The organism is Mesorhizobium sp. CU3 (assembly GCF_006442965.1).
Taxonomy (GTDB): domain Bacteria; phylum Pseudomonadota; class Alphaproteobacteria; order Rhizobiales; family Rhizobiaceae; genus Mesorhizobium.
Map to the genome: position 1 here is coordinate 1 of NZ_VFWX01000016.1, position 53,443 is coordinate 53,443.

Sequence of the window (53,443 nt, forward strand, 5' to 3'; positions counted from 1 at the left end):
GGCGCTCGGGGGGGGGGGCGGGGGGATGGCCGAGTTCATGCGGCGCGGCGACCTGCTTTCGGCCGCAGGTTCTGGTTCATGCGGAACAGGTTCTGCGGGTCGTAGCGCTGCTTGATCTCCAGCAGCCGGCGATAGTTGCCGCCATAGGCCGCCTCGACCCGGTCGACCTCGTCCTCCGGCATGAAGTTCACATAGGCCGTACCGGCGGCGTAGGGCCGTGCGTCCTCATAGATGCCGCGAGCCCAGTCGATGCAGGCCTTGTCCATTGCCGGCTCGCGCCAGCGGGCATGGACGTTCATGACGAAATGCGAGTTGCGCTGCGGAAACGCGGTGGCATCCGGCTTGACGCGGCCGGCCGCTCCGCCGACATGGCCGAAGAAGATCTCGCATTCGGGGCCAGGCAGCCGCGATATCGCCGCCGTGGTGACCGTGATCGCGTCGTCGGAAAGCTCGGTGAAGTCATGGCTCTTCCAATAGTTGCGGGCGCCGGGCGCAAGCAGCGGGTCGAAAGCCTGCTGCCAGCCGGTGAAGGGATTGGGACCGACGACGTCGGCGATCGGCGTGCCGATGGCGCGCAGCTTTTGCGTCGCCTTTTCGCCGGCTTCAATGTCGCCGCAGTAGCACATGGCCAGCACCAGCACTTCCTTGCCGTGCCATTCGGCCGGCAGGAAGGGCAGCGGCGGTGCCTGCCGCATGACCACCCAGCAGGTCAATTCGTCGGGCGCGGTTTCGAGCGCCGCGCGATATTCCCGCAGCACCTTGGCGGCATCGGCGAAGGGATGCACGACGAGCCCCGACAGAACTTGCGGCCCAAACTGGTGGAGCTGGAATTCGAACGCCGTGACGATGCCGAAATTGCCGCCGCCGCCACGCAGCGCCCAGAACAGGTCCGGGTTCTCGCTCTGACTGGCGCGCAGCAACTTGCCGTCGGCGGTGACCACGTCCGCTGAGACCAGATTGTCGATGGTCAGGCCGAATTTGCGCGTGATCCAGCCGAAGCCGCCGCCCAGCGTCAGACCCGCGATCCCGGTGGTCGAATTGATGCCGGTCGGCAGGGCCAGTCCGAAGGCCTGGGTTTCGCGGTCGACATCGGCAAGTGTAGCGCCCGGTCCGACCCATGCCCGCTTCGCTCCGATATCGACCCGCACCGATTTCATCAGCGAGAGGTCGATCATCAGCCCGCCTTCGCAGACGGCACTGCCGGCAATGTTGTGGCCGCAGCCGCGCACCGAGACGAGAAGATTGTTATCCCTGGCGAAATTTACCGCGGTGACCACGTCGGAAGCGCCGACGCAACACACGATCAGCCCCGGCCGGCGATCGATCATGCCATTCCAGATCCCGCGGACCCCGTTATAGGCGGCATCGCCTTCCCGCAGCACGGTGCCGCGTATCTGTGCCGAAAATGCTTCGAGGGCTGCGGAATCGACGGTCGTCCTGCCGCCTTCAAGGGCGGCAAAGCTCATGGCGTTCATGATTTCCTCCCGATCTTGTTGAGCCCCTCCCCGCAATATTAGTGTGCGCTCATGTTATCTTTCGCGCAAGGTTTCGTCGGCCGTGCAGCCGGCGCTGCCGAGCGATAAATCGAGCTAGACGAAGCGGGATAGTTCAAGCCTACGCACCTCTCGACCCAGCAGGAGAGGTGTGAAGGTTGCCGCTCTACTGGATTGCCCGATCTTACGCCGGCACGCGCTTCAGAGCCTGCGCCATGCAGTGGATGCCGCCGCCGGTCTTGGAGATCTCGCTCATGTCGATCGCCGCAACCTCGAAGCCGCGCGCCTTCAACTGGCCGATCAGGCTCTTGCTGGAGGTCGGCGCGATCACCCTGTCCTTGCCGAGCGACATGAAGTTGCAGCCGAGCGCCATCGTGTCCTGAAAAGGCACGTCGATGATCTCGTGGCCCTTGCCCTTCAGCCAGTCGACGATGCCGGGCTCGGTGCAGGCGAGGCAGACCGCGGTGAGCTTTTCGGCGATCGGCACGACCATCAGGTCGATATGGACATAGTACTCGTCGATGAAGGCGATACGGGTCTCCCAACCTTCCTTGTCGAACCAGGCCTGGACCTGGCGCGCGCCTTCTTCCTGGGTACGGGCGCCGCCGCAGCCGATCAGCACGACGCCGTCCTCGATGACGTTGAAGTCGCCGCCCTCGAAGGTGCCGGCAGTGACCATGTCGTAGATCGGGATCCCGAGCTTCTCATAGGTGCGGATGGCGGCGTAGTTCTCGCCGCGCCGCCACCAGTTGGCCATGGCCGTGATGAAGGCGCCGTAAGGCGTCATGACGCTGGAATCGCGCGAATAGACCTGCATCGGCAGTTCCGGCGTCGGCTCGTGCCAGTGGATGGTGACGCCGAAATGCTCGTAGGCGGCGACGAGGTCCTTGTGCTGCGCCTGGGCGATCTGAACGTTGCAGGGCGCCTCGCGCAGATGCTTCCTCGACAGCGAGCTGGTCGACAGATGCCTGAGGAAATTGGGCGAGCCGAGCAGGACGTCGGTCAGCACGTCGGTCTCGTTGGCGAAACCCCAGGCGGTCAGCGGCTTGGTGCCGCCATTGGGGTTGCGGCGCTGCAGCGAGAACGGCTCGGCGACGATGCGGTCATGGACGGTCATGGTGTTCTCCTCGATTTGATCTTTGTCATGCGGTGGAAGCGGCCGGGATCCACCAGTCGCGCCCGCGCCAGGTGTTGACATATTCCGGCCAGCGGAAATTGATCGGCGGTTCGTAGTCGCAGAGCGGCGCGATCCAGTTCGAGCCGCCGACACCGCCGCCGGTGCGCCTGATGAACTCGTCCATGGCGGCATCGCGCGCGGCTTTGTCCTCCAGCAAGCGCAACGCGGTCAGCGCCACTGTCTTGGCGGCGCAGGTGACCATCGGATCGATGGTGGCTGAAATGCCGCCCAGCGCGTTCATAGCCCAGGATGGATAGGCATGGCCGTTGATCGCGCGCAGCGCCGGACGGGCGACGTAGAAGCGCGACGTCGGCGCGTGCCAGCTCATGTCGGTGTAGTCGTCGGAGGTGGAGTTCACCTGCGATGGCGGCAAGTCGCGGCGCAGGATCGCCTCGGCTTCCTGCGGCGCGATCAGCCGCTCCAACTCGTCGATGAAGGGATTGTCGGTCGCCTCGCCGCCGGCATTGACCTGGATTTCGCGGGCGATGGCCTTTGCTTCCTCGCTCCACTGCGGCGCCCCGACGGTGGAGAGCGCGGCATAGGTGATCTCGGCCATGGCGTGGTTGGCCAGGCCCGGACGCGACTTCGACACCCAGTGACGCTCATAGCGGCAGCCGCTCATTTTGGCCGCCGCTTCGGCGTTGCGATCGAGCACGGCGGTGACCTGCTCGGCCATGGCGATGGTTGGCACGCGGATCATGTACTGGATTTCGGCCAACCCCGCCGGCAGATTGTCGGCGGTCGCCTGGCCGGCGGTGAGGATCGCCTCGCTGATCGACCAGCCGCCCTGATGGGTCAGCATGGAATCGCGCAGCGCCTTGGAGGCCATGTACATCATCATCAGCGCGTCATTGGCGCCTGGCGCGCGGACCGCCGAATGCGCCTGCGGAATCGGCGCGCCATCGCCTGCCGCGCGTCCCCAGCTTTCCGGCTCGTCGCAGACGAAGCGGTAGATCATCGCGTAGGCGGCGCCGCAATGCGTGTCCCAGCGCGCGGTGTTGCAGAGCGGCAGCATGTAGAAGGGATGGAAGGAGATCATGCCGGCGAGGCCGTCATAATAGCCCTTGGCCGCATGGATCGGCTTCGAGCCCCTCACCTTCTCAGCCGGCTCGCCGGTGAAGCGCAGCGTGCCCGTGATGCCGTGCTCCAGCATCGCCGCCTTGGTGGCGAGCAATCCGCCGAGGCTGCCGATGCCGAGGCCTGAATGCGGATCGGTGTGGCCGCCGGCCTCGACGCCGAGACCGTCGCGGGGGCGTTTCACGGTGGCCGCATCCTGGCAGTTGCCGGGCACGGCGTCATACTCGCCATACATGCCGATTGTCGGGCCGTCGCCATTGGTCCAGTGGGCGCAGAAGGCCGTCGGCATGCCGCCCGAGCCTTCCTCGACCGAAAAGCCCTCGCGCTTCAGCCGGTCGACATACCAGGCGGCCGATTGATACTCGCGCCAGGCGGTCTCGCCGAAATCGAAGATGGTGCGCGTCCAAGCCGACAGAAGCGGCTGGATGCCGTCGATGCAGGCCAGCGCGGTTTCCTGCGCCGATGTCGTCACCGGTTTGTCCATAAGCCCCAAGAAAGCAGTGAAGCGGCTCGGCAAAAAGTGATATGTTTTCCCGGCTCGTGCAAATTCGGTTCACCTGAGGTCCCTTGCGTATACCATCCACGCAGGCGCTGCGCGCCCTCGACAGCTTTGCCCGCCACGGCAGCGTGTGGCGCGCAGCCGACGAACTCCACCTCACCCGAAGCGCCGTCTCGCATCAGCTGAGGCTGCTCGAACGCGACCTCGGCTTCGATCTGTTGCAGCGCATCGGCAAGGGCGTTGCGCTGACGCCGCGCGGCCAGCGCTATGCGTCGGATGTGCGCAAGGCGTTGACCGTGCTCGGCGACGCGGGAACGCAGAACAACGGCGCCGGTGTCGGCGGCTCCTTCGCCATCTCCTGCCCGCCGGGCTTCGCCTCGATGTTTTTGTGCACCCATATCGGCGAGTTCCAGCAGATGTACCCCGACGTAGCGCTCTCGGTGCTGACGCCGCGCCGGCTCGACGACGTCTCCAATCCGGAAGCCGACGCCTTCATCGCCTTCGGCGTCGGCAACTGGCCGAACCGCGCCGTGGAGCTTTTGTGCGAGGTTCACTTCACGCCGCTCTGCAGCCCGACATTGCTCAACAAGGTGGGTGGCTTTTCCAAACCGGCCGACGTGCTGCGCGCCAACCTGCTTCATCTATCCGACACCGAGGACTGGGCGCGCTGGCTGGCGTTGTCCAAGGTGGAAAATCCCGACACCGAAGGCGGCATTTTCTTTTCCGACATGAACCTCGTCTTCTCGGCGGCGATCGCCGGCCAGGGCATCGCCATGGGCGATGAGTTGACCGGACGCCGGGCGCTGAGCGAGGGCCGGCTGGTCAAGCCGTTCGAAGCGTCGGTGCCGTCGCCGCGGTCGTATTTCCTGGTGTTCGAGCACGCGAAGGCGGCGCACCCGGTGCTAAACGCATTCAGCGACTGGCTCAGGGCGAAGCTGTCGGAGAACAGGCTTTAGACGTCTGTCACGTCGCCGCGCAGTTCCACCCGTGAATCAAATTTGCCGATCAGGCGAAAACTATTCGGTTGCGGTGAACGCGCGCCGTGCCTACGATTTCATCGGGAACTGAGGAAAGAGCCAGGATGCAGCAACCCGGCCGGGCCGCAGAAATCAAAGCGAATGGGATCGGCAAGAGCTTCGGCTCGTTCCGGGCGCTCGACAATCTGTCGCTCGATATCGGCCGCGGCGAGTTCCTGACGCTGCTCGGGCCTTCCGGCTCCGGCAAGACCACCTTTCTGATGATCCTCGCCGGCTTCGTGCAGCCGAGCGAAGGCAAGCTTTTCAGCGACGGCGTCGACATCACCAACCGCCCAGCCGAGCAGCGCGCCGCCGGCATGGTGTTCCAGGGTTATGCGCTGTTTCCGCATATGAGCGTCGAGCAGAACATCGCCTTCCCGCTCAAGGTGCGCAAGAAATCCGCTACCGAGATCAAGCAACGCGTCGGCGAGATGGTCGAGCGCGTCGGGCTGAAAGGCCACGAGAAAAAACTGCCGGCGCAGCTTTCGGGCGGCCAGCAGCAGCGCGTTGCGTTGGCCCGCGCGCTGGTGTTCGAGCCGGGCGTTTTGCTCCTCGACGAGCCGTTCTCGGCGCTGGACAAGAGCCTGCGCGGCCAGATGCAGGCCGAGATGAAGCGGCTGCACCAGGAGACCGGCACCACCTTCGTCTTCGTCACCCACGACCAGAGCGAGGCGCTAGCGCTATCGTCGCGCGTCGCCATCTTCAACCACGGCAAGCTGCTGCAGGTGGGCAGGCCCGACGAGGTCTACGACCGACCTGCCAACCGCTTCGTCGCCGAGTTCCTGGGCGAGATCAACATGCTGCCGGTGAAGGGCGTGAAGTCCGCCGACGGCGGCGCGACGGGCCTGTGCGAAGACCGAGCGGTCAACATGCGCTGCAAGGCCGAGGCGATCAAAGGCGACGCGATCCTCGCCATCCGTCCCGAGGACATGTCGATCGCCGCGGAAGCCTCAGTCAACCAGAACGGCATTGCCGCGACGGCCGTCGCCTCGACCTATCTGGGCGCCGCGACCAAGCTCGACCTGACCACGCGCCAGGGCGCGAAAGTCACGGTCTCGGTGCCGAACGAGGTCGCGGCCTCAGCGCTGAGCAAGGGCAATTCCGTCTGGCTGACCTGGCCGGCCGAAAAAGGTTTCCTCCTTCCGGACGGAGGACAATGAGCGCTGCTGCGGCCCGACTTCGCCGCACCGGCTTCCGGATCAGATCAACGACAACAAGGGGAACTGACATGACGAACGACACGAAGAAACAGGCGATGGAAAACCTTGCCGAGCGGGCGAAGCGCGGCGAGATCTCGCGCCGCCAGTTCGCGCAGCTTGCCGGCCTGGTGCTGGCCGGCACGCCTATGCTGCTGCGTTCGACCGGCGCCTATGCCGAGACCAAGGGGCTGGTGCTGGTCAACTGGGGCGGCGACGCCATCACGGCCTACGACGCGGCTTACGGCCAGGCCTTCACCAAGGACACCGGCATCCCGGTCAAGATGGACGGCTCGGGCCCGACCGAAGGCGCGATCGCCGCGCAGTTCAAGAGCGGCGCGCCGACCTGGGATCTCGTCGATGTCGATCCGTTTTCGGCAATCACGCTTGGTGGCCAGGGCATGCTCGAGCCGATCGACTACAAGGTCGTTGACAAGAGCAAGATGCGACCGGGCTTCGGCTGGGAATATGCCGCCTCGACCTATTTCTTCTCCTATGTCATCGCCTACGACTCGCAGAAGTTCGGCTCCAACGCGCCGACCGGCATGGCCGACTTCTTCGACGTCAAGAAATTCCCGGGCAAGCGCTCGCTCTACAAATGGGGCGTGTCGAGCTGGGAAGCAGCGCTTCTCGCCGACGGCGTGGCGCCGGCCTCGCTCTACCCGCTCGATCTGAAGCGCGCGCATGACAAGATCGCCGCCTTCAAGGAAAACGTCGTCTCCTACTGGGGTGGCGGCGCCGAGAGCCAGAGCGTGCTGCTCAACGGCGAAGCCTCGATGGCGATCGTGTGGTCGACGCGCGCCTCGCTGATCGAACAGGACTCCGGCGGCCAGATCAAGTTCATCTGGGACCAGGGTCTGATCTCGCCCGGCGCACTGGCGGTGCTGAAGAACAATCCCGGCGGCAAGGACGCGGCGATGAAGTTCATCGCCAGCACGCAGGATCCGCAAAAGGAACTGGTGATGTTCGACAAGCTCGGCCAGGGCCCGGCGAACCCGGCGGCCGACGCGCTGATCCCGGCCGACAAGAAGCGCATCAATCCGGTCGATCCGGAAAACATGAAGAAGCAGATCGCGCTCGACATGGAGTGGTACGCCAAGAATTACGGCGCAGCGCTCGACGAATACACCAAGATCATCTCGGCCTGATCGGCCGAGATTTTCGTCCCAATGAGAGGCACCCTCTCCGACAGGATGGGCGCGGCGCTGTTGATGGCGCCGCTGCTCCTGTTCCTTGTGCTTGCCTATGCCTGGCCCTTCCTCGGCGTGGTCAAATGGAGCTTCACGCTTCCAACGCCCGGGCTGGAGCAGTACCACGCCTTGCTTACCGACGACCTCGTCCAGTCGGTGTTCATCCGCACGCTGCGCATCGCGGCGATCGTCACCATCGTTTCGGTCACCGCCGCCTATGCCATCACCGTGGTCTGGGTGCGCGGCTCACCCGTGCAGCGCGTGCTTGCCGAATTCTGCATCCTGGTGCCGTTCTGGATCTCGGTGCTTACGCGCGCCTTCGGCTGGGTGGCGCTCTTGTCCAATCGCGGCCTGATCAACACCTGGCTGCAATCGATCGGCTTCATTTCCGAGCCGCTGACTTTGGTGCGTAACGAATTCGGCGTCATCGTCGGCATGTCGCATTTCCTCATCCCCTTCGCGGTGTTTCCGCTGGCGTCCGCCATGCGCAGCCTGGACGAGCGCGTGCTGCTCGCGGCGCGCGGATTGGGCTCCAGCCGCATGCGCACCTTCTGGACGGTGTTCGTGCCGATGACGCGTTCGGGCATCATCGGCTCGGCGATGATCACCTTCGTCTTCTCGCTCGGCTTCTTCGTCACGCCAGCGATCCTGGGCGGCGGCCGCAGCGTGATGATCGCTGAGCTGATCTATCTGCGCATCTTCCAGAGCCCGGACTGGGGGCTGGGCGCGGCGATCAGCGTCGTGCTGGTGGTATTCGTCGGTGCGCTGATGGCGCTCTTGTTCCGCTACGTCAAACCGAAGCAGTTGGTGTAGCGCGATGCCGACCTACCGTCCCGGTCCCGTATCGCTGATTCTCGCCGTGCTGGTGGCGCTGTTCCTGCTGATGCCGCTGCTTGCCGTCATCCCGGTGTCGCTGACGCCGAGCCGCATGCTGACCATGCCGACCGGGGAATTGTCGCTGCGCCACTACCGCTCGCTAATCGAGGACCCGCGCTGGCTGGACTCGATCCTTCTGTCGCTCAGGATCGGCGTGGTGAGCAGCGTGTTTTCGACCGTGCTGGCGCTTACTTTCAGCCTGGGCGTCTGGATGTTCCAGCCGCGCTTCACGGCGGCCCTTGTCGGCTTCGTGCTCTTGCCGATGGTGGTGCCGCCGGTGGTCTCGGCCGTGACGCTCTATTTCCTGTTGACCTCGATCTCCGGCGTCACCTCCTTCTTCGGCTACGACACGTGGCTGGGGGTGGCGATGGCGCATTCGGTGATGACGGTGCCCTTCGCCACTGTGCTGATCCTGGTCGCGCTCAGCCAGCTCGACCGGCGCATCGACCTTGCCGCTCGCGGGCTGGGCGCCACCGTGTGGGAGCGCGCGACGCGCGTCATCATCCCCAACATCAAGTTCGGCATCGTCACCGCGGCGCTGCTCTCCTTCGTGCTTTCCTGGGAAGAAATCGGCGTGACCCTGTTCATCACCTCGGTCAACGCCATCACCTTGCCCCGCCTGATGTGGATGGGTCTGCGCGACAACATCGACCCGGCGATCGCGGCGCTTTCGGTGATCCTGATCGTCATCACCGTTCTGGTGCTCGCGGTGCGCAGCCTGGTAACCAGGCAGCGCAGCGCTTCGTAGAGCGGCGGGCGGTTCCAGAAAGTAAAAGGCCCGCCGGGAGCGGCGGGCCTCACGATGCGTCGAAGTGGAAGTTCGGCGCATCAGATGATCCGGGGGTGTGGATCGCCTACGAATTTAGCTGCCGGCGACGGCGCAAGCGACTTACAAATCGGTAAGCTTCACCTTGAGCGAAACGGCAGCAGCAAGCGAAATCCCTGCATTTTCCGTCACTTGCGAACAGAGCTGGCGTTCGTGCCGGCTGTTCTTCAAGCAAACGTGATGCGGCTGCGAGCGTGCGCCGCGACGGCCGGTAGGGATATCGAAGACGGAAATTGGGAAGGTAAAGAACGAATATCGACGCTGCTGTGCGGCCCGTCGGGGGTGTTCGCAATTCAGCGCCGTGCAGTTGGCGGCCAACGGGGCACCGGAGCAGACGAAGGCCCCCCGGCCTCGCCTGTTTCCGTACTCGCTTAAAGCGCGTTTTGCTGAAACGGATTCAGGCGACGCGCTTCAAGTCTTCGTTTTGATGCATGTCATTGTCCCAGAACGCTGCGCACTTCCGGGCGACATGCATTAGGCGGCTTGCGGCCGCCGCAGCCTTTCCACAAACGCCTGCCGGGCGGGCCCGGCGAGCGGCTTGTCCATGGCAAGCAAGCCGTCGAGCAACGCGAGAAGTTCGCGCGCTGCCGAGGACTTGCAGGCGTAATACACCATCTGGCGATCGCGGCGGGTCTCGACCAGGCCAAACCTGCGCAGTTTGGCAAGATGTTGCGACAGCGCCGACTGGCTGAGCTCGACCTTTTCGGCAAGCACGCCGACGGAGAGTTCGCTTTCGGCTAGGTAGTTCATGATGAGCAGACGTTTCTCGTTGCCCATCACCGCAAGAAAGGCTGCCGCGCTTTCTGCGTTGGCGGTTAGTTTCTTCGTCACCATCAGTATCCCCATGTTCATGCTCTTCCGAAGGCCATGGGGGCAATGGCTTCAGAGTACCAGAGCGTTAATGGACCTGTCCCGGGACTGGGACCTGCCCTGCTTCTTGTTTCGACCAACACCCCCTTCGCAACCCGGTTGCCACCACGTAGGGATTGTTGGTCTAGGACAAATGCGCAGTGCTTTTACTTGGTGCAAGTAGGTGCAGACTCGTAAAAATTCCACGCCTCTAATACGTAACAGCGCGCTCGTCATTCAGCAAGGATATAACGAAGCTGCGACAGCAAACGGCGGAAGGCGCCGACGTCGGCTTGCCGCGGGGACTGACCATGCAGCTCAAGCCGTGCTAACATTAGCCGAGACATAAAAAGGGCTGACAAGGGAGTTTGAGGAGGAAGCCGTGTCCATCGCGTCCATGGCCCGAAACACGTTCACGCCCGACGAGATAGTCATGCTCGGCCGCGTCTTCGACCGCGGTAGCATCGAGGGCGAGACTGCCGAGCAGAAAGAAGCGCGTGCCTCGCGCATCATAGCCAACTATATGGCCGGCATTACCGACGAGGCGGAGCTGATCGAGCTGTCGCGAAGGCCGCTCGGGAGATGAGAAGCATGCGCCGCGGTGAGCCGGCTTCACGCTAAAGTGACGTCCTGCGCAACGGAACCCGGCCGGAAACATCCCGTTACGATATGTTTCCAAGTTGAGGTTTCGCGATGATCCAAGGGTGGTTTTCCAAGCCAGTCGAAATCGCCGTCGGCCTTTCGGGCTCGATCCGCCACATTTCAACGCCGAACAGGCCGTGGAGTTGCTGACCGGCCAGTGGCGCGATGCCGGCAGTGCGCCACATGGCGCGGCGCTACGCGCCTGCCGGCGCGCGATCAGCGGCGATGTCGCGGCGGACAGTGCCAGAGATGCTTTCGTCGACGCGGCGCGCGCAGCGCATATGCTGGTTGATTAGCGTCGACCGCGCGTTCGGCGACGTGATGGAGCGGCGCTTTCGAAAGCTTGCAAAAATATTCGGAACCTAACGTGCGACGGTTGGTTAACGCGCGGGTTCGCAATGGTTCGCGGACCCACATCTGGCGTCTCCAAGCCGCCGATTGCTTGCTCAAAAGACGATCACAACAATGGAGGAAATGATGAACGATGTCTGGTTTTCCGAACCGGTCGTGATCGATTTCCAGCCGAACGGCCATCGCAAAGTGTCGACATGCTTCGAGGCGATGGAATGCCTCGACGAGCGGTGGCCGGGACAGGCGCGCGACGGCGCCTGGCGCTCGGCAAGTCGCGTCTGCCGCGACGCGCTCGACGGCCTACGCAGCTCTGGAGAAGCCCGCAAGACGTTGCGCAAGGCGGCAAAGCTCGCCGGCCTGCTGGCTTGATCGTCAATGTTTCTGGTGCCCTGTGGTATCCCGCTTGGGAGGCCACCAGGCCCGGTTCCGGATTGCCGCCGCGGCTTATGGTCCGATCAGGTGAAGCGGCGGCCGGCGCATACTCAAGGACGCGCTCACGAACGCATCCCGTGGGCTACATGAAAACGCCGGCCGCTGGGCTTCGGGGTTGCCTGACGGGTTCAGGCCCCTTCATTTCGGCGAGTCGGGCCGGCGCCGGCAACGCAAGCGCCGCATCATGGTAAAGGAGCGGTTACTATCCACAGGCGCGCCGGGGCGGATGCGTCAGCCGAAGCCACCGAGCACTTCCGGGAACTGCACCGCCATCGCCCCCTCTTCCGCCTGCTTGGCGTAGATCTGGTGCATCTTCTTGCCATCATATCGGGCGCGGCGGCGGTGGATATCCTTGCCGAAGAGACCGGCGATCGCGTCAAATCGTCTGGCGAAGCGTTTCATGACGCCGCGTTCGAACGGTATGCGCTGCTCGAAGGACCGGCCCCACGGCGTATCCCTTGCCAGATCGCGCCAGACCGCGAGCGCTTCGAGCTCGACCCCGACCTGGTTGCCCCACGGTTTGCCACCGGCGAAATGGCGGGCCCAAGCCTGGGAGAAGCGAAACTCCCTTGTTCCGAGCGATTGCAGATTCCAGCTTGGATGCATGGTCTGCCATTTGCCCTCGAAGACGACATTGAGGGCATTCTGATCGTTCATCTTGCCAAGGATGGCCGTCTGGCGCGTGCGCTCCAACAGGGCAAGCTCGCGGACAGCAGCCATATCGAAGACGACGACACCGGAGTTGAAGTACGGCGCGCCGGGATGCAGCCCGAGCTTTTGGCGATAGGCCGGGCGAAAATACATATAGTCGTCATGCGCGGCGAGCAGCGGAGCATGCAGCTCTTGCCCGGCCAAGTCGTTGATATCCCTGTTGAAGAGGACGTCACAGTCTGTGTAGGCCATACGGTCATACTGCGCGAAGACCGGGAGCTGATCGGCGAACAGGCGGGTGTAGGCCGCGATGCTGTATGTCCCGAAGCGAAAACCGTAGTTCGTCATGAAATCGGCGACGTCGACCAGTTCGACTTTGCCTTGCAGCAGATGGCGCCCGGCTTCAAGATCAGCTTCGCTCGCGCCGGTATAGAGCAACCAGCCGTCAATCGGCGCGGAGACGTCGATAATGCGACGCGCCGCCAGGCAGGCGTATGGGAAGTATTCTGCATCCGCCGCCAGAAAGAAACACGACTTCACCATCGCCTGCAGCAGCCCCTTATTTTGCCGCGGTGCCTGCCACAAAATGCTTCTCGACGAAAGCCTCGATCGGGCCCATCAGCGAGGCCGCCTCGCGCTTGACCTTGTCGTCGTCCCAAAGCCACCACTGGATAGCCAGAAGTTTCGAGATGATCTCCTCGGAGAACCGGTATCTGATCAGCCGCGCCGGAGACCCGCCGACGATCGCGTAGGGCGGCACGTTCTTGGTGACGACCGCTCCGGCGCCGACGACCGCCCCATCGCCGATCTCGACGCCCGGCAGGATCATCGCGCCATTGCCGATCCAGACGTCGTTGCCGACGGTGATGCCAGCCGGCTTGCTGCCTTTTGCGATCGGTTCCGGCTGCTTCAGCAACCGGCCGTAGATCGGAAACGTGGTTGCGCTGGTGGTCGGGTGCTGGCCGGAGCAGATGAAAAGCACCCGGCCGGCAACCGAGCAGAAGGCCCCGACCCGCAGCGGAGCATCCTGCAAGGGGAAAAGGATCTTTCGCCAGGTTACGCCGTAAGTGTGGCGGCCAACCGTCACATGCTCCGGCAATTTGGAGCGCGCGTCCTTGAACCACCTGGAAATCGACGACATCGGCAACCTCAACCACAGCCCCGCGGCGACATAGCCGCAGATCGGCCGAGCCCACAAGCCAGGGCCGCTTTCATCGGCCACAGGACCTCTTGGAATGCAAGCCACAGTCGGCTAGTGACGGCGAATGTCAAAGCTGGAGAACGCGCACCAACCCATGAAATGTCTGGTCATCAACCTTGACCGGTCAACGGACAGGTTGAACCACGCAACATCAGAGTTCGCCAAGATCGGCGTTGCTTCTGAACGTATTGCGGCGGTCGATGCATCAAAAGAAGCTTTGAATTTCCCTTCCGCGCGCCACCTTACCAAACCGGAGATCGCTTGCTTTCTCAGCCACCGCAAATGCTGGCAGATCATTGCCGACGGTACGGATCAATACTGCGCCATCTTTGAGGACGACGTTGTTTTCAGGCACGATGCCGGAGCTTTTTTGTCCGATGACAGCTGGGTGCCGCGCGATGCAGATGTCGTCAAGCTCGAGACGTTTTTCGGCCAGGTCAGGCTGGGGCGCCTTGCTTCGATTGGAAACGGACATTCGATCGGCCGGCTGGTGGGCGAGCACCTCGGCACGGCCGGCTATGTCATCTCGAAGGCTGCATCTCAAAAGCTGCTTCTGCGCACAACGTATCTCAAAGAGCCGATCGATCTCGCATTGTTCAGCCCGAATTCAATGATATGCGCCCGCAACAATACCTATCAGGTGACACCGGCGCTTTGCGCCCAACACCATTTCCTTTCCGAACGCGACAAGACCCCGACGCTCATCCAGACGGCGCCGCATCACCCCAAAAGCGTGGCCACGAAAATTCGCGGGGAGTTGTCGCGGGTTTTCGCCCATTGCCGAAACGGAACCTTCCGGCGAACCCAAAAAGTTGACCTCGCACTGGGCTGGCCTGACGCGCCTCCGCCTCGCCGATCTTTGTGAGGTCCAGGCGCAAGACCACCGCCGCGGATTGATGCAATTGCTGGCTGCTTGATTTTCTGGCGGCTTCGAGTGAAGGGGATGCAAGGGTCGCCGATTGCCTCGGCAGCCTATGAGACGCAGCATGGCATTCAAACCTATAGCCGATGCGATAAGCAAAAACCGCTTTGCCATCCAGGCAAAGACGCTCCGCAACCATGTCTTCTACAAGATCTTCGAAAGCCGGGGACGCGCATCCGGACGTTTGCTCGCCAAACAGCTGCGCGATGCAAAAGCATCGCGCGTTTGCATCACGATCGCTTTCAACACGCCCTGGGTGATCGACGCCCTGACGAAGGCGTGGGAAATGCGGCCGCCGGGAATGACGCTGGTCGTCGTCGACAATTCGGACAGGATCGATGCCCGAAAGACCATTGCCCGTATCTGCGAGACACGCGGCGTCCCCTATCTTGCGCTGCCGATGCGGGTCGAGAAGCATCTGTCGAGATCGCACGGAACAGCGATCACCTGGGCATTCCACAACATCGTGCGCCATTTGAAGCCGGAGCTCTTCGGCTTCATCGATCACGACTGCTTCCCGGTCGAGCCGTTCGACATCCCATCGCGACTGGAAGGCAAGGCCGTGTATGGGCGCAGGGCATACGGCACCGAAAACCACGTCTACAAGGCCCAGCCGGGCGACCGGCACTGGAACCTGTGGGCAGGCTATTGCTTCTACCGGTTCGCCGCGGTGGCAGACCGCAAGCTGAATTTCGACCCGCGTTTGAATCTCGGCCTCGATACCGGCGGCGCGAACTGGGCAATCCTCTATTCGAAGCTCGATGAAGCGGATGTTTGCGTCGCCACGCTGGAACAGCGGCCGATGGCGATAGCGGGCGCGATCGGGCACCACGAAGTCATCGACGGCGCCTTCTTCCACCTTGCCGGCGTCTCATACCCCGACAGGCCAGGCTATCATCACCGGACGGCGGAACATCGGGAGATGCTTCGCGACTATGTCTGGAACACATATCTGGGCGGGCCGGCCGGGCAGACGGTGAGCGACTTCTGACCTCCGAGGACGCCCCAACCATGCTTAGCGCCTGCCTGGCCGGCGCCGGCATCGCCCAGGTGCTGGAATTCGCCACCCGCGACGAATTAAGCGACGGAAGGCTGATTGAGCTGTTCCCCGACTGGCCCGATGAGTTCTTCCCTCCACGCGATCTACCCTTCGCGGCAGTATCGTACCGCCAAGGTGCGGGCGTTCGTGGAATTTGTCGGGGAGCCGCTGGCGGAGGTTAGATCAGACCCAGAATCAACCTGATCTCTTAAGCAATTGAAAACACTACACTCTACAAACGAGCGCCCCATTCCCGTTTGCATGGGCAAATCCGGATCGCCATGTGACAGCTTACCAGTGCTGTCGCGCAGGTAGCACTTTCGGCATACTTGACTCGCGGCAAACACGGCATGATTTTGCTCACACAGGTTCGTCACGACGGGGTGCAGTGATGACTACCTTTGTGAGATCGGTATTGCTGGCTTTCCTCTTGGTAACAAGCGCGGAACGAGCCGAGGCCGCCATCAAAATCTGCAACAATTTTTCCCAGACCGTCTACTTTGCGATGGCCTATAGCCAGCCAGGTTACGACGAATCCTACATTTCGCGAGGTTGGCTTGTATTGAACCCGAATGGAGGCTGCGATCAATTCGATAGCGCGCTCCACTTGTCCGTGTTTTGGTACTATGCGGAAACCAACCAATATAAAGTCAGCAAACACGTCAAGAACATCAACATGTGGGGCAATGTCCGCCCGGATAAACAGTTCTGGATTGCAACCAACTCTTTTAATTTCATCAACAATCTGAATGAAAAGCCATCGCATCCGGGCGACCCCGGAGCACGCCTGGTCGGCTTTACACGCTCCGTTGAATCGAAGGATTCGGAGCTTGACGAAACGCTGACCATCGAGGCGGACGGGATCAACGTCTCCCAGAGTTTCAGCAGCAATGGCCAGTGACGTGCAAGGTCGGCGACGCTGAACCTCCGGCCATCGGCTTAGAGGGCCGGCGCTGAACCAGTTGCGGGAGAGCTTGTTTGCAGGCAGCGATCTAGCGGTAAAGTCCAGGGTATTTGGCCTTTTCGGTCTGGCAATTTCCGGCCCTCTGGACAGCCATGGCAAACGCTCTTTCATAAGTATGAGCGGCCCTCTTGAATTTAGAGGGATCAGGCGTCAGGCGTTTATCCAGCCCGTCGTACAAAAGGACGGGGACAGTCATGATGGCTTTTCCATCTGCGGTTGGCCTCAGCCGACATCTTTGCATGACACCAATCATATCGCCTGCCATTGTTGCTGCCTTATGCAACTTGTCATCGGCCATCCGAGCCAAGTAATCGATGTTTTTCTGCTCTCCTTGCCCTGCCGAGGCAGCTGATACTGTGCAAAAAAATCCGGCTGCGGCCGTTGTTAGAATACGGTTCAAAAATTGACTCCCCTTTTTTGCAATGAACTCGGCCTCCCGAGCAGGAAGCATACCACTGGCACGAAGTATAGCTTCAAGGGGAGGAATTCAGGGAGCGGGACCGAACTCACTCCCGTATCCGGTCTGCAAAATGGCGATCCCGGCAGGATTCGAACCTGCGACCATCGGCTTAGAAGGCCGGTGCTCTATCCAGCTGAGCTACGGGACCGTAGGCCGGCCGAAGCCGGCTGGTGCGTGTTACGCCTGATGGCGCTCGACTCGTCGGTCAGTGCGTCCAGGGCGTCCTGCGGTCATAGCGGAAATTGTCGGAATAGGAAATCTGCCGGCGCTTGGCTTCCTTCGGCTCTTCGACGCGATAGGCGATCTTTTCCTTCTCGGCATAGGCCACCGCTTCTTCCTTCGTGTCGAAGGTGAGCTTCACCTGGCTCAGCATGTCGCCGGAAGTGGTGTAGCCCATCAACGGGTCGATCTTCTTGCGCTGGGCGGGATCGAATTCCAGCACCCAATGTCCGGTCTTGGCCTTGCCGGACTGCATCGCGGTTTTGGCTGGACTGAAAATGCGCGCGGACATGACCACCTCGTTGCCGCCCGAAACCGGGCACCCATTTTTAGAAGCGCCCGGGCAAGCCGGCTGCCGGCCTGAATGCGCGCGCCAATCCGTCAATACTGTGCAAGCGCGCCGTCGGCAAGGCCGCAAGCTGCCCAACGCTGCAAGCGAGACGCGGAGCCTTGCCCAGGCCTGTTAGCCGGCGTTTGCAAACGCCGCGACACAATGCCTGGCTTGTTGGCAACGCCCGCCTATTCCATTTGCGATGCGAGCGGCATATGTCGGATACGTGGCCGTGCCAATTGAGGCCATGACGATTAAGACCAGAATGGGCATGAAAGCGGAAATCGCGCCGGACTGGAGCGACACACCGACGATCCTCGACGGCGCGATCGTGATCGGCGCGGGCGCGGCCGGGCTTGCCGCAGCACAAGCGCTGATCAGGGCCGGCGTCACAGTTCAAATCCTGGAGCGCGAAGCGCGGCTGGCCGAGCCGTGGCATCGCCGGCACGACAATCTGCATCTCAACACGCATCGCGATCTGTCTTCACTGCCGGGCTTATCCTATCCGGCGGGAACGCCGGCCTTTCCGCACCGCAGCACCGTCATCGGCCATCTCAACGATTTCGCCGAGACACACCGGCTGCCGATCGCCTTCGGCGTGGCCGTCGAGGGCGTGGAGTTCCATGGTGACCACTGGCTGGTGCGCAGCAGCGCCGGGCCGCGCGCGGCACGGCATGTGGTGGTCGCGACCGGGCGCGACCGGCAGCCCTTCATCCCGGCCTGGAAAGGCATGCGGGATTTTTCCGGCCGGATCCTGCATTCCGCCGATTTCGGCCGGGCGAGCGACTATGCGGGCAAAAAGGTGCTGGTGGTCGGAGCCGGCAATTCCGGCTTCGACGTGCTCAACCATCTTGCTGCCGGAACAGAAACTGGGCAGATCTGGCTCGCGGCGCGCAACGGGCCGGCCCTGCTGCCCAAGCGGATCGGCAAGATCGCCGTGCATCGCCTTTCACCATTCATGGCCAGCCTGCCCACCTGGATGGCGGACGCGGCGATGGCGGCAACGCAGCGCCTGGTGTTCGGCGATCTCAGGAAATACGGCCTTCCGCCTGCCCCGTCCGGCGGCGCCAGCCGGCTGGGCTCGGACTATACGGCGATCGCCGCCGACGACGGCGCGGTCGATGCGATCAAGGCCGGACGCATCGCTGTCGTGCCGCAAATAAGCGCGTTCAGGCGCGACGGCGTCATCCTCGCCAACGGCCGGGCGATCGCGCCCGATGTCGTGATTGCCGCCACTGGCTACCGGACCGGGCTGGAGCCAATGCTGGGCGGTCTCGGTGTGCTCGACGCCAAGGGCGTGCCATTGTTCAACGGCGCCGACAGCGACCCGAATCTGCCTGGATTGTGGTTCACGGGGATGCGGCCGAGCATCCGTGGCTGCTTCGCCAATGCCGGCATCCTCGGCGCGGCGATCGCCGGGAAGATCGCCGGTCGCAAGCGCTGAGCGGAAGTTATCCGCTTCGAGGTGGAACGGACGGGTTTGCCGGTCGTTGCCTTTCGGAAGAAAGAAAGGAAACGACATGCCGACACCTCCCGAACTCGAAGCAAAATTCTGGAAGGCCCTTAAGTCCGACATGACGATGATGATCGGCCTGGATGGCTCGAACATTATCCCGCGCCCCATGACGGCGCAGTTGGAAGGCGACGAGAACGGCCCGATCTGGTTCTTCACCGCCAAGGATACGGAATTGGTGCGTGGACTCTCGGGCAGCGATCGGACAACGGCGACCTTCGTCTCCAAGGGCCACGACCTCTTCGCCACCGTGCAAGGCCGGCTTCAGGTCGACAATGACCGGGCGGTGATAGATCGTCTATGGAACCGCTTCGTCGCGGCATGGTTCGAAGGCGGCAAAGACGACCCGAAGCTGACACTTCTGCGCTTTGATCCGGAACAGGCCGAGATCTGGCTCGACGCTTCCAGCGTCGTCTCAGGCATCAAGATGCTGCTCGGCTACGATCCGAAAGAGGAATACAAGGACAACGTCGCCAAGGTTGCCCTGTAGCGCCCCTTGGTTAGCCGAACGGAAGTTTGGAAGCCGCTATTTCTGCATGAAGGCCGCGAAGTTTTCCGTCGAAGTGGCGAAGGCTTCCAAGTTCGATTGCAGCCAGGCTTTGGTTATTCCGCCCGCCAGAGTGGTGCGATAGTTGGCGTAGTATTTTCCGTCCTTGTACTTAACGACGGTAAGCCAACCAGCATTGTCCCAGTCGAATGCATCGAGTGAATCCACCGTCAGAGGCGTCTTGGGAGTCCACCCTCCCGTCTCGGCCAGCAGAGTCTTGCACACCTTCTGGTCATCGCATCCGCCAAGGCTGATGAAGAAATTCTGACCGCCTGAGCCACTCGATACATATTCGCCGGTGCTATCGGACTTGACCAGGGCGCGATAGCCGGCGTCCTGCAGCGCGGTCTTGATGTCGTCCAGCGTGACCTTGGTGAGGACTTCCGGCTTGTCACCAGCCTTGCTGGCGTCTTCCGCGAGCGCGGGCAGACCGGCTAGAACCAATGGAAATGCGAAAGCAACAACGCGTGCGAAGCGTGCCATGCCCAAACCCCCAATTGACCCAGGGGAAAGTCAACAGCAGCCGCTTTTGCTTGTCAACGCATCTAAAGGGACTAGGGGGCATTCCTGCCCGTTCAAAACCGCGGCATCTCACAGACTGTGGATGAGGCTGGTACGGATCGAGACGAAGCTTCCGTTTTTGGGTTGCCTTCCGTTCCCTGGAACCCTATACGCCGCGGGGCGTCGGAGTGTAGCGCAGCCTGGTAGCGCACCTGATTTGGGATCAGGGGGTCGCAGGTTCGAATCCTGCCACTCCGACCATTGCTTCTCCCCATCGAGAACGGGACCTATCTTGCGGGGTGCGTATCGTGGCAGCCGTGGTTGTAGCGATCCTCGACAGGGACAATTGGGACGCCAACACCGACATCATCGTCTTTGTCGATATCTCCCGGCGGCGGCTGACATGGGTGCCGCGCGATCTGTGGTCGGCACTTGTAAGCGACCGCGTCAACGGGGCCTTCGCCAAAGGCGGCGGCAAACTGCTGCTCGACGCGCTGGCGGAACTGGGCTTTGTAGCCCAGAGCTCGGTCTGTCTGCGCCGCGGTGCGACCGAAGCAGCACTTGCCGGCGTCATCGTCCAGGTGCAGGTCCGCCAACCGCTCGATTTCTGGTATCCGCTGACGCCGACTAGCCGCCTCGAGGACGGACGCCAAAAAGTGTCCTTTCGCCCGCCCGCCGAAACGCTTGATGGCGTGCGCCTTCACCAATGGATCGGTGCGCGCACCATGGTCGACGGCAAGGGCACCGACTTCCTGCGGATGGACCGGCAGATCGTGTTCCTGCGCGCGCTCATCAATGACGGGTTCGACTTTCGAGCCGTGCTGCGAGACCCGGACCTGGTCCGCTTCACCGGCCCCGATCCATTGCCGTCGCTGGCGCGCGTCAAGGCCGGATGGCGCATGCAGGTCCACGACTGGGTCGACGACGCCGTCCTCGACGGCAAGATGGTGCTGGTGCCGCGTCCGCCGAAGCCGTGGTGGCGGCGGCAATGGCGCAAGCTGCGGCAGCGCATGTACCGGAAGGAACGGTAAACCCGCCGGGCGAGAACCCCATACCTCGAGCCCGGCGAGCCTACAACCCGATCTGGAACGCGACCGGGACCGGGATCAACCGGCACAGTACGCGTTGCAAGATTGGTGCCCAAGGGGGTTCACCGTTTTTACGGAAACGTCGAACCGCCCTATCTCTTTGTTTTTACACAAGTTCGGACGGAAGACCGCTCACATTTTTCCTGGAGTTGCTCCATGGGGCCGGTCCCATAATGGGACAGGCTACGGCACATGCTCCCATGGATCGACAACCGGCACGCCGGCGGCATGGAACGCGCCGGTGTCGCGCGAGGCGACCTGAAAGCCTTTCGCTGCGGCAATGGCGGCGATGTAGCTGTCGGCAACGGGAAATCCCTTGCCCGCTGCTCTGGCCCTTGCCGCAAGGCTGGCATAGCGCCGCGCGGCTTCCGCGTCGAAGGCCAGAATGCGCTGATCGAACGCCGCGCAGATACCGGCGAAAGTTTCCGCCAGACTATTTTTGCGCCTCCCCGCCGGCATCACCTCGATGCCGAAGAGCACCTCGGCAAGTGTCACACTGGAAACATACAACGTCTCGGCGACCTGCTCATCCAGCCAAGCCAGGACCGGAGGATGAGGTTGCGGTCTCATCACCTCCGAAACGACATTCGTATCCAGGAGGATCATTTGAATTTCAGTGGTTTGGCCGGGCTTTTGTCACGAGATTGTCCCAGGGCCTCGACGTCCTCGTCCGTCACGCCTGCACGGCGCGCAATGCCGGACAAAAGCGTGCCCAATCTGACACGGCCTTCCGGCCGAACCGCATCCTCAAGGATGGCGCGAATTTCCGCCTCCGTGCTGCGGCCGTTGATGGCCGCGCGCACGCGCAGGGCGCGGTGCGTTTCCTCGGGAAGATTTCTGATCGTTACGGCTGTCATTGATATCAATCCGACTACATTGATATCACCAATCGATGTCACGCGTTGGCCGGTCAGCTGAGCCATTCAAGCACGGCTCGAGTTATCTCTCGCTTCCCACTCCGTGGCCGGTCTAGACTTCCCGACAAAAGAGGGATTTTCCATGCCTGGTCTGGAGGCTTTGCTGTCGCTGGTCGGCCCGGCCTTCCTGGCCTATTACGGCTTTACGGTTCCGATCATAGTGGTGTGGGCAATCCTGTGCGCCGCCCTGTGGATCTGGAACAACCGGCCGAGCAAGAGGCAGGCCGCCGCCCGGTCCTGGCCGGCCAGCCTGACGTTCTTCGTTGTCGTCGCCGCCTGCTATGTGGCGGCGCATACCGGGGTCTATCTGCTGGCCCGGCATCTGGCCAAACTGTGGGCGGTGTAGGGCAGCAGCCTAGATATCGAACTCGCCCTGCCCTTCGTCCATGGCGCTGACGGTTTCGGCGGCCAGAGCGCGAGTGATCGGCGTCTTGCGCTCGAGTGCCGCTCGGTCGAGGCGTTCCACCACGCGCATGGCGGTGCCGAGCGAACGCTCGATGCGGCGCACCAAATACTGCACCACATGCGGCTCGACCTCGACCTGACGGTCGGCAAAGAGTTTTGTGATGACACCGGCAAGCAAGAGGTCGTCCGGCTCGTGGATCTCCACCGTCGCCGCCGCCTTGAGGCGCGAGATGAGGTCGGGCAGCATCACGCGCCAGGCGGACGGGAACCGCTTGGCGGTCAAAAGCAGCGTCGAGCCGGCGCCGCGCACTGCGTTGATCAGGTGGAACAGGCCCGGCTCGTCGATCGGTCCCTTGTCGATGTCGTCGATCAGCGCCGGCCCGGAACCCAGCCCGGCAATGTGCTCGTCGATCCGCGCCGGATTAATGGCAAGGGCATGCGCCCGTTCCTGCCAGATCCGGGCCAGATGCGTCTTGCCGGAACCCGGCGGGCCGGCAAGCACGATCACCGGCGAAGGCCAGTCCGGCCAGCGGTCGATCAGCGAGGCCGCCTGCGCATTGGCGCCGGAGACGACGAGCTCGTCGCGCGAATAGCCGGTGCCGTGGCCGAGATCGAGCGGCAGCTGGCGCGGTGTGTCTGCTGTCTGGGCAGCCATTTCAGCCCCGCGTCGAGCGGTGGCCGCCGCCGCGATCGGCGGGCAGCGGCGGCACGGGTTCGGTCACGTGGCCCTTGTAGAGCGGCGATTGCAGATAACGGCTGATGGCGAAGCGCACCAGCACCGCGATCGCCGCCGAGGCCGGCACGGCGATCAACAGGCCGACGAAGCCGAACAGCGCGCCGAAGGCAAACAGCGCGAACATCAGCCAGACCGGATGCAGGCCGACGCTCTTTCCGACCAGCCGGGGCTGCAGGATGTTGCCCTCGATGAACTGGCCGACGAAGAACACGCAAGCCACCGCCACGATCATCTCCCAGCTCGGCCAGAACTGGACGAAGGCCACGCCGACGGCGAGCACCAGCCCGGTCAGCGAGCCGACATAGGGGATGAAGGAGATCAGCCCGGCGAAGAAGCCGATGAGGATGGCGAAGTTCAGGCCGGTGAGCGTCAGGCCCGTGGCATACATGGCGCCGAGAACCAGGCAGAGCGTGCCCTGGCCGCGCACGAAGCCGGCGGTGGCGGTGTTGATGTCGCGCGCCAGCCTCCGCACGGTCTCGACATGGTCGCGCGGCACCCAGCCGTCGACCTCGGCCACCATCCGGTCCCAGTCGAGCAGCATGTAGAAGGCGACGACCGGGGTGACGACGAACAGGCTGACCACCGAGACCAGCGCGACGCCCGAGCTCCAGATCGAGGTGAAGACGGTGGTGAGCAGGCTGAAGCCGGAGGAGAGCAGCGAATTCAACCCGTCGCGCAGGCTGCCGGCGTTGACGCCGAAGCGCTGCTCCAGCCATTTCGGGTCGATGCTGGTGATCAAAGACTGCAGGCGGGTCAGGTATTCCGGCAGCTTGCGGCCGAAATCGGCCATCTGCGTCGTCAGCACCGGCACCAGGATGACGAAGGCCAGCACCACCACGACGATGAAGGCAAAGAGGATCACTACCGTCGCCATCAGCCGCGACAGGCCGAGCCGCTGCAGCCAGTCGGCGACCGGATCGAGGAAATAGGCGAGCACCATGCCGGCCACGAAAGGCAGGAGGATGTTCGAGAAGAGGTAGAGGAAGAGCGCCAGGAATACGGCCGTGCCCAGCCAGAAGAAGACCTGGCGGCGAAGCCCGGCCGAGCCATCGTCAGCCGCCATCACCGCACCTTCATCGTCAGGCGCCCGTGCCGGAGCCGCCCGACCTGCCGTTGCCCGACCTGGTGTCGCCGGTTTGGGAGTTGCTCGTCCGGGAGCCTTCGCCATAGCCACTCATATGCCTTAGCCAAGCCACGAGATAGGCTGCGGCCGAAGCCACGGTCAAGACCCCGGTCAGGAATATGAGCGCGGTCCGCAGCGGGCCAAGATGCACGGAGAAGGCAAGTTCCCCCAGCACGAGCGCGGCGAGCACGATCTGCGCGGCGGTGTTGGCCTTCGACACATAGAGCGGCTTGACCTCGACCGGATGGCTCATGACGCTCGACAAAAGCACCGCGCAGACGATCAGGCCGTCGCGCGAGACCATGGTCACCACCAGCCACAGCGGCAGCTCGCCGGCAAAGCCCATGACGACGAAGACGGTGACCAGCAGAAGCTTGTCGGCGACCGGATCGAGATAAGCGCCGAGCCTGGAGAACTGGTTGAAGCGACGCGCGATGAAGCCATCGACGCCATCGGAGATGCCGGCGACGAGGAAGCCGGCGAAGGCCCAGCCCCAAAGCGACTGCAGCATCGCCAGCACTACCGCGGGCACGAGCAGCAGACGCATGATCGTAATCATGTTGGGGATGGTCAACCGCATGTCCCGTCGTGTTCTTGTTGGGAAAAAGATGATGGAGATGGGAAGTGGGCGCAAGTGGCGCAGGCACCTCGCCCACTTTCCACGGTTTTGTCGGTTGGGATGGCCGTCATCCTTGCCCGGCGAAACCATTCATGCGAAGAGCCCGCAAGGACAAACAGGGACGAGCCGACAATGAGCAAGGGCGACCAGGCCGCGCGCAAGAACGGGCTCACCTATGCGGAGGCGGGCGTCGACATCGATGCCGGCAACCTGATGGTCGAGAAGATCAAGCCCTTGGTGCGCGCCACGCGCCGACCCGGCGCCGACGGCGAGATCGGCGGCTTCGGCGGGTTGTTCGACCTGAAGGCCGCCGGCTTCACCGATCCGGTGCTGGTCGCCGCCAATGACGGCGTCGGCACCAAGCTCAAGATCGCCATCGACGCGGGAAAACACGACACGATCGGCATCGACCTCGTCGCCATGTGCGTCAACGACATCGTCGTGCAGGGCGCCGAGCCTTTGTTCTTCCTCGACTATTTCGCCACCGGCAAGCTCGACCCGGACCAGGGCGCGGCGATCGTCGGCGGCATCGCCGAAGGCTGCCGGCAGGCCGGTTGCGCGCTGATCGGCGGCGAGACGGCGGAAATGCCCGGCATGTATCACGACAAGGACTACGACCTGGCCGGCTTTGCCGTGGGCGCCGCCGAGCGCGGCCAGCTCTTGCCGACCGACGACATCGTCGAGGGCGACGTGCTGCTTGGGCTGGCCTCCTCCGGGCTGCACTCCAACGGCTTTTCGCTGGTGCGCCGCATCGTGGCGACGAGCGGCCTTGCCTGGAGCGATCCGGCGCCGTTCAGCGACGAAGCGACGCTGGCCGAAGCGTTGCTCGAACCGACGCGCATCTATGTGAAGTCGATCCTGAAGGCGATCCGCAACACGCATGGCATCAAGGCGCTGGCCCACATCACCGGCGGCGGTTTTCCCGAAAACATCCCGCGCGTGCTGCCCAAGGATTTTTCGGCTGAGCTCGACCTCGAAGCGATCGAGGTGCCGCCGGTGTTCTCCTGGCTGGCGAAGACCGGCGGCGTGGCGCCCGAAGAAATGATGCGCACCTTCAATTGCGGCATCGGCATGATCCTCGCCGTAGCATCCGGCCAGGCGGCGCAGGTGGCGGCGGTGCTGCAGGAAGCCGGCGAGACGGTGACGCCGATCGGCCGCATCGTGCCGCGCCGCGACGCCGGCGTCATCTACAGGGGCTCGATCGGCCTATGAGCAGGAAACGCACTGTCGTCCTGATCTCGGGGCGCGGCTCCAACATGACAGCACTCATCGCGGCGGCCAGCGACCCGGACTATCCGGCCGAGATCGTCGGCGTCATTTCCGACCGGGCGAATGCCGCCGGCCTCGGCATCGCGCAGTCGCGCGGCGTCGCCACGAAGGTGATCCAGCGCGCCGACCATCCGAGCAAGGACGCGCATGACGCCGCGATCGACGCGGCGCTCACCGGCTTCGGCGCCGAGATCGTCGCTCTGGCCGGTTATATGCGCATCCTCGGCCGTGGCCTGGTCGAGAAATGGCAAGGCCGTATGGTCAACATCCACCCTGCCCTTTTGCCGGCCTTCAAGGGCCTGGACACGCATGCGCGGGCCTTGCGCGCGGGCGTGCGCATCCATGGCTGCTCGGTGCATTTCGTGACGCCCGAGATGGACGAAGGCCCGATCATCGCGCAGGCCGCCGTGCCGGTGATGGTCGGCGACAATGAGGACACGCTGGCCGCCCGCGTGCTGAAGGCGGAACACCGGCTCTATCCGCTGGCGCTCGGCCTCGTCGCCGAAGGCAAGGCGCGGATGGAAAAGGGCCACGCCGTGCTAGCGCATTTCGCCGACGACGCCGACAACGCCACCTCGGTGGTGATGGCGCCCGACCCGCTGCGCGAAGAGCGAGACCTAGAGCATTTGGCGCGGATCACGCCTTAAGGGGCTGCTTTCAAAATCGGAGGCGATATGCGCGGCAAATCCGCCGTATTAGGCTTGCTCCTGGTATCTACAATCGTCGCCACAACGCCGGGTGCAGCGGTGGCGGAGCAGTCAGGTTCGTGGACGGTCACCGGCAAGTGCAAAAGGCTGATTGTCAGAAACGAGAAACTAACCGAAGCCTGCACAGGCGAAGTGACGCAGATAAGGAATGCCGACGGCACGGTCACCTTCCGGTTTTCGGACGGTCGGAATTGGCTCCTGTTTCGCGGCAAGCAGGCAAGCATCAGACTGCTACGTGGCTACAAGACCGTTATCGACTTGGATGGCGTTGCTTTTGGAAAGATCGGCGCCGAACCCTTGTTTCAAGAGTTGGCCAGTGCCGCTTGCAATTACGCCGCTCCCTACCGGGGTGAGGCCTACATAAGCTGCAGCGCGATCTTAAATTTTCAGATGTGGGCCGCCACCATTGAAACAGACGGCCGACTTCCAATACCCGACAACGAATACATCCCGCCAACCCTGTCGGCGCCCTGAGCCTATGTGAATGAAACAGCTGCTCATCCTGCGCCACGCCAAGTCGAGTTGGGACGATTCTTCCCTGGCCGATTTCGACCGGCCGCTCGGGCTACGCGGGCAAAAGACCGCGCCGTTGATGGGGTGCGAGTTGGCGCGGCGCGGCTGGCTGCCGGATCTGGCGCTGGTGTCGCCGGCGTTGCGCACCCGCGATACTTGGCGGCTGGTTTCGACGGAGTTGCCCAAGCATGTGCCGGCGCAGTTCGCCGAGGAGCTTTACGAGGCGGCGGTCGGGATGATCCTGGCACGCATACGGCAGGCCAAAGCGGAGAGCCTGCTGGTGATCGGCCACAATCCCGGCCTGCAGCATTTTGCGCTACGGCTGGCCGGCGCGGGGTCGGACGAAAGCGTGTTCAAGACCATCGAGGCGAAATTCCCGACGGCAGCGCTTGCGCGGTTCACGGTCGTGGGCGATTGGGCGGAGCTCGATTTCGGCGGAGCGCGGCTGACGCATTGCATCAGGCCGAAGGATCTGGGATAGGCGCCGACGCGCCCAAACGCGAAGCGGCGGGTCTGACCCGCCGCCTGAGCATTCCAAGTGCGAAAAATCAATTGCCCCAATTGCCCTGACCTGGGGTCGGCCAGGCCTTGGAACCGGCGGCGCCGGTCGTCATATCGGTGTCGACATTGGCTGGCTTGGCCATTTCATGCTTGCCGACCGAAGCCGTGTAGGCCCGGTCGACATTGACAGTCGGCTGGCTGTTGGCATCGGGATCATAATGGTCGCTGCCGGCGAAGGCGGTACCCATGGCGAGAAGCATTGCGGTAGCGGTGAGAGCGATCCTTGTCACGTTCGTTGTCCTTGTTGCTAGTCGTTTCATTGCGGCGGCCCTTGGGAGGATGGCTCCGCTGCCGACAAGACCCGCGGCGTCCGGGATTTATTCCCGGGCAGGTCCGCTTTTCGAGCGGCCGCGGCAGCGTCAGCTCACATCTCGCCCATAAAAAGACAAACGATTACAAATGCTTGTGATACAAATACTCGTGAAACCGATTTGATGTCGCCCGGTTCCACAAAAGCAGAGCGGCGGGACAAGCCCGCCGCTTTGAGGTCTGTTTGAACAGAACCGTTTAGTGGTTGCCGAACAGGTCGTGGTTGGCGCCCGCGACGACCGGCTTCTGAGCGTCCGCATCCGACTTCTTGATCGAAGCGGTGAACGAGGTATCGACCGAGGCGGCTGGTTGGTTGTTGTTGGACGGGTCGTAGTGGTCCGAGCCGGCGAAAGCGGCGCCGGTGGCAACGAGCAGAGCGGCGGCGGTAAGAGCGATCTTGGTCATTTCAGTTACTCCAGATTTGAGGTTGATGGTCAGTTCTGGTCAGGACAGGAACCGAGTCAGTGGTTGCCCCAGATGCCCTGGCCGGATTCCGGCTGGTTCTGGGCAGGCGTGATCTTGAGGTCGCGCTGCTCGAACTTGCGGATCGAGCCAGTGACGGTGCGGTCGACATTGTCCGAGGACTGCGTGACGGCCTGCTGGTTGTTGTTGGCCGGGTCATAGTGATCCGAGCCGGCGAAAGCAGCGCCCGTGGCAACGAGCAGGGCAGCGGCGGTAAGAGCGATCTTGGTCATTTCAGTTACTCCGGATTCGAGTTTGTTGGTCTGTGGGTCAGGATGGGGCCGGCTTAGCGACCCCAGATGCCCTGGCCGGATTCAGGCTGGTTCTGAGCAGGCGCGATGTGGAGGTCGCGCTGTTCGAACTTGCGGATCGAGCCGGTGATCGAATGGTCGACATTGCCAGCAGGGGCGGAAACGGCCGGCTGGTTGGCATTGGGGTCAAAATGGTCGGAACCGGCGAAAGCAGCGCCCGTGGCAACCAGAAGGGCAGCGGCAGCGGTAAGAGCGATTTTGGTCATTTTAAGTACTCCAGATTCTAAAAGTCTTGTCCGTCTAGTGGCGTGCCTTGATGGAAATTCGCGTCGCTCGGACCACCCCGAAATGGGTCTGCCCTGCTGCTGGTTCCAATCACGAAAATGTGTGAACCGAACCGTTCGGTTCGATCTTGAAATTACGTGAACGACGCGGCGGCCACATTCTTCTTGTTTGATATCAAATACTTAAAATGAGACTGCGCGATATCACGGCTGATTTCAGTGCACCGTCGTTCACCGGAGTTACACGAACCGTCAACATAAATTGAACCGAACGGTTCGGTTTTATCGCTTGTCCGACCGATGAGGCTGCTCGACAGCCGCCCTGCCCTCTTTGGGGCCAGTGTTTGCCATGCGGGCGGATCGATACTATCGGTTGCTTCGAGGGGCCAATCAGGGTGCTGCCCGCCGCATGCGGCGAAGCCGACGCCATCGAGGGAGGACAGCGACGGACGATGCGGCTGTTGCTTGTCGAGGACAATCGCGAACTGGCCGATTGGCTGGGCAAGACGCTGCGCCAGGCGAGCTATGTCGTCGACGTCGTGCATGACGGCGAGGATGTCGAGCATGCGCTTGCCGCCGGCGACCACGCTTTGATCATCCTTGACCTGGCCCTGCCCCGCATGGGCGGCATGGAGGTGCTGAAGCGGCTGCGCGCCCGCGGCAATGCCGTGCCGGTGATCGTGCTTACCGCCAATGCCAGCCTCGACGGCCGGGTCAAGGGACTCAACGAGGGCGCCGACGACTATCTGGCCAAACCCTTCCAGATCGAGGAACTGGAGGCGCGCATCCGCGTCCAGCTGCGCCGCGCCAACGACCGCACCGCGCCGGTCATCGCCTGCGGCGATCTCGTCTTCGACACCAACACGCGGCTGTTCTCGCTTTCAGGCGAAGCGCTGTCGCTGACGCCGCGCGAACATGCGGTGCTGGAGCAGTTGGTCGTCAAGGCCGGGCGCACGGTGAGCAAGGCGCAGTTGTCGGCGGCGATCTACGACTTCGAGACCGACGCGGACCTGAGCGCCATCGAGATCTATGTGCATCGCCTGCGCAAGAAGCTTGAGGGATCGCGGGTTCAGATCGCCACCTTGCGCGGCCTCGGCTATCTGTTGCGCCATGAAGATTAGCAGCCTTCGCCTGCAATTGCTGGCTTGGGTGGTGCTGCCGCTGGCAGCATTGGCCGCTGTCAATTTGTGGACCAGCCAGCGCAATGCGCTGGCGACGGCCGATCTCGTCACCGACCGCATGCTGGTCGGCTCGGCGCGCGCCATCTCCGAGCAGGTTGCAATGGTCGACGGCACGCTCGACGCCACGGTGCCGCCGGCGGCGATCGAAATGTTCGACACCGGCGACCGCGACAGCGTCTATTACCGCGTCGAGACGGCGAACGGCCGGCTGCTGACGGGCTATCCCGATCTGCCTCAAGCGCCGGCGCGCGGCAGTCTCGAGGCGCCGTACCGCGATCACCCGCTGCGCCTCGCGACGCTCAGCCATGCGGTGATCGGCGCCGGCGCGGATTCGCCGATCAGGGTCACCGTCGGCGTGACGCTTGCCGGGCATGACGCCATGGTCAAGCGCCTTTGGCTCAGCGCCTTTGCCCAGCAATTGGCCCTGGTCGTGATTGCCGGCGTGTTCGTGCTGCTTGGGTTGCGCCGCGGGCTGGCGCCGCTGATCCGGCTACGCGACGCGGTGCGCTCGCGCAGCCGCAGCGATCTCGAGCCGGTCGAGATCGCGGGCGCGCAAAGCGAGATCCGCCCGCTGATCGAGGCGCTCAACGCCTATATGGAACGCGTGCGCGGGCAGATGGCGGCGCAGCGCCGCTTCATCGCCAATGCGGCGCATCAGTTGCGCACGCCGCTGGCGCTGCTTTCCACGCAGGCGAGCTATGCCTTGCGGGAAAACGCCGCCGACCAGCGCCAGCAAGCGCTGGTGGCGCTGCAGGCAAGCTCCGGCAAGCTGGCGCGGCTGGCCGAACAATTGCTCACGCTGTCGCGCGCCGAGCCCGGCAGCCGGCGGCCGCGCGCCGACTTAGTCGACCTCACCGAAGCCGCCCGCCATGTGCTGGAAGCCCAGGCGCCCACCGCGATCAAAAGCGGCATCGACCTCGGCCTGGAGGAAACCGGACCGGTGCCGGTGACAGGCGACGGCACGATGCTGCGCGAGATGATCGTCAACCTGGTGGACAACGCGCTGCGCTACACGCCGGCCGGAGGCAGCGTCACCGTCAAGCTGGCGGCGATCGATGGCGAAGCCCTGCTCACGGTCACCGACAGCGGTCCGGGCATTCCGGCAGAAGAGTGCGAGCATGTCTTCGAGCGCTTCTACCGCCTCGCCGGCTCAGCTGAGGACGGCAGTGGCCTCGGTCTCGCCATCGTGCGCGAGGTGGTCGAAAATGCCGGTGGCAGCGTCACGCTGGGCGACGCTGCCACGGGCGGACTGAAGGTTGAGGTGCGGCTGCCGCTGGCTTGAGGAACTTCATGCGCCGGAGCGTGACTTGGCGGCGATCGCGTTGATGTGCTTAGAAAGATTTCGACGCACCTGCTCGGCCGTCAGAAGTTTCTCCGGATGGGCGCGCGCGTCCTGCATCGTTGGCAAGACTTCCTCGCGCAGCCAAGTCTCGCATGATTGTGTCGTCATTGCCCGTCATAGCAAACCGCAGGACTTTGTCATAACCTCTACCAAAGCAACGGATCTCGCACACCGATTTGCATGATCTGCAGAATGATCACGCCCCCTGCTCGTTGAACGGCGCCGGGCGCCACTTCACCACATAGTTCTCGAAGCGGGTGATCAGGAACTCCACCACCAGCGCCATCACCGCAAGGATGATCATGGCGGCGAAGACGCCGTTGGCGTTGAAAGCGCCCTGCGCGGTCGAGATCAGAAGGCCCATGCCTTGCTTGGCGCCGAGGAATTCGCCGACCACTGCGCCGACCAGCGCGAAGCCGAACGAGACATGCAGCGAGGCGAGGATCCAGCTCATTGCCGACGGGATGATGACCGAGGTGGTGATCTGGAACGGCGAGGCACCGAGGATCTGGGCATTGGCGATCATCGCCCTGTCGGCCTCGCGCACCCCCTGGAAGGCGTTGGCGAAGACGACGAAGAACACCATGACCACGGCCAGCGCCACTTTCGAGGCCATGCCCAGCCCAAGCGCAATGATGAACACCGAGCCCAGCACCACCCGAGGCACCGAATTGGCGATCTTGATGTAGATCGAAAAGACGTCGGCCAAGAGCTTGTTGCGGCCAAGCACGATGCCGGCGGCAATGCCGCCCAGGGCACCGATCACGAAGCCGAGGAAGGTTTCCTCCAGTGTCACATAGATCTGCAGCCAGAGCGGCCCCTGCGAGGTGCCCTCCGTCACCCAGGACCAGATCTGCTCCCAGATGCCCGACGGGCTGGCGAAGAAGAACGGGTCGATGATGTTGTAATCGGCGCCGAGTTCCCAAAGGCCGAGGAGGGCCACGAGGATGGCGAGCCGCAGGCCGATGACGAGCGTGTGGCGCTTGCGCAGCCGCGCCCTCGCCTGCGCCTCGGCGACGACGATCGAGGTGGCGCGGGCGGCTGCCTGTTCGGTTGGAGAGATGGCGGTCATGCTGTTTCCTCCCTCAATGGCTCGCCTGCAGGCCCTGACTCTGACCGAGCTGCACTTCCTCGCGCAGGTCGTTCCAGATCACCTTGGCGATCTCGATGAATTTCGGGTCGTAGCGGATGTCGGCCATGACGCGCGGGCGCGGCAGGTCGATGCGGTAGACGCTCTTGACCGTGCCGGGGCCGGCGGTGAGCACATAGACCTTGTCGGCCAGCGCCACGGCTTCCTCGAGATCATGGGTGACGAAGACGACCGAGGCTTTCTGATCCGACCAGAGGCCAAGCAGTTCATCCTGCATGGCGGTGCGGGTCTGCATGTCGAGCGCGCTGAACGGCTCGTCCATCAACAGGATCTTCGGCTGGTTTATGAAGGTCTGCGCCAACGCGACGCGCTTGCGCATGCCGCCCGAAAGCTGGTGCGGATAGTGCTTTTCGAAGCGGGCAAGGCCGACGCGGGCGATCCAGTCGCGCGCCTTGTCATAGGCTTGCGCCTTCGGCGTGCCGCGAAACAGCGGCCCGGCGGCGACATTGTCGATGACGCTGCGCCAGGGAAACAGCGCGTCGGCCTGGAAGACGAAGCCGATGTCGCGGCTGATGTCGGTGACCGGATTGCCCATGACGCGGACATTGCCGGTGGTGGGCCTGAGCAACCCGGTGACGAGGTTGAGCGTCGTCGACTTGCCGCAGCCGGTCGGCCCGACGACGCAGGCGAACTCGCCTCGCGCCACCGTCATGGTGAAATCGCGGATCGCCGTCATCATGTGGCCGTCGGGCGTAACGAAGCGCAGCGTCACATCATCGATGGCGATGGCGGCATCGGCCGGCGGCGCGGCGTGAGACAATTTCTCGGCCGCCATGGTCTGCAACTGCATGGCATACTCCTGTCGCGGTGTGCGGGATGTGCGCGGCTTAAGCTGTTGGGCTCGTAGGGCCCGGCATCCGGAAACGCGCCGCTGCCAGATTGATTCAGGCAAGCGGCGCAAGCTGTTGTTTTTCAACAGGCGACGGAAGACCCGCGCCCGTCACGCAAGGCTACTTGTTGGCGGCGTCGACGAAGGCCGTCGTGTAGGTCTTGGACAGGTCGATCTGCTTGCCCTGCAGGCTTTTCGAGAAGGTGGACAGAACCTTGAGCACCGTCTCCGGGCCATCGGCCGGCATGCGGCCGTCGGGGGTGAACTGCGCCTTGCCCCCGGCGAGGCCCTGAACGTAGAGGTCCTTGTTGCCGGCGTAATAGTCCTTCGGCATCTTGTCGGCGATCTCTTCGGCCGAATGGGTGGCGATGAACTTCATCGTCTTGACGAAGGCGTTGGCGAGCTTCTGCGCCTCTTCCTTGTGGTCCTCGATCCAGGCGGACTGGACATAGAAGGACGCCGCCGGATAGTCGCCGCCGAGTGCGGCCTTGGTCTTTTCCGGCGTGCGCATGTCGACCAGCACGCTCGCCTCGCCGGTCTTGAGCAGTTGCCCGATGGTCGGCTCGGTGGTCATGCCGGCCTGGATCTGATCCTGCTTGACGGCGGCGATGAAGGTGTTGCCGGCGCCGACCGGCAAGAGCGTGTAGTCGCCCTGCTTCAGGCCGTTGCGGATGGCCAGATATTGCGTCAGGAAATCGGTCGAGGAACCGAGGCCGGTGACGCCGAGCGTCGCGCCCTTGAAATCGGCCGGCGACTTGATCTCCGGGTGCTTTGCCGAAACCAGCTCGACCTCGCCGGGCGCCTGGCTGAACTGGACGATCGACTGGATGTACTTGCCCTTCGACTGCAGGTCGACGGTGTGGTCGTAGAAGCCGACGACGCCCTGCACGGCGCCCGCCAGCAATTCGTTCTCGGCCTCGACGCCGGCGCGGGAGTTCACCAACTCCACGTCGAGCCCTTCGTCCTTGAAGTAGCCGAGCTGCTGAGTGAGCACGGCCGGCAGATAGATCTGCTTTTCCATGCCGCCGACGATGATGGTGATCTTGTCGGCGTGAGCCGCCGATGCGCCCGCTGCGACCATGGCCAGCGTCAGCGCCACAGAGCTCAGGGCGCGCTTAGAGATGAAACCGGTCACGAAACTTCCTCCACCTGGGCGACGCGTCGCGCCGCATTTCCTCCTGCCGGCCACTCCCAGCCGGTTCGTGGCGATCGCCACAAGGCCGTCATGACATAGCCAAGCTTTCAGCTGGCTTTCAGCCATTTTGGCGGCTGCGGAAAACGGAAAACGGCGAATTCGCCTGTTACGGCGCGGCAAGACCCAGCACATCGCGCATGTCATACTCGCCGGGTCGCCGTCCGGCGACCCACAGCGCCGCGGCAATCGCGCCGCGGGCGAACATCGAGCGGTCGCCCGCCGCATGCGAGAGCGTGAGCACCTCGCCGTCGCCGAGGAAGCTGACGCTGTGCTCGCCGACGACGCTGCCGCCGCGCAGCACGGCAAAGCCGATCTCGCCGGCCAGGCGCGGGCCGATAAGCCCGTCGCGGCCGCGCTTCGCCACATTGTCCAGCCTGACGCCTCGGCCGCGCGCGACCGCCTCGCCCAGCATCAGCGCGGTGCCCGACGGCGCATCGACCTTGAAACGATGATGCGCCTCCAGGATCTCGATGTCGCAATCGTCGGCGACGAGCGCCCGCGCCGCCTGTTCGACCAGGCCGGTCAGCATGTTGAGCCCGAGCGAATAGCTGCCGGAGCGCACGATGGCGATCTTCTTCGCGGCGTCGGCAATGGCTTCCAGCTCGGCGGCGTCGAAACCGGTCGAGCCGACGACCAGCGCCGGGCCGCCGCGCGCCGCGCAGGCCTCAGCCACCTCAGCCGAAGCGGCCGGCGTGGTGAAGTCGACGACCACATCGGCAAGCGCCAGCGCCTCGTCGCGCCCGACCAGCCCCTCGCCCGTGCTGCCTGGGCGGTGGAAGCGGGCAACGAGCTCCAGCCGCGGATCGGCAGCGATAGCCTCCGCCATTTGCAGGCCCATGCGGCCGAGCGCGCCGGCGATGGCAATCTTGAGCGGCTTGGGCATGGCGTATCCTGCTGAAAGCGAGTCGAAACAACCGTCTAGCATACCGGCTTGGCAAATTGATTCAGGCGCGGCGAAAGGCGTTTGGGCCAGATCGAATGACGCCTTAGTCTTTGTCTTGATGCATGTCGTTGTCCCAGAACCGCTGCACACTTCTGGGCGACATGCATTAGGCGAATGTGAAGCACCGCACTCATCAGCGCCTGCACGATGTGCTAGTCAGATCGTCGTGTCCGGCCGCGACGCGCCGCCTGGACCTGTGTCCGAGGGGGGCACCCATGCTGCGGCCAATTCATGTCCTGGTTCTTTCCTGTCTTCCGTTGATGCCGTTTTCCGGCGCGGCGTTCGCTGCGCAGCAACCCGCCGACAAATCCGACGATGCGGCCAAGAAGGCGGCGCTCGACGCGGCGAAGAAGGCCGCGCTCGCCGAAGCGATCAGCATCTGCGACAAGGGGGCGGCGGTGCCGCTCGACCCTGAGGCCAAGGCGCCGCCGGTTCAGTATGGCGAGCTCTTTCCGCAGGATTTCGACCTCAGCAAGCTCAAGGTCTTGGCCGACAAATGCCAGGCGGCGATGCTCGGCGCGCCGCAGGAAAAGCGGCTGACGCTTGAATGGCTGCGGGTCCAAGTCGCGCTTAACGACAAAGGGCTGCCCTGGCTCCTCCCGCAGATCAAGCTCCTGGCCGACGGGGGCAGTCCCGAGGCGAATTACCTGCTCTACGAATATTTCTCGGTGCATCGCAACGACGGCGCGGATGCCGGTCCGCCGCTGGTCTCGCGCGAGGCGGCGCTCGACGCCTTGCGGAAATCCGCCGATGCCGGCCATCTCACCGCCCTGTGGACGTTGCTCAACCAGTATGGCAGCGGGCCGTTGCTGCGCCGTGACGCGCGCAAGGCGGTCGAGACCGCGCGGCGCATCGTCGACGCGCCGGCACAGGGCCAGTCGCCCGGCGAATGGGATGCCCGGATCCGCGCCGCCATGCCGATGCTGATTGCGCAAGCGACGCTGGAGAAGGACGGTTTCACCAGCGACGAACAGAAAAAGGCCTTTGACGCCGTGGAGGCCGATGCCAAGGCCGGCACCAACAGCTCCGGACGATCCGTTATCGCCTATATCACGGCGCTGCGGCTCGGCCGCGGAACAGAGCAGGACGCGGCGAAGGCCAGGCAGTTGCTGGAGGCGCGGATCGGCAGCGACCAATATGCCATTCCGGTGCTGGCCGACATGCTGGCCAAGGGCGAAGGCGGCCCGGCCGACGGCAAGCGCGCCATCGCCGTGCTGCGCGCCGCCACCAAGAACGTCGCCGACGCCGGGCCGATGCTCGCCGGCCTGCTCATGGACGGCAAGATCGTCGGCCGCCAGCCGCGGGAGGCGATCCAACTGCTCAATGCCTCGTGGGATCTCGACGCCGGCATCAGGCTTGCGGGCATCCTCCCCGACTATGACGGCATTCAGGTCGACAATCCCGAACAGCTGATCGCGCGCCTGAGCGATGCCGCGGTTGCCGGCGAGCCAGGCGCCGGGCTGGCGCTGGCGCGGCTGCAGCTCTCGGACGACCAGCAGTTCAAGAGCGAGGACGTAGCGCGCGCCATGCTGAAGCCGCTGGCCGACGCAGGCGACCGCGATGCGCTCTGGCTCTACGCTTCGACGCAATACGCCAATCTCGATTCGACCAGCTACCGGCCGTCGCGCCGCGACGACGGCTTGAGCGACGACGAGCTGAAAGCGCTGATCGTGGAAGGCGAAGGCAAGAAGGAAGCGCAGGCCTATCTGCTGCAGGCAAAGCTCTTGCGCAAAGGCGTGGTCTACGAGCAGGATGACGCCAAGGCGACCGCGATGCTGATCAACGCCGCCAATCTCGGTAGCGTCGAAGCCATGGTGCTGCTTGGCGACGCCTATGACGACGGGCTCGGCATCGATAAGAACCCGCGCGAGCGGCTACATGCCTGGCGCGAGGCGGCGCGGCTCGGCTCGCTCAAGGCCAAGGACAAGCTTGCCAGCGCCTTCACCTTCGACAGTTTCGATCATCTGATGACGCTGCGCGAAGGCATCACCGACCGCATCGCGCTCTACAATGACGGCATCGGCAGGATGGGTCTCGGCGTGTTCGGCAACGATGCTGCCAGCATGGAACTGGCCGGCCTGTTTTCCGGACCGGCGTCCAGCGCCGGCACGGCAGCGCTCGCGGCCGCGGTGATGGACGCGTTTCGCGAGGCGCCGGCCGGGCTCGAGGACCAGAACCTGGTCGGCATCGGCAAGGCGCTGCCGGACGATATCCGCGTTGCGATCGAGACCACGTTGAAGAGCGAAGGGTTTTATGCCGGCGAGCCGAAGGGCTATTGGGGTCCGGACGCGCGCAAGGCGCTTGCCGCATGGGTCGATGCCAAGGGCCCGCTTGGCGACGCCCCCAGTCTGCAGGCCGCGGCTGCGCCAGCCGCGCCGGCTCCAGGCGGGCTCGACGCCGCAACCGTCGAGCGCGTCGGCAAGAAGGTGTTCGCCCAGGCTGAAGCCGCCAAGACCGACAAGCAGAAGATCGCCGCCATCAAGCAGTTCGACCTGCTCGCCCGCTATGGCGACCTCCCCTCGCGCTGGGCGCTGGTACGCAACTACCATCAGGCCAGGGTCGTGCGCGCAGTCGTCACGCCTGAGGAAGTTACCCGCTACGCGCTGGACATCCTCGTCTCGAAGCCGCAGGGCGTCGACAAGCCGGAGTTCGAGTTCATCTTCGACCTGACGCAGATCGCGCAGGACCGGAAAGCGAAAGCGGTCGGCAGCGCCACGCTGCAGGCCATCCGCGACGATCCGCGCCTGCAGGACCCGCTGACGCTCGGCACCATCATGGGCCAGTTCGCCTTCGCGCCGGACGCCTGCGACTCCGTGCTGGCCGCGGCCCGCAAGGCCGGCATCGACGGGATCGGCTCGGATGGCTGCGACGAGCAAACACGCACGGCATTGATCGCCTACGCCAAGGACAAGGGCGCATCCGGCACCGATGCCGCGGCGCGCAAGGCAGCCGCGGACGAGATCAAGGCACTGGACGCCCAGGCGGCGAAGTAATCAGAGGGCGCGCAGCCAGACCTTGTTGTCGTGGAAGGCGGCACCGCCATAGGGGGCCGGCGCGTCGGCGCCGGTCAGCACGTTGATCCCCTCGCCGCGCTCATGCGCGCTGTTCGGCCAGATGCCTTCGGCCACGACCACGCCGCGCTTCACGCCGGCGAAGAATTTCGCGTGCAGCACGAGATCGCCGCGCCGGTTGCCCACCTCGACACGGCCGCCATCCTCGATGCCGAGCGCCGCCGCATCGTCCGGATGCAGAAGCAGTTCCGGCCGGCCTTCCTTGGCTTTGGACACCGGCGTCTCGGCAAAGGTCGAGTTCAAAAAGTTGCGCGCCGGCGAGGTGGTCAGCCGGAACGGGTGCTCCTCGTCCGCCACCTCGATCAGCTCGACATGATCGGGAAACTCCGGCAGCCGCTCGAGCGGACCGAACAGGCCCATGCTCTTCGGCGGCCGATTGGGTGCGGCTTGCCCTGTCCAATCGGGCCGGAAGTGGAATTTCTTGTCGGCATGGCCGAAGCCGTTGATGAAATGCGCGTCGTCGAAATCGGGCTGCATATCGACCCACTTCTCAGCCTTCAGACTGTCGAAGCTGCCTATCCCGCGCTTGCCCAGGATGACGTCGATATGCTCTTTCTCGGTCAGGCCGAAGCCCGGACGGTCGCCGACGCCAAGCCGCTTGCCGAGTTCCTCATTGACATAATGGTTGGTGCGCGGGCCTTGCGGCGGCTCGATCAGCTTGGGGCCGAGCGTGATGTGCTGGTTGCCGCCGCCCTTGTAGATGTCGTCGTGCTCCAGAAACATCGTCGCCGGCAGCACGACATCGGCGAGCATGGCCGTGTCGGTCATGAATTGCTCGTGCACGCAGGTGAACAGGTCCTCGCGCAAAAAGCCCTGCTTCACCAGCCGCTGCTCGGGCGCGACATTCACCGGATTGGTGTTCTGGATCAGCATCGCCGTCACCGGCGGACCGCCATAGAGCGCATCCGCCGCGCCCGTCAGCACCGGGCCGATGCGCGAGTGGTCGAGATAGCGGATGTCCGGATCGCGCATCGCGGTACCTTCGAGCACATCCTGGTCCAGCTTGAAGATGCCCGAATTGGAATGGAAGGCGCCGCCGCCTTCATACTGCCAGGCGCCGGTGACGGCGGCGATCGAAGCTGCGGCATGCATGTTGATCGAACCGTTGCGCTGGCGGGCGAAGCCGTAGCCGAGGCGGAAATAGGTTTTCTTCGTCGTGCCGACGATATGGGCGAAAGCTTCGATCTCGGCGACATCGAGACCGGTGATGGCAGCCGCCCACTCCGGTGTCTTGCTCAGAAGATGCTCTTCCAGTCCGCGCGGATCGTCGGTGTATTTTTCGAGATAGGCGCGGTCGGCGAGCCCATCGCGAAATAGCACATGCATGACTGCGCAGGCGAGCGCGCCGTCGGTGCCCGGCTTCAGCACCAGGCCGAGATCGGCCTGTTTCATCGTGGCATTGTCGTAGATGTCGATGACGACGATCTTGGCGCCGCGTTCCTTGCGCGCCCGCATCGCATGGGTCATGACATTGACCTGCGTGACCACGGCATTGGTGCCCCAGATCACCACGCAATCGGCCTTCGCCATCTCGCGCGGATCGGGACCGCGCAAGGCGCCCGCCCCCATCATCCAGCCGGTCCAGGCGAGATTGGTGCAGATCGAGCCGAAGAAGCCGGAATATTTCTTGGCATGGCGCAGGCGCTCGATGCCGTCGCGCTGCACCAGCCCCATGGTGCCGGCATAGTAGTAGGGCCAGACCGTCTCGGAGCCGTACTTTTCCTCGGCCGCGATGAACTTTTCCGCGACGAGATCGAGGGCTGCCTCCCAGCTCGCTTCCTTCCAGGCGCCCTCGCCTTTGCCACCGGCGCGTATCAGCGGCTTCAGCAGCCGGTCGGGGTGGTGGACGCGGTCGGCATAACGCGCGACCTTGGCGCAGACGACGCCCGACGTGTAGCTGTTCGCCTTGGCTCCGTAGACGCGGCCGATACGGTTGCCATCGAGCAGCTCGACTTCGAGCGCGCAGGTGGAAGGACAGTCATGCGGACAGGCCGAATGGCCGATCCGGAGCTTGGCGTGCTGGTTCATGGCGGCGTGTGTAGCGGGTTTCTCCGGCGGCGTGTAGGGCCAGTCAACGCGGATCGTCGCCGTGCTATTCGCCCGAAAGGCCAATCATCTCGATGAGTGTGTCGAAGTCAGGTGCGATTGGCAAAACGCTTTCGTCGAAATTGCTGTTTGTCATGTCGAACGCGACCACCGGGCAAGATCCATCAGAGCGAAGATCGAATGCTATTGCTTGGCCGGCGCCGTTGCCGCCGATAACGAAGAGGCCGGGAAAGAACTCTTTGAATCTTCCTGCCTGCACCGTCTCGATGACCTCTTCTGCGGGATCCAGGACAAACCACCACGGCTGCACTGGCAGTGGACCTTCGCCACCGTTGCTGAGTACGAGAAAGCTGAAATAGGACTGAGGCAGCACCATGGGTGATACACCCCAGAGCTTTCCGATTGCGGCTTCGGATGCTCCATCGTTCTTTCGCCACTCCCTACACTCAAGCAATGCACCCACATTGCGTGCAGTTAGTGTCTCGCCCAGTGTCCGGACAGAGTTGAACCGATCGGTGATCTCAGAGAAAATCAAGTCGTTGTATTTATTGAATTCCTGGTCGTCGCGATTGAAGTAGGCGTAAATGCCGAGTTGCACCTCCGCTTCGTACAGAATGCTGATGAGGCGGTAATTCGCGCCATGATCAGCTCCGAATTCAACCCGCCGTAAAATCTGCAAAGCGCGTTCAGCTGCGACTGGATCGAATTGGCGTTGATGAAGGCCGAGGTAGAACCCATCCTCGCGCGCAAACTCGTTCATGAACTCGTCAATGACTGACATGGGATAACCCGGTTGCAATGGGGTGAGATTAACCAGGCAAGGCGGCGCCGTGTAGGGCCAAAGGATTAATCCCCCTCGTAGAGGAGACCTCCGGCAGGACAGAGTGATGTGAAAGGACGCGGCCTTGGAAATGGCTTGCTTTAGCCAAACCGGCAGTCGATCGAGTAACGAACTGGCATGTTGGCGGGACAGCGCCCCCTGCCCTGCCGGGCATCTCCCCCACAAGGAGGGCGATCAGCCAATCACTCCGCAATCCCCTCTTCATACTCCGCCGACATCGCCAGCCATTTATCCTCGTTCTGCGCCAGCGTGGCGGCCAATTGCGAGCGCTCCTTGGCCAGACGCGTCGCGGTCGAGGGATCCTTTTCGTAGATCGCCGGGTTGGCGAGCTCGTCCTCGATCAGGTCGATGCGCTTGCGGATGCGGTCCATCAGCGCCTCGGTGGCGCGGATTTCTTTCGCCAGCGGCTCGAACGCGGCGCGGCGCTGGGCGGCCTCGCGGCGGCGGTCGGCTTTCGAGGCCTTGTCGGCTTCCTTCTGCTCGCGGCGGTTGGGCGAGACGCCGGTGACCAGCGTCTTATAATCCTCGAGGTCGCCGTCATAGGGGTGGACGGCGCCGTCCTTGACCAGCCAGAGCCGGTCGGCGGTCGCCTCGAGCAGATGGCGGTCGTGCGAGATCAAGATCACGGCGCCGGGAAAATCGTTGAGCGCATGGATCAGCGATTCACGGCTGTCGATGTCGAGATGGTTGGTCGGCTCGTCGAGAATGAAGAGGTTCGGCCCCTCGAAGGCGGACAGGCCCATCAAAAGCCGCGCCTTCTCACCTCCGGACAGATCCTTCGCGGCGGTGTTCATCTTCTCGGTCGCCAGGCCGAATTCGGCGACGCGAGCGCGCACCTTGGCTTCCGGCGCATCCGGCATCAGCCGGCGCACATGCTCATAGGCGTTTTCCTCGGGACGCAGATCGTCGAGCTGATGCTGTGCGAAGATTGCCACCTTCAGGCCCGGCGCTACAGTCACCGTACCGGTTTCGGCCTTGAGGCGGCCGGCGAGCAATTTGGCGAAGGTCGACTTGCCGTTGCCGTTGGCGCCGAGCAGCGCGATGCGGTCGTCGGCATCGATGCGCAGCGTCATCTTCTTCAGGATCGGCTTGCCCTCGGTGTAGCCGACATTGACGCTGTTCAACGCCACGATCGGCGAGGCGACCGTCTTCACCGGCTCGGGGAAGGAGAACGGCCGCACCGTGTCGTTCACCAGCGCCGCGATCGGCTTCATCTTCTCCAGCGCCTTCAGGCGCGACTGCGCCTGCCTGGCCTTCGAGGCTTTCGCGCGAAAACGCTCGACGAAGGACTCCATATGCTTGCGCGCCGCTTCCTGCTTGACGCGGCTCTTTTCCTGCAACTCTCGTTGCTCGGTGAGCTGACGCTCGAACTGGTCGTAGCCGCCGCGCCAGAAGGTCAGCTTCTGCTGGTCGAGATGGACGATGGAATTGACGGCGCGGTTGAGCAGGTCGCGATCGTGCGAGATCAGAAGCACGGTGTGCGGATATTTCGAAACGTAGTTCTCCAGCCACAGCGTGCCTTCGAGGTCGAGATAGTTGGTCGGCTCGTCGAGCAGCAAAAGGTCGGGCTCGGAGAAGAGCACCGCGGCCAGCGCGACGCGCATGCGCCAGCCGCCGGAGAATGACGAGGCCGGGCGCTTCTGCGCGGCATCGTCGAAGCCGAGGCCGGCCAGGATGGTGGCGGCGCGGGATTCGGCCGAATGGGCGTCGATATCTGCGAGCCTTGTATGAATCTCGGCGATACGGTGCGGATCGCTGGCGGTCTTTTCTTCTTCAAGCAGCGCCTGGCGCTCGACATCGGCCTTGAGCACGATCTCGATCAGCGGCTCTTCGGTGCCCGGCGCTTCCTGCGCAACCTGGCCGATACGCGTGTTCTTGGGCAGGCTTATCGAGCCGGTCTCGGACGGGAAGTCGCCGGTGATCGCCTTGAACAGCGTCGTCTTGCCGGTGCCGTTGCGGCCAACGAGGCCGGCCTTGGTGCCGGCCGGCAGGGTTAGCGAGGCATGATCGAGAAGCAGGCGCCCCGCCATGCGCAGCGAGAGGTCGTTGATGATAAGCATGGCCGGGCTTTTGCACGGGACATAAGCGCTTCGCAAGAGAAATGCCGGGGAACCAGATCGAGCCTCGAGCGTTTGAGGCCGGTGATCCGCTATTTCGCTCTCGCCTTCATCTTCTTTCAGGTCGCCACGACGGCAGCGTTGGCGACGCAGGTGATGCTGTTCGAGGACCAGAGCGACGCCGCAACGCCCTACGACTTGCCCGACTGACGGGTGTCGGCGAGGCAACGCTGCCCGGCCGGTAAACCTTCTGGCGACGGGCGGCCGCTCCCCACAACTTCACCGTCAGCGACGATCGCCATGGCCTTGCTTAAGAATCGCCATGGCCTTGCTTAAGATCAGACCGGCGAAGGAAGACGACCGCAAGTTCCACCTATTCCTATATTAGTGTGGCAAAACCGATACCACCAAAAAAAGTGGCCGAAATCTTTTGGTCCAATCCGGATGCTTACCGAAAATTGATTTTGTTTTTATCGCGTTCCTGCGAACCTGCGAATGCGCCGTGAGTCGTGCGTAGGCGCCAAAGATTGCTTTGCCCAATGAACTTGGCCAATTGAACTGGCTATGTCAGGAGCTCACGATGGACGGGGCGGCCAACGATCTACGCACGCTGAGATATGTCGCCGAGATCACGCGCAAACTGGCGAAGATGCTGTCGCGCACTCGCTATCAGATGCTTGTCTATCTTCTTGAAATGACGGCGGTCGAGGCTGAGAGCCTTGCCGACGAGCGGGATCCCAAGCGCGGGCGGCCGACCAGGCGACCTCAATAAAACGACAGGAGCGTTTCGTAGAGCGTTTTCGCAGCGTTCACGGAAGGGGCGAACCTCTCCAGCTACGCGCGTTTCATGGAACTGCTATGCCTGCCCGAGCGCTACCGAGTGTTCGCAATGAGGCGATCCAGAATGGCCAGGCATTTCAGCCGCCTGGCTTCGATATCCTGTCGACCGGCGCATTCGACGATGGCGCGCTCGAAATGATCGAGCGCGCCAAGTGCGGCCAGCATATCGCCGATCGGCTTGCCCGGCGAGAACAGGACGCGGCGCGCCTTGACGCCTTGGCCCGCGTCGACCGAAGACTGCACCGCCACCCTGCGGCGCAATGCGCCAAGGGCGACCAGATGGTCGCGCCAAGACGATGACACGACATCATCCGCCACAGGCAGCATGCTTCAGGCCTTGGCCTTGCGCTTGGCCTTGCCTGCGTCGCCGGCGGCCGGCTTGCGGCCGAGGCCGGACGATTTGGCCAGCGCCGAGCGCGTGGCCGAATAGCTCGGCGCAACCATCGGATAGTCGGCGGCCAAGCCCCATTTGGCCCTGTATTCGTCCGGCGTCAGGTTGTGATCGGTCGCGAGGTGGCGCTTCAGCGACTTGAACTTCTTGCCATCCTCCAAGCAGATGATGTGATCGGGGAAGACGGAGCGCTTCGGGTTGACGGCGGGCGTCAGCGCCACGGCCTCCTTAGGGGCTGCGCCGCCGGCCAGCTTGCGCACCGATGCGCTGACACTTGCGATCAGATCAGGCAGGCCGGAGGCCGGGAGCGGATTGTTGCCGACATAGGCCGAAACAATGTCGGCCGTCAGTTCGATTGCTGTTTTATCGTCGATGTTGGACAATTTTTTCACCTTGTGCCGGCCTTCAATTCGCCAGCTATTTTGAAGACTTTTCTGTGGTGTATCGAATTGGACAAGCCCCCCAACGGACCGCCCAGAGTCAGTAAAGCTACGCGACTCAATACAGGGGGATGTTTCTACGCGGACCGCAAACGCGCAAGTTAGGAATTCTAATAGCTATAGCATGCACGCTATAGCGCCGGCGGTCCGGCCGGATGCGTAAAAGGCGCAACAGCACTTCGATATGCAGTAAAAGTTGCTGAAAGAACGAAGTCCAGGTCAAGTGCCGGCGTCTACCAGGTTGCGCCGGCTGGACGACCGACCATGCCCGATTCGGCAGCCAAGTGACCAGCCGCTCATTTTGCGGCGGCGTGGCCCCTGAATTCCGCGGATGACTTGTCGGCCAGGATCTCCAGCACGCGCTTCCAGCGCGCGCAGCGGCTGAAATCCTTCTGCTCGATGGCCTTTTCGGCTTTCATGGCGGCATAGAGCGGCGCCTCGGCGCCGAATTCCTTTTTCAGCCAGCGCGCTTCCTGCCTGGCGCGGCGTTCGTCCTCGTCAACCATTGTCGCGGGCATGGTGCTGAGCCTCCGTACCTTCGATGCCGACCGCAAGGCAACTGCCGATGACGAGGACGGCGCCGGCAACAGCCATCCTCGACAGGCTTTCGCCCGACAGCGCCAGGAGAAGCGTTGATGCGATCGGCGTGAGATAGGCGACGATCGCGATCCTGCCGCCCTGGTCGAGCTTGGCCGCGCGCGACCAGCAATAGTAGCCGAGCCCCATCGGGCCGGCGCCGAGGTAAAGCCCGAGCACAAGATCCGCGCCTGCCGGAAGGGCGAATCCGTCATGCAGGCACCAAGCGAGAGTGAGCGCTACACCGACCAGCGCCGAGGGCAGCAGGAGCCGCTCAGGTGCGACGCCGAGGCGGCCGACCGCGAGCGAATAGAAAGCCATGCAGAGCGCCGAGCCGAAGGCCGCGCAATAACCGGCGAGGCTGCCTCCGCCGGTCCAAGCCTCCCCGGACCAAAAATGGGAACGCCCGCCTGACATCACCAGCGCCACGCCGACGAAACCGGCCAGCGCCGCCAGCCCAAGCAGCCAGGGGCGCCGCGGCCGGCCAAGCACGATCACTGCGGCGGCCATCATCAGCGGCCAGGTATAGGCGACGAGATTGGCCTCGATGACCGGCATGGAGGCAAAGGCGATATATTGCAGCATCATGGTGCCGACCAGGCCAATGAATCCGACGGCATAGGCAGCGAGCGCCACGCCGCCCTTCATTCCTTGCGGGCGAACGGGAGAAAAGAACCCGATCAGCGCGAAGACCAGCGCGGCGCCGCAGAACTGCAGGAACTGCACATGCGATACCGGATGAGCGGCAAGCAGCGTCTTGCCGACAAGCGCGTTGGTGGCCCACAGGCCTACCGCGCCGAAGGCGAAGGCCGGCGCCGCGCCGGACCAATTGCGTTGCCTTTCAACCATGACCGGACCTGGGCTCCGCGACCTCGAAGGCGACTGGCGGCCAAAGCGGGACGCAACCTGCTTCGGCCCTCCACCCCGGCCGCATTTCCGCGACGCCAAGAGATTCCATCTGGCCGCGAAATGCTCAAGCGACGTCATCGCCTACCTACCATGACTCCCGCGCGCCGCCGGAAACCGGTTCGGCGGCCGGCTGCGGCACGGGATGCTCCTCGGCATGACGCCGATAGGCGGGCAGCTGATTGGTCCAGACATCGTCGGCAAGCTCGTTGACCCAGGCGCGGTCGTGGTCGTTGTCGGCGGCAAGGTAGAACATGCGGTTGTCGTCGACATAAGGCTTGGTCGCCGAGCGCTGGTTGAGCACCAGGGTGACGCGGTTCCCGAGCTGGATCGGGGCGGTGCGGTGCAGTACGCCGAGGAACTGGCCGAGCGTGGCGTAATTCATCTTGTGGTCGATGCGCATGATCTTGTTGCGCGGCAGCTCGCGGCCCGTCTCCAGGATCGCGCGGCCGGTCTCGGAATCGTCACAATAGATCTCAAGATGGCCGCCGATGAGAGGGTCGCTGATCGACAACGGGATGAGTTCCGTCACCGGAACGCCGTCGCAATGCCATTCCACGGCGCCGTCCTTGGGATTCATGAAGGTGACGGTCGAGCCGACGATCGACAGCGGGTACGGTTCGAGCTTGGTGCCCATCATGTCGGATAACCGCTCCAGGCGCAGTTTGTCGTGCAAAAGTTCCTTGATCTCCGGGATGTAGCGGTCGGCGCCGGTGATGAAGGTGAGGTCGAGATGCTTGTGCACGGCATGGCTGGACTTGAGCTTGAGCGCCGCCTCCTCGATCGCGGCAAGCAAATCAGGATCGTAGCCGTGGCGATACTGAGCGACACCGAAGGTCGATACTTTCCAGGCGGTGTCGTGACCAATGATGGCCTCGCGGCTCATCGCGCAGCGCAATTCGGGGATTGTGTGAGCGTTCATTCTACTTCTCCAAGGTGGGGGCAACACTTGGTTAACAGTCAATTAATCATACCCCCCTGTAAATTTAGGAATGCTGGTGGTAGCGTAAGCCCAGCTTAAGGTCGAAACCCGGTGCGTCTGCTCAGTCAGGTCAACCTAAACTCACTGAAAATCGTGGAGAGTGCCGCGAGGCACCGGAATTTCACGCGTGCCGGCGAGGAGCAGTTCATCACCGCCTCGGCCGTCAGCCAGCGGGTGAAGAGCCTGGAAGACCAGTTGCGCTTCAAGATATTCGAGCGCGGCGGCAACGCGGTGTCGCTGACGCCGGAAGGCGAGACCTATGTTGCGCGCGTGCGCGAGGCACTCGAGCGGATCGTGGCGGCCAGCATGGAGGCGACGGGCCAGTCGCAGGCGCATGTGTTGAGGATATGCGTCTTGCCGACCTTCGCAGCGCGCTGGCTGTTTCCCAGGCTGCTCTCCTTCCAGCGGCAATTTCCCGACATCGAGATGCGGGTGTCGACTTCCTATGCCACGCATGAATTCTCGACGTCGGAATACGACCTCGAGATCCGCTACGGCGACGGCAATTTCCCGGGCCTGGCCTCGGAGCTCCTGTTCAAGGAGGATCTGACGCCGGTCTGCAGCCGGAGGCTGTTCCACGAAGTGCTGGGCGACAAGCCGCTATCCATGGTGACGCCGGAGGATCTGCGCTACTTCACGCTGCTCCACTCCGACACCTGCACGCAGAACTGGCAATCGTGGCTGGGCTTTGCCGGCGCGAGCTTCGTGCTGGGCGAGACCAGAAGCGTCTATTTCGACAGTTGCATGATGTCCTACGAGGCGGCCAATGCCGGCATGGGGTTTGCGGTGGCCAATCGCGCCTATATGGCAAGCGACATCCGCGCCGAGCGGCTGGTGGCGCCCTTCGCCGTCCACCACCCCAACACCGCCGGCTGGTATTTCGTCAGCCCGATCAATGCGCTCGGCGCCCGCAAGGTGGAATTGTTCAAGCGGTGGGTCGTGGCCGAGGCGGCGCTGACGCAGCGCCAGCTCGACCAGGAGATCGACGGCGTACCGGTGAGGCGCCGCCAGGCGATGGCGTGAGCCTGCTGGTTACCGGCTACCACCGCTCCCGCGTGTTTGTCTCGATGCCTCTGGTCTCCAATATCCGGCCATCGGCACCGATTGCGGCCTCACGGAGATGGTATTTGGGCTTTGGTGCTCTTGCGATGAGATAGCTCATCTGCACGACCGATACGCCGTCCTCGTAGAGCCGGGCCGGGAAGCGTAGCCATTCGTGGCTGGAATGCCTGACAATGCAGCAGCCGGGATTGGCCGCCATCAATTCGCCAGCGGAAGCGTAGGTGATCGACCCATGGTTCCATTTCGCAGCGTCGGTTGCCGCAATCGAAATCAACTGACGGTCGCTGAGGCGTTTCTGATAATTGTAGGCGACCGCCCATGCGACCAGCGCCGCGATAACGAGCGACGCGACAACGAGCAAAATGGCAAGAACCTTCCGCATCTTTTTCCGGGAGTGTGCAGATCCGCCGGACAATAGGCCGTCACGGGTGAAGCAACAGGGCAACACTTTGCAGATTTTCGCCATTTATCCGGGCGATTTCCTGCAGTTGTCCACCAATCCCTCAAGCCGTTCCATGACGTAGCGGCAAGACTCAGCTATCGTCTGTTTTGCGGCGGGCCTGATTTCCCGCTTGGCCGGCGCTATCCAGCTTCCTCCCAAGCAGCGCCGGCCTTCTTCGTTGAGCCCTGAGCATAAGCCAGACTAAACCTTGGCCGTCGCTATTGCCTTGGCGCCTTGCCCGGCTGGTCGCCGCCCGTGGTGATTTGCTGCGTCGGATTCTGCGGGGTCTGGTTGATCGCATCGCCCGGCGCCTTGGTCGGCGGCGTGCTTCCGTCGCAGGAGGTGAGCGCGATCCCTGCCGCAAGCAGCATGGCAAGTTTCTTCATGACGACCTCCTCCCATTCGTCAAGTTTGTCTCAAGGGCAAACGGGAGCGCTTCGGGTTGGTTGCGCATGGCGTCGGAACCAATCGCGCAGGTTCCGGTTGAAATCCGATCCAATCGAACCGCCCGAGGAGACGATCATGATCCGCCTGCTGCTGACCGGCCTTTTCGCCTACACCGCCTACCGCGCCACGATGCGCATCATCGACGAGGTGCCCAACGACATCGCGCCGCTGGATATGCCCGGCGACGAAAGACGCACGCTGCGGCGGCAGTCGGCGGCGATGGGTGTTGAGCCGAAGCGGTAACAAACGCCCCTCCGGCCGCTGCGCGGCCACCTCTCCCGCTTTTGCGAGGCGAGGAAATTATTGCGAACAAAGCGGAAACGATGCTTGATGGGCGATGAACATAGCCGCTCGTGATTCGTCCTTCGAAGCGCCCGCCTACCTCGCCCAGCTGAACGACGAGCAGCGGCTGGCGGTGGTGCATGGCGACGGCAAGGTGGCGGCACCCTTGCTGGTGATTGCCGGCGCCGGCTCCGGCAAGACCAACACGTTGGCGCATCGCGTCGCGCACCTCATCGTCAAGGGCGCAGACCCTCGCCGCATCCTGTTGATGACTTTTTCGCGCCGCGCCGCGGCCGAGATGGCCAAGCGCGTCGAGCGTATCGCCGGCGAGGTACTGGGGCGAGATGCGGCTGTGATCGCCGACGCGCTGGCCTGGGCCGGCACGTTCCACGGCATCGGCGCGAGATTGCTGCGCGACTATGCCGAGCAGATCGGCCTCGATGCGGCCTTCACCATCCATGATCGCGAGGATTCCGCCGACCTGATGAACCTTGCCAGGCATGAGCTGGGATTCTCGAAGACCGAAAGCCGTTTTCCGACCAAGAGCACCTGCCTGCAGATCTATTCGCGGGCGGTGAACGCCCAGGCGCCGCTGGGCGAAGTGCTGGGCTCGGCCTTTCCGTGGTGTGCGGCGTGGGCGGATCAGTTGAAAGAGCTGTTCGCGGCTTATGTCGAAGCCAAGCAGGCGCAAAACGTGCTCGATTACGACGACCTCCTGCTCTACTGGTCGCAGATGGCGGCCGAGCCGGAGATCGCGGCGCATCTTTCCAGCCGCTTCGACCATGTGCTGGTCGACGAATACCAGGACACAAACCGGCTGCAGGCTTCGATCCTTCTGGCATTGAAGCCGGACGGCGCCGGGCTGACCGTGGTGGGCGACGACGCGCAGTCGATCTATTCTTTCCGCGCGGCGGAAGTTCGCAACATCCTCGATTTCCCAAAACAGTTCGCAACGCCCGCCGCGGTCGTCATGCTGGAGCGCAACTACCGCTCGACCGAGACGATCCTTGCCGCCGCCAACAAGGTGATCGGCGAGGCCACAGAGCGCTTCACCAAGAACCTTTGGACCGAGCGGCGCTCCTCGCACAAGCCGCAGTTGGTTAGCGTGCGCGACGAGGCCGAGCAGGCGAATTACGTCTGCGACCAGATCCTCGCCGAGCGCGAGGCCGGCACGGCGCTGAAGGCGCAGGCGGTTCTGTTTCGCACCTCGAGCCACAGCGGGCCGCTGGAAGTCGAGCTGACGCGCCGCAACATCCCCTTCGTCAAATTCGGCGGCCTGAAATTCCTCGACGCCGCGCATGTCAAGGACATGCTGGCGATGCTGCGGTTCGCGGAGAACCCGCGCGACCGTGTCGCCGGTTTTCGCGTGCTGCAGCTGATGGCCGGGATCGGGCCGTCCGCCGCCTCGCAGATCGTCGATCAGATGGCGACGTCACTGGACGAGACCTTGGGCCTCGCCCGCTTCCGGCCGCCGCAGCGCGCCGCGCAGGATTGGCCAGTCTTCCTCGACATCTATAGCGGCTTGCGCGCCGGTCCCAAATGGCCGGCCGATCTCGAACGGATCAGGCTTTGGTACGAGCCGCATCTGGAGCGCATCCACGAGGATGCGATCACGCGGCGCGCCGACCTTGTGCAACTCGAGCAGATCGCCTCGACCTATCCTTCGCGCGAACGTTTCCTGACCGAGCTGACGCTCGACCCTCCCGATGCCACCAGCGACCAGGCCGGCCCACCGCACCGCGATGAGGATTATCTCATCCTGTCGACCATCCATTCGGCCAAGGGCCAGGAGTGGAAGAATGTCTTCGTGCTCAACACCGTCGATGGCTGCATTCCGGCCGATCTCGGCGTCGGCACCAAGGAGGACATCGAGGAGGAGCGTCGGCTGCTCTATGTGGCGATGACAAGGGCCAAGGACAGCCTGCATCTGGTGGTGCCGCAGCGTTTTTATCCGCACAACCAACCGGCGCGCGGCGACCGCCATGTCTATGCCTCGCGCACCCGCTTCATCCCGGCTTCGATGCTTGCCGCCTTCGAGCAGACCTCCTGGGCAAGTGCCGCCCTCAAGGACGACCCGCGCCAAAGGCCGGGCGTGAAGGTCGATCTCGGCGCGCGCATGCGCGGCATGTGGAAATAGGCGGCGAATTCTCGAAAAGCCGGGATCGACAAGGCACTGTATTTATTTGAACTTTTTGCAACGCAAGCAAGCTCAAGTGACGTCTCTGACAGTCATTCGTGAAAAGCTGACAGTCATTTTCCAATAAAATAAGATGGAACTTTCCAGGCCGCCAAGCCTTTTCCACGGCAGAACCATTTCGTTAGCTAATCCTAATTAGAGGAGTGGGAAATATGAAGACCCTTATGCTGGCCGCTATTGCCGCTGCAGTTTCAATTACGGCCCTCCCCGCTATGTCCGTGCCGTCGAAGGCGGCAAGCCTGGTGATCACCACCGACGACAATATGCGCCATGACGACGCCTATTGGCGGCACCATCACCGCGATCGCGACCGCGATCACTGGCGCGACCGCCACCACGACCGCAAATGCCGCGTGAAGATCGAGAAGCGCTGGCGCAACGGCCATCCGGTGATCCGCGAGGTCAAGATCTGCAAAATGAGAAATGACTGGTAGGCTTGAGCATACGAGCCGCTTATCGCTGTGCACTGCAAGGCCGCTTCCCTGCAGGGGTGGCGGCCTTCAGTTTGGCCAGCCGCGACCGCGCAAAAAGCTCAGAGCTTCGGAACCTCCGACCGCAAGACGCGTTGTGAGCGCGTCCTACCCAAGACAGGAGGATGGCAGCCCCGCCATCCTCCGCAGCCCGTAAATGAGGTCCGAATGTACGACAGGATGTTCTTCACCCCGGTCGCCCTTAGCGTCGGCGCCGGCCACAAGCGCATGATCGCGTCACTTGCCGACATGCACGAATTCCTGACCGAGTTCCCGCCGTCGCGCCGGCGTCTGAGTTATGGCGCCGCAGTGAAAGCCTGCGAGGCTGCGCGCGAAGGTGAAATCTCGACTGAGGCCGCACGCGACGCGTTGATCACTTTCGCCGCGACCACCGGTGTCCTGTGGCCGGCGAATCACCCGGTCATTTCGGTGAAGCCCGTCGCACGCGGCTATGGCGGTTTCGCCGCCTGAGCCCCCAGCAGTTCTCCACGGTCTTAAAGACATATCCGCTAAACAGCCCGCCGATCCCCGGCGGGC

At 63.3% G+C, this 53,443-nt stretch carries 61 protein-coding genes and 2 tRNA genes; 30 read left to right on the forward strand and 33 right to left on the reverse strand.

Features of this window, described 5'->3' with window-relative positions; translation table 11 throughout:
- Positions 1-35: 35 nt before the first annotated feature.
- The 3 genes from FJ988_RS22460 to FJ988_RS22470 form a co-directional block, all read right to left on the reverse strand.
- Complete coding sequence (locus FJ988_RS22460; RefSeq protein ID WP_140820541.1) at positions 36-1,475, reverse strand: FAD-binding oxidoreductase; 1,440 nt, start codon at positions 1,473-1,475, stop codon at positions 36-38.
- Positions 1,476-1,677: 202 nt separating this feature from the next.
- Positions 1,678-2,610, reverse strand: coding sequence for a dimethylarginine dimethylaminohydrolase family protein (locus FJ988_RS22465; RefSeq protein ID WP_140820542.1), 933 nt, complete (start codon positions 2,608-2,610; stop codon positions 1,678-1,680).
- A gap of 25 nt (positions 2,611-2,635) precedes the next feature.
- Positions 2,636-4,231: an amidohydrolase gene (locus FJ988_RS22470; RefSeq protein ID WP_181183635.1), complete on the reverse strand. Its 1,596-nt coding sequence runs from the start codon at positions 4,229-4,231 to the stop codon at positions 2,636-2,638.
- Positions 4,232-4,314: 83 nt separating this feature from the next.
- Here FJ988_RS22470 and FJ988_RS22475 point away from each other — a divergent pair, with 83 nt between their 5' ends.
- The 5 genes from FJ988_RS22475 (at position 4,315) to FJ988_RS22495 (ending at position 9,272) form a co-directional block, all read left to right on the forward strand.
- Complete coding sequence (locus FJ988_RS22475) at positions 4,315-5,202, forward strand: LysR substrate-binding domain-containing protein (RefSeq protein ID WP_140820544.1); 888 nt, start codon at positions 4,315-4,317, stop codon at positions 5,200-5,202.
- Positions 5,203-5,327: 125 nt separating this feature from the next.
- Positions 5,328-6,422, forward strand: a complete 1,095-nt coding sequence (locus FJ988_RS22480) for an ABC transporter ATP-binding protein (RefSeq protein ID WP_140820545.1) — start codon at positions 5,328-5,330, stop codon at positions 6,420-6,422.
- Between the two features lie 68 nt (positions 6,423-6,490).
- On the forward strand, positions 6,491-7,606 hold the full coding sequence (locus FJ988_RS22485; protein ID WP_140820546.1) for an ABC transporter substrate-binding protein: 1,116 nt from the start codon (positions 6,491-6,493) through the stop codon (positions 7,604-7,606).
- 21 nt (positions 7,607-7,627) lie between these two features.
- A complete protein-coding gene (locus tag FJ988_RS22490) occupies positions 7,628-8,461 on the forward strand; it encodes an ABC transporter permease (RefSeq protein WP_140820547.1) in 834 nt (277 codons plus the stop codon).
- Positions 8,462-8,465: 4 nt separating this feature from the next.
- Positions 8,466-9,272 (forward strand): ABC transporter permease, encoded by an 807-nt coding sequence (locus tag FJ988_RS22495; RefSeq protein ID WP_140820548.1) that lies wholly within the window; start codon positions 8,466-8,468, stop codon positions 9,270-9,272.
- 552 nt (positions 9,273-9,824) lie between these two features.
- Here the strand turns inward: FJ988_RS22495 and FJ988_RS22500 are convergent.
- Positions 9,825-10,184 carry a helix-turn-helix transcriptional regulator gene (locus FJ988_RS22500; RefSeq protein WP_140820686.1) on the reverse strand — a complete coding sequence of 120 codons (360 nt, stop codon included), beginning with the start codon at positions 10,182-10,184 and terminating at the stop codon, positions 9,825-9,827.
- A gap of 397 nt (positions 10,185-10,581) precedes the next feature.
- On the opposite strand from FJ988_RS22500, the gene FJ988_RS22505 reads away from it, so the two are divergent.
- The 3 genes from FJ988_RS22505 (at position 10,582) to FJ988_RS22515 (ending at position 11,561) form a co-directional block, all read left to right on the forward strand.
- Positions 10,582-10,785, forward strand: a complete 204-nt coding sequence (locus FJ988_RS22505) for a hypothetical protein (protein ID WP_348644324.1) — start codon at positions 10,582-10,584, stop codon at positions 10,783-10,785.
- Between the two features lie 193 nt (positions 10,786-10,978).
- Entirely contained in the window at positions 10,979-11,137 is a 159-nt protein-coding gene (locus FJ988_RS31270) for a DUF982 domain-containing protein (RefSeq protein ID WP_246688641.1), read from the forward strand.
- Positions 11,138-11,318: 181 nt separating this feature from the next.
- Positions 11,319-11,561 carry a DUF982 domain-containing protein gene (locus FJ988_RS22515; RefSeq protein WP_140820549.1) on the forward strand — a complete coding sequence of 81 codons (243 nt, stop codon included), beginning with the start codon at positions 11,319-11,321 and terminating at the stop codon, positions 11,559-11,561.
- A 294-nt stretch (positions 11,562-11,855) separates the two neighbouring features.
- Here FJ988_RS22515 and FJ988_RS22520 read toward each other — a convergent pair whose 3' ends face one another.
- Positions 11,856-12,860, reverse strand: a complete 1,005-nt coding sequence (locus FJ988_RS22520; protein ID WP_140820550.1) for a glycosyltransferase — start codon at positions 12,858-12,860, stop codon at positions 11,856-11,858.
- Positions 12,835-13,416 (reverse strand): CatB-related O-acetyltransferase, encoded by a 582-nt coding sequence (locus FJ988_RS31435; RefSeq protein ID WP_140820551.1) that lies wholly within the window; start codon positions 13,414-13,416, stop codon positions 12,835-12,837. The genes FJ988_RS22520 and FJ988_RS31435 overlap by 26 nt, the downstream gene beginning before the upstream one ends.
- A gap of 124 nt (positions 13,417-13,540) precedes the next feature.
- Between FJ988_RS31435 and FJ988_RS22530 the strand changes: the two genes are divergently transcribed.
- The 3 genes from FJ988_RS22530 (at position 13,541) to FJ988_RS22545 (ending at position 16,338) form a co-directional block, all read left to right on the forward strand.
- Positions 13,541-14,341 (forward strand): glycosyltransferase family 25 protein, encoded by an 801-nt coding sequence (locus FJ988_RS22530; RefSeq protein WP_140820552.1) that lies wholly within the window; start codon positions 13,541-13,543, stop codon positions 14,339-14,341.
- Positions 14,342-14,462: 121 nt separating this feature from the next.
- Positions 14,463-15,389 (forward strand): hypothetical protein, encoded by a 927-nt coding sequence (locus FJ988_RS22535; protein WP_140820553.1) that lies wholly within the window; start codon positions 14,463-14,465, stop codon positions 15,387-15,389.
- 439 nt (positions 15,390-15,828) lie between these two features.
- Complete coding sequence (locus tag FJ988_RS22545) at positions 15,829-16,338, forward strand: DUF1036 domain-containing protein (protein ID WP_140820554.1); 510 nt, start codon at positions 15,829-15,831, stop codon at positions 16,336-16,338.
- A gap of 91 nt (positions 16,339-16,429) precedes the next feature.
- On the opposite strand, the gene FJ988_RS30915 is transcribed toward FJ988_RS22545, so the two are convergent.
- The 3 genes from FJ988_RS30915 to FJ988_RS22560 all read right to left on the reverse strand — a co-directional run bounded on the left by FJ988_RS30915 (position 16,430) and on the right by FJ988_RS22560 (position 17,372).
- The gene (locus tag FJ988_RS30915; RefSeq protein WP_181183636.1) at positions 16,430-16,801 is read right to left on the reverse strand and encodes a hypothetical protein; all 372 of its coding nucleotides are present in this window, start codon (positions 16,799-16,801) and stop codon (positions 16,430-16,432) included.
- 131 nt (positions 16,802-16,932) lie between these two features.
- A tRNA-Arg gene (locus tag FJ988_RS22555) sits at positions 16,933-17,009 on the reverse strand.
- A gap of 57 nt (positions 17,010-17,066) precedes the next feature.
- Positions 17,067-17,372 carry an ETC complex I subunit gene (locus tag FJ988_RS22560; RefSeq protein WP_112101520.1) on the reverse strand — a complete coding sequence of 102 codons (306 nt, stop codon included), beginning with the start codon at positions 17,370-17,372 and terminating at the stop codon, positions 17,067-17,069.
- 310 nt (positions 17,373-17,682) lie between these two features.
- On the opposite strand from FJ988_RS22560, the gene FJ988_RS22565 reads away from it, so the two are divergent.
- Both FJ988_RS22565 and FJ988_RS22570 read left to right on the forward strand, forming a co-directional pair.
- Complete coding sequence (locus FJ988_RS22565) at positions 17,683-18,855, forward strand: NAD(P)/FAD-dependent oxidoreductase (RefSeq protein ID WP_140820555.1); 1,173 nt, start codon at positions 17,683-17,685, stop codon at positions 18,853-18,855.
- Positions 18,856-18,931: 76 nt separating this feature from the next.
- Complete coding sequence (locus FJ988_RS22570; protein ID WP_140820556.1) at positions 18,932-19,414, forward strand: pyridoxamine 5'-phosphate oxidase family protein; 483 nt, start codon at positions 18,932-18,934, stop codon at positions 19,412-19,414.
- 36 nt (positions 19,415-19,450) lie between these two features.
- Here the strand turns inward: FJ988_RS22570 and FJ988_RS22575 are convergent, their stop codons facing one another.
- Positions 19,451-19,954 (reverse strand): YbjN domain-containing protein, encoded by a 504-nt coding sequence (locus FJ988_RS22575; RefSeq protein WP_140820557.1) that lies wholly within the window; start codon positions 19,952-19,954, stop codon positions 19,451-19,453.
- 202 nt (positions 19,955-20,156) lie between these two features.
- Here FJ988_RS22575 and FJ988_RS22580 point away from each other — a divergent pair.
- Positions 20,157-20,233: transfer RNA gene (locus tag FJ988_RS22580), tRNA-Pro, on the forward strand.
- A gap of 47 nt (positions 20,234-20,280) precedes the next feature.
- The gene (locus FJ988_RS22585) at positions 20,281-21,003 is read left to right on the forward strand and encodes a hypothetical protein (RefSeq protein WP_140820558.1); all 723 of its coding nucleotides are present in this window, start codon (positions 20,281-20,283) and stop codon (positions 21,001-21,003) included.
- 240 nt (positions 21,004-21,243) lie between these two features.
- On the opposite strand, the gene FJ988_RS22590 is transcribed toward FJ988_RS22585, so the two are convergent.
- Together FJ988_RS22590 and FJ988_RS22595 are read right to left on the reverse strand one after the other, a co-directional pair.
- Positions 21,244-21,666: a type II toxin-antitoxin system VapC family toxin gene (locus FJ988_RS22590; RefSeq protein ID WP_140820559.1), complete on the reverse strand. Its 423-nt coding sequence runs from the start codon at positions 21,664-21,666 to the stop codon at positions 21,244-21,246.
- Positions 21,663-21,917: a FitA-like ribbon-helix-helix domain-containing protein gene (locus FJ988_RS22595; protein ID WP_140820688.1), complete on the reverse strand. Its 255-nt coding sequence runs from the start codon at positions 21,915-21,917 to the stop codon at positions 21,663-21,665. The genes FJ988_RS22590 and FJ988_RS22595 overlap by 4 nt, the downstream gene beginning before the upstream one ends.
- Before the next feature lie 142 nt (positions 21,918-22,059).
- Here FJ988_RS22595 and FJ988_RS22600 point away from each other — a divergent pair, with 142 nt between their 5' ends.
- The gene (locus FJ988_RS22600; protein ID WP_140820560.1) at positions 22,060-22,323 is read left to right on the forward strand and encodes a hypothetical protein; all 264 of its coding nucleotides are present in this window, start codon (positions 22,060-22,062) and stop codon (positions 22,321-22,323) included.
- Positions 22,324-22,332: 9 nt separating this feature from the next.
- Here the strand turns inward: FJ988_RS22600 and hdaA are convergent, their stop codons facing one another.
- The 3 genes from hdaA to FJ988_RS22615 are packed head-to-tail and all read right to left on the reverse strand — an operon-like array spanning position 22,333 to position 24,815.
- Positions 22,333-23,037, reverse strand: coding sequence for a DnaA regulatory inactivator HdaA (gene hdaA, locus FJ988_RS22605; protein WP_140820561.1), 705 nt, complete (start codon positions 23,035-23,037; stop codon positions 22,333-22,335).
- A gap of 1 nt (position 23,038) precedes the next feature.
- The gene (locus FJ988_RS22610; protein ID WP_140820562.1) at positions 23,039-24,181 is read right to left on the reverse strand and encodes an AI-2E family transporter; all 1,143 of its coding nucleotides are present in this window, start codon (positions 24,179-24,181) and stop codon (positions 23,039-23,041) included.
- A gap of 16 nt (positions 24,182-24,197) precedes the next feature.
- A complete protein-coding gene (locus FJ988_RS22615) occupies positions 24,198-24,815 on the reverse strand; it encodes a CDP-alcohol phosphatidyltransferase family protein (RefSeq protein ID WP_140820689.1) in 618 nt (205 codons plus the stop codon).
- A 177-nt stretch (positions 24,816-24,992) separates the two neighbouring features.
- Here FJ988_RS22615 and purM point away from each other — a divergent pair, with 177 nt between their 5' ends.
- Genes purM through FJ988_RS22635 form a run of 4 tightly spaced genes read left to right on the forward strand, consistent with a single transcriptional unit; the run spans position 24,993 to position 27,830 of the window.
- The gene (purM, locus tag FJ988_RS22620; protein ID WP_140820563.1) at positions 24,993-26,072 is read left to right on the forward strand and encodes a phosphoribosylformylglycinamidine cyclo-ligase; all 1,080 of its coding nucleotides are present in this window, start codon (positions 24,993-24,995) and stop codon (positions 26,070-26,072) included.
- Positions 26,069-26,776, forward strand: coding sequence for a phosphoribosylglycinamide formyltransferase (gene purN / locus FJ988_RS22625; RefSeq protein WP_140820564.1), 708 nt, complete (start codon positions 26,069-26,071; stop codon positions 26,774-26,776). The genes purM and purN overlap by 4 nt, the downstream gene beginning before the upstream one ends.
- A gap of 27 nt (positions 26,777-26,803) precedes the next feature.
- Positions 26,804-27,310: a hypothetical protein gene (locus tag FJ988_RS22630; protein ID WP_140820565.1), complete on the forward strand. Its 507-nt coding sequence runs from the start codon at positions 26,804-26,806 to the stop codon at positions 27,308-27,310.
- A 10-nt stretch (positions 27,311-27,320) separates the two neighbouring features.
- A complete protein-coding gene (locus FJ988_RS22635; protein WP_140820566.1) occupies positions 27,321-27,830 on the forward strand; it encodes a histidine phosphatase family protein in 510 nt (169 codons plus the stop codon).
- Between the two features lie 67 nt (positions 27,831-27,897).
- On the opposite strand, the gene FJ988_RS22640 is transcribed toward FJ988_RS22635, so the two are convergent.
- From FJ988_RS22640 to FJ988_RS22655, 4 genes are all read right to left on the reverse strand, one after another.
- On the reverse strand, positions 27,898-28,140 hold the full coding sequence (locus tag FJ988_RS22640; RefSeq protein WP_140820567.1) for a DUF680 domain-containing protein: 243 nt from the start codon (positions 28,138-28,140) through the stop codon (positions 27,898-27,900).
- A 277-nt stretch (positions 28,141-28,417) separates the two neighbouring features.
- A complete protein-coding gene (locus FJ988_RS22645) occupies positions 28,418-28,624 on the reverse strand; it encodes a DUF680 domain-containing protein (protein ID WP_140820568.1) in 207 nt (68 codons plus the stop codon).
- Between the two features lie 56 nt (positions 28,625-28,680).
- Complete coding sequence (locus tag FJ988_RS22650; RefSeq protein ID WP_140820569.1) at positions 28,681-28,914, reverse strand: DUF680 domain-containing protein; 234 nt, start codon at positions 28,912-28,914, stop codon at positions 28,681-28,683.
- A gap of 53 nt (positions 28,915-28,967) precedes the next feature.
- Complete coding sequence (locus FJ988_RS22655; protein ID WP_140820570.1) at positions 28,968-29,198, reverse strand: DUF680 domain-containing protein; 231 nt, start codon at positions 29,196-29,198, stop codon at positions 28,968-28,970.
- 470 nt (positions 29,199-29,668) lie between these two features.
- Here FJ988_RS22655 and FJ988_RS22660 point away from each other — a divergent pair, with 470 nt between their 5' ends.
- On the forward strand, positions 29,669-30,337 hold the full coding sequence (locus FJ988_RS22660) for a response regulator (protein ID WP_140820690.1): 669 nt from the start codon (positions 29,669-29,671) through the stop codon (positions 30,335-30,337).
- Positions 30,327-31,679, forward strand: a complete 1,353-nt coding sequence (locus FJ988_RS22665; RefSeq protein ID WP_140820571.1) for a sensor histidine kinase — start codon at positions 30,327-30,329, stop codon at positions 31,677-31,679. Before FJ988_RS22660 ends, FJ988_RS22665 begins: the two co-directional genes overlap by 11 nt.
- Before the next feature lie 256 nt (positions 31,680-31,935).
- Here FJ988_RS22665 and FJ988_RS22670 read toward each other — a convergent pair whose 3' ends face one another.
- The 4 genes from FJ988_RS22670 to dapB all read right to left on the reverse strand — a co-directional run bounded on the left by FJ988_RS22670 (position 31,936) and on the right by dapB (position 35,796).
- Positions 31,936-32,811, reverse strand: a complete 876-nt coding sequence (locus FJ988_RS22670; RefSeq protein ID WP_140820572.1) for an ABC transporter permease — start codon at positions 32,809-32,811, stop codon at positions 31,936-31,938.
- 13 nt (positions 32,812-32,824) lie between these two features.
- A complete protein-coding gene (locus tag FJ988_RS22675) occupies positions 32,825-33,679 on the reverse strand; it encodes an ABC transporter ATP-binding protein (RefSeq protein ID WP_140820573.1) in 855 nt (284 codons plus the stop codon).
- 160 nt (positions 33,680-33,839) lie between these two features.
- Positions 33,840-34,799 carry an ABC transporter substrate-binding protein gene (locus FJ988_RS22680; protein ID WP_181183644.1) on the reverse strand — a complete coding sequence of 320 codons (960 nt, stop codon included), beginning with the start codon at positions 34,797-34,799 and terminating at the stop codon, positions 33,840-33,842.
- Between the two features lie 220 nt (positions 34,800-35,019).
- A complete protein-coding gene (dapB, locus tag FJ988_RS22685) occupies positions 35,020-35,796 on the reverse strand; it encodes a 4-hydroxy-tetrahydrodipicolinate reductase (protein WP_140820575.1) in 777 nt (258 codons plus the stop codon).
- 275 nt (positions 35,797-36,071) lie between these two features.
- Here dapB and FJ988_RS22690 point away from each other — a divergent pair, with 275 nt between their 5' ends.
- Positions 36,072-38,849: a tetratricopeptide repeat protein gene (locus tag FJ988_RS22690; protein ID WP_140820576.1), complete on the forward strand. Its 2,778-nt coding sequence runs from the start codon at positions 36,072-36,074 to the stop codon at positions 38,847-38,849.
- Here the strand turns inward: FJ988_RS22690 and FJ988_RS22695 are convergent, their stop codons facing one another.
- The 3 genes from FJ988_RS22695 to FJ988_RS22705 form a co-directional block, all read right to left on the reverse strand.
- Complete coding sequence (locus FJ988_RS22695) at positions 38,850-40,955, reverse strand: molybdopterin-dependent oxidoreductase (protein ID WP_140820577.1); 2,106 nt, start codon at positions 40,953-40,955, stop codon at positions 38,850-38,852. It abuts the gene before it with no gap.
- 64 nt (positions 40,956-41,019) lie between these two features.
- Positions 41,020-41,754, reverse strand: coding sequence for an SMI1/KNR4 family protein (locus FJ988_RS22700; RefSeq protein ID WP_140820578.1), 735 nt, complete (start codon positions 41,752-41,754; stop codon positions 41,020-41,022).
- A 242-nt stretch (positions 41,755-41,996) separates the two neighbouring features.
- Positions 41,997-43,874 carry an ABC-F family ATP-binding cassette domain-containing protein gene (locus FJ988_RS22705; protein ID WP_140820579.1) on the reverse strand — a complete coding sequence of 626 codons (1,878 nt, stop codon included), beginning with the start codon at positions 43,872-43,874 and terminating at the stop codon, positions 41,997-41,999.
- A gap of 81 nt (positions 43,875-43,955) precedes the next feature.
- Here FJ988_RS22705 and FJ988_RS31440 point away from each other — a divergent pair, with 81 nt between their 5' ends.
- Together FJ988_RS31440 and FJ988_RS22710 are read left to right on the forward strand one after the other, a co-directional pair.
- Positions 43,956-44,081: a hypothetical protein gene (locus FJ988_RS31440; RefSeq protein ID WP_281407756.1), complete on the forward strand. Its 126-nt coding sequence runs from the start codon at positions 43,956-43,958 to the stop codon at positions 44,079-44,081.
- A 370-nt stretch (positions 44,082-44,451) separates the two neighbouring features.
- Positions 44,452-44,643 carry a hypothetical protein gene (locus FJ988_RS22710; protein WP_140820580.1) on the forward strand — a complete coding sequence of 64 codons (192 nt, stop codon included), beginning with the start codon at positions 44,452-44,454 and terminating at the stop codon, positions 44,641-44,643.
- A 101-nt stretch (positions 44,644-44,744) separates the two neighbouring features.
- Here the strand turns inward: FJ988_RS22710 and FJ988_RS22715 are convergent, their stop codons facing one another.
- From FJ988_RS22715 to FJ988_RS30920, 5 genes are all read right to left on the reverse strand, one after another.
- A complete protein-coding gene (locus FJ988_RS22715; RefSeq protein ID WP_140820581.1) occupies positions 44,745-45,014 on the reverse strand; it encodes a hypothetical protein in 270 nt (89 codons plus the stop codon).
- Between the two features lie 27 nt (positions 45,015-45,041).
- Complete coding sequence (locus FJ988_RS22720; RefSeq protein ID WP_140820582.1) at positions 45,042-45,485, reverse strand: MucR family transcriptional regulator; 444 nt, start codon at positions 45,483-45,485, stop codon at positions 45,042-45,044.
- Positions 45,486-45,838: 353 nt separating this feature from the next.
- Positions 45,839-46,048 (reverse strand): hypothetical protein, encoded by a 210-nt coding sequence (locus tag FJ988_RS22725; protein WP_140820691.1) that lies wholly within the window; start codon positions 46,046-46,048, stop codon positions 45,839-45,841.
- The gene (locus tag FJ988_RS22730; RefSeq protein ID WP_140820583.1) at positions 46,041-46,967 is read right to left on the reverse strand and encodes a DMT family transporter; all 927 of its coding nucleotides are present in this window, start codon (positions 46,965-46,967) and stop codon (positions 46,041-46,043) included. Before FJ988_RS22730 ends, FJ988_RS22725 begins: the two co-directional genes overlap by 8 nt.
- 145 nt (positions 46,968-47,112) lie before the next feature.
- A complete protein-coding gene (locus FJ988_RS30920; protein ID WP_181183637.1) occupies positions 47,113-47,946 on the reverse strand; it encodes a hypothetical protein in 834 nt (277 codons plus the stop codon).
- Positions 47,947-48,057: 111 nt separating this feature from the next.
- On the opposite strand from FJ988_RS30920, the gene FJ988_RS22745 reads away from it, so the two are divergent.
- On the forward strand, positions 48,058-49,029 hold the full coding sequence (locus tag FJ988_RS22745) for a LysR substrate-binding domain-containing protein (protein WP_140820584.1): 972 nt from the start codon (positions 48,058-48,060) through the stop codon (positions 49,027-49,029).
- A 16-nt stretch (positions 49,030-49,045) separates the two neighbouring features.
- Here the strand turns inward: FJ988_RS22745 and FJ988_RS22750 are convergent, their stop codons facing one another.
- Together FJ988_RS22750 and FJ988_RS30925 are read right to left on the reverse strand one after the other, a co-directional pair.
- Positions 49,046-49,534, reverse strand: a complete 489-nt coding sequence (locus FJ988_RS22750; protein WP_140820585.1) for a hypothetical protein — start codon at positions 49,532-49,534, stop codon at positions 49,046-49,048.
- A gap of 194 nt (positions 49,535-49,728) precedes the next feature.
- Complete coding sequence (locus tag FJ988_RS30925; RefSeq protein WP_181183638.1) at positions 49,729-49,896, reverse strand: hypothetical protein; 168 nt, start codon at positions 49,894-49,896, stop codon at positions 49,729-49,731.
- 136 nt (positions 49,897-50,032) lie between these two features.
- On the opposite strand from FJ988_RS30925, the gene FJ988_RS30930 reads away from it, so the two are divergent.
- From FJ988_RS30930 to FJ988_RS22765, 4 genes are all read left to right on the forward strand, one after another.
- Entirely contained in the window at positions 50,033-50,200 is a 168-nt protein-coding gene (locus FJ988_RS30930; RefSeq protein WP_181183639.1) for a hypothetical protein, read from the forward strand.
- Between the two features lie 94 nt (positions 50,201-50,294).
- Positions 50,295-52,376 (forward strand): ATP-dependent helicase, encoded by a 2,082-nt coding sequence (locus FJ988_RS22755; protein ID WP_140820586.1) that lies wholly within the window; start codon positions 50,295-50,297, stop codon positions 52,374-52,376.
- Between the two features lie 212 nt (positions 52,377-52,588).
- Positions 52,589-52,870: a hypothetical protein gene (locus FJ988_RS22760; RefSeq protein WP_140820587.1), complete on the forward strand. Its 282-nt coding sequence runs from the start codon at positions 52,589-52,591 to the stop codon at positions 52,868-52,870.
- A 204-nt stretch (positions 52,871-53,074) separates the two neighbouring features.
- Positions 53,075-53,377: a DUF982 domain-containing protein gene (locus tag FJ988_RS22765; protein WP_140820588.1), complete on the forward strand. Its 303-nt coding sequence runs from the start codon at positions 53,075-53,077 to the stop codon at positions 53,375-53,377.
- Positions 53,378-53,443 lie beyond the last annotated feature (66 nt).

Coding starts and splice junctions, on each gene's coding strand:
- FJ988_RS22460 (WP_140820541.1), bottom strand. CDS start 1,475: ATGAACGCCATGAGCTTTGCCGCCCTTGAAGGCGGCAGGACGACCGTC.
- FJ988_RS22465 (WP_140820542.1), bottom strand. CDS start 2,610: ATGACCGTCCATGACCGCATCGTCGCCGAGCCGTTCTCGCTGCAGCGC.
- FJ988_RS22470 (WP_181183635.1), bottom strand. CDS start 4,231: ATGGACAAACCGGTGACGACATCGGCGCAGGAAACCGCGCTGGCCTGC.
- FJ988_RS22480 (WP_140820545.1), top strand. CDS start 5,328: ATGCAGCAACCCGGCCGGGCCGCAGAAATCAAAGCGAATGGGATCGGC.
- FJ988_RS22485 (WP_140820546.1), top strand. CDS start 6,491: ATGACGAACGACACGAAGAAACAGGCGATGGAAAACCTTGCCGAGCGG.
- FJ988_RS22490 (WP_140820547.1), top strand. CDS start 7,628: ATGAGAGGCACCCTCTCCGACAGGATGGGCGCGGCGCTGTTGATGGCG.
- FJ988_RS22495 (WP_140820548.1), top strand. CDS start 8,466: ATGCCGACCTACCGTCCCGGTCCCGTATCGCTGATTCTCGCCGTGCTG.
- FJ988_RS22500 (WP_140820686.1), bottom strand. CDS start 10,184: ATGGTGACGAAGAAACTAACCGCCAACGCAGAAAGCGCGGCAGCCTTT.
- FJ988_RS22515 (WP_140820549.1), top strand. CDS start 11,319: ATGAACGATGTCTGGTTTTCCGAACCGGTCGTGATCGATTTCCAGCCG.
- FJ988_RS31435 (WP_140820551.1), bottom strand. CDS start 13,416: ATGTCGTCGATTTCCAGGTGGTTCAAGGACGCGCGCTCCAAATTGCCG.
- FJ988_RS22530 (WP_140820552.1), top strand. CDS start 13,541: ATGTCAAAGCTGGAGAACGCGCACCAACCCATGAAATGTCTGGTCATC.
- FJ988_RS22535 (WP_140820553.1), top strand. CDS start 14,463: ATGGCATTCAAACCTATAGCCGATGCGATAAGCAAAAACCGCTTTGCC.
- FJ988_RS22545 (WP_140820554.1), top strand. CDS start 15,829: ATGACTACCTTTGTGAGATCGGTATTGCTGGCTTTCCTCTTGGTAACA.
- FJ988_RS22560 (WP_112101520.1), bottom strand. CDS start 17,372: ATGTCCGCGCGCATTTTCAGTCCAGCCAAAACCGCGATGCAGTCCGGC.
- FJ988_RS22565 (WP_140820555.1), top strand. CDS start 17,683: ATGAAAGCGGAAATCGCGCCGGACTGGAGCGACACACCGACGATCCTC.
- FJ988_RS22570 (WP_140820556.1), top strand. CDS start 18,932: ATGCCGACACCTCCCGAACTCGAAGCAAAATTCTGGAAGGCCCTTAAG.
- FJ988_RS22575 (WP_140820557.1), bottom strand. CDS start 19,954: ATGGCACGCTTCGCACGCGTTGTTGCTTTCGCATTTCCATTGGTTCTA.
- FJ988_RS22590 (WP_140820559.1), bottom strand. CDS start 21,666: ATGATCCTCCTGGATACGAATGTCGTTTCGGAGGTGATGAGACCGCAA.
- FJ988_RS22595 (WP_140820688.1), bottom strand. CDS start 21,917: ATGACAGCCGTAACGATCAGAAATCTTCCCGAGGAAACGCACCGCGCC.
- FJ988_RS22600 (WP_140820560.1), top strand. CDS start 22,060: ATGCCTGGTCTGGAGGCTTTGCTGTCGCTGGTCGGCCCGGCCTTCCTG.
- hdaA (WP_140820561.1), bottom strand. CDS start 23,037: ATGGCTGCCCAGACAGCAGACACACCGCGCCAGCTGCCGCTCGATCTC.
- FJ988_RS22610 (WP_140820562.1), bottom strand. CDS start 24,181: ATGGCGGCTGACGATGGCTCGGCCGGGCTTCGCCGCCAGGTCTTCTTC.
- purM (WP_140820563.1), top strand. CDS start 24,993: ATGAGCAAGGGCGACCAGGCCGCGCGCAAGAACGGGCTCACCTATGCG.
- purN (WP_140820564.1), top strand. CDS start 26,069: ATGAGCAGGAAACGCACTGTCGTCCTGATCTCGGGGCGCGGCTCCAAC.
- FJ988_RS22630 (WP_140820565.1), top strand. CDS start 26,804: ATGCGCGGCAAATCCGCCGTATTAGGCTTGCTCCTGGTATCTACAATC.
- FJ988_RS22635 (WP_140820566.1), top strand. CDS start 27,321: ATGAAACAGCTGCTCATCCTGCGCCACGCCAAGTCGAGTTGGGACGAT.
- FJ988_RS22645 (WP_140820568.1), bottom strand. CDS start 28,624: ATGACCAAGATCGCTCTTACCGCCGCCGCTCTGCTCGTTGCCACCGGC.
- FJ988_RS22650 (WP_140820569.1), bottom strand. CDS start 28,914: ATGACCAAGATCGCTCTTACCGCCGCTGCCCTGCTCGTTGCCACGGGC.
- FJ988_RS22655 (WP_140820570.1), bottom strand. CDS start 29,198: ATGACCAAAATCGCTCTTACCGCTGCCGCTGCCCTTCTGGTTGCCACG.
- FJ988_RS22660 (WP_140820690.1), top strand. CDS start 29,669: ATGCGGCTGTTGCTTGTCGAGGACAATCGCGAACTGGCCGATTGGCTG.
- FJ988_RS22665 (WP_140820571.1), top strand. CDS start 30,327: ATGAAGATTAGCAGCCTTCGCCTGCAATTGCTGGCTTGGGTGGTGCTG.
- FJ988_RS22670 (WP_140820572.1), bottom strand. CDS start 32,811: ATGACCGCCATCTCTCCAACCGAACAGGCAGCCGCCCGCGCCACCTCG.
- FJ988_RS22675 (WP_140820573.1), bottom strand. CDS start 33,679: ATGCAGTTGCAGACCATGGCGGCCGAGAAATTGTCTCACGCCGCGCCG.
- FJ988_RS22680 (WP_181183644.1), bottom strand. CDS start 34,799: ATGGTCGCAGCGGGCGCATCGGCGGCTCACGCCGACAAGATCACCATC.
- dapB (WP_140820575.1), bottom strand. CDS start 35,796: ATGCCCAAGCCGCTCAAGATTGCCATCGCCGGCGCGCTCGGCCGCATG.
- FJ988_RS22690 (WP_140820576.1), top strand. CDS start 36,072: ATGCTGCGGCCAATTCATGTCCTGGTTCTTTCCTGTCTTCCGTTGATG.
- FJ988_RS22695 (WP_140820577.1), bottom strand. CDS start 40,955: ATGAACCAGCACGCCAAGCTCCGGATCGGCCATTCGGCCTGTCCGCAT.
- FJ988_RS22700 (WP_140820578.1), bottom strand. CDS start 41,754: ATGTCAGTCATTGACGAGTTCATGAACGAGTTTGCGCGCGAGGATGGG.
- FJ988_RS22705 (WP_140820579.1), bottom strand. CDS start 43,874: ATGCTTATCATCAACGACCTCTCGCTGCGCATGGCGGGGCGCCTGCTT.
- FJ988_RS22710 (WP_140820580.1), top strand. CDS start 44,452: ATGGACGGGGCGGCCAACGATCTACGCACGCTGAGATATGTCGCCGAG.
- FJ988_RS22725 (WP_140820691.1), bottom strand. CDS start 46,048: ATGGTTGACGAGGACGAACGCCGCGCCAGGCAGGAAGCGCGCTGGCTG.
- FJ988_RS22730 (WP_140820583.1), bottom strand. CDS start 46,967: ATGGTTGAAAGGCAACGCAATTGGTCCGGCGCGGCGCCGGCCTTCGCC.
- FJ988_RS30920 (WP_181183637.1), bottom strand. CDS start 47,946: ATGAACGCTCACACAATCCCCGAATTGCGCTGCGCGATGAGCCGCGAG.
- FJ988_RS22750 (WP_140820585.1), bottom strand. CDS start 49,534: ATGGCGAAAATCTGCAAAGTGTTGCCCTGTTGCTTCACCCGTGACGGC.
- FJ988_RS30925 (WP_181183638.1), bottom strand. CDS start 49,896: ATGAAGAAACTTGCCATGCTGCTTGCGGCAGGGATCGCGCTCACCTCC.
- FJ988_RS30930 (WP_181183639.1), top strand. CDS start 50,033: ATGATCCGCCTGCTGCTGACCGGCCTTTTCGCCTACACCGCCTACCGC.
- FJ988_RS22755 (WP_140820586.1), top strand. CDS start 50,295: ATGAACATAGCCGCTCGTGATTCGTCCTTCGAAGCGCCCGCCTACCTC.
- FJ988_RS22760 (WP_140820587.1), top strand. CDS start 52,589: ATGAAGACCCTTATGCTGGCCGCTATTGCCGCTGCAGTTTCAATTACG.
- FJ988_RS22765 (WP_140820588.1), top strand. CDS start 53,075: ATGTACGACAGGATGTTCTTCACCCCGGTCGCCCTTAGCGTCGGCGCC.